The sequence below is a fragment of the Streptomyces sp. NPDC104106 genome (assembly GCF_055584345.1).
In genome coordinates, this window is record NZ_JBVJMF010000028.1 from 1 (window position 1) to 57,428 (window position 57,428).

The 57,428-nt window shown below is 73.3% G+C and carries 47 protein-coding genes (1 of these 47 running past the window's edge); 19 read left to right on the forward strand and 28 right to left on the reverse strand.

Translation table 11 applies throughout. The features are described 5' to 3' along the window. The 3 genes from ACZ60X_RS39785 to ptsP form a co-directional block, all read left to right on the forward strand. Positions 1–222: hypothetical protein (locus tag ACZ60X_RS39785; protein ID WP_469609818.1), on the forward strand; the 222-nt coding region annotated here is incomplete at its 5' end. Between the two features lie 239 nt (positions 223–461). Further along, a complete protein-coding gene (locus ACZ60X_RS39790) occupies positions 462–911 on the forward strand; it encodes a PTS sugar transporter subunit IIA (RefSeq protein WP_469609821.1) in 450 nt (149 codons plus the stop codon). A 77-nt stretch (positions 912–988) separates the two neighbouring features. Beyond that, complete coding sequence (gene ptsP, locus ACZ60X_RS39795; RefSeq protein ID WP_469609824.1) at positions 989–2,659, forward strand: phosphoenolpyruvate--protein phosphotransferase; 1,671 nt, start codon at positions 989–991, stop codon at positions 2,657–2,659. A gap of 94 nt (positions 2,660–2,753) precedes the next feature. Here the strand turns inward: ptsP and ACZ60X_RS39800 are convergent, their stop codons facing one another. Beyond that, complete coding sequence (locus ACZ60X_RS39800; RefSeq protein WP_469609826.1) at positions 2,754–3,647, reverse strand: hypothetical protein; 894 nt, start codon at positions 3,645–3,647, stop codon at positions 2,754–2,756. A 136-nt stretch (positions 3,648–3,783) separates the two neighbouring features. After that, positions 3,784–5,751, reverse strand: a complete 1,968-nt coding sequence (locus ACZ60X_RS39805) for an acetoacetate--CoA ligase (protein ID WP_469609829.1) — start codon at positions 5,749–5,751, stop codon at positions 3,784–3,786. Between the two features lie 215 nt (positions 5,752–5,966). Here ACZ60X_RS39805 and ACZ60X_RS39810 point away from each other — a divergent pair, with 215 nt between their 5' ends. Then, a complete protein-coding gene (locus ACZ60X_RS39810) occupies positions 5,967–8,327 on the forward strand; it encodes a glycoside hydrolase family 31 protein (protein ID WP_469609831.1) in 2,361 nt (786 codons plus the stop codon). Between the two features lie 10 nt (positions 8,328–8,337). Here ACZ60X_RS39810 and ACZ60X_RS39815 read toward each other — a convergent pair whose 3' ends face one another. Further along, positions 8,338–8,874, reverse strand: coding sequence for an NUDIX domain-containing protein (locus tag ACZ60X_RS39815; protein WP_469609833.1), 537 nt, complete (start codon positions 8,872–8,874; stop codon positions 8,338–8,340). 157 nt (positions 8,875–9,031) lie between these two features. Here ACZ60X_RS39815 and ACZ60X_RS39820 point away from each other — a divergent pair, with 157 nt between their 5' ends. From ACZ60X_RS39820 to glpK, 5 genes are all read left to right on the forward strand, one after another. After that, positions 9,032–9,463, forward strand: coding sequence for a Zn-ribbon domain-containing OB-fold protein (locus ACZ60X_RS39820; protein WP_469610037.1), 432 nt, complete (start codon positions 9,032–9,034; stop codon positions 9,461–9,463). Continuing rightward, complete coding sequence (locus ACZ60X_RS39825; RefSeq protein ID WP_469609836.1) at positions 9,460–10,650, forward strand: lipid-transfer protein; 1,191 nt, start codon at positions 9,460–9,462, stop codon at positions 10,648–10,650. The genes ACZ60X_RS39820 and ACZ60X_RS39825 overlap by 4 nt, the downstream gene beginning before the upstream one ends. Positions 10,651–10,785: 135 nt before the next feature. Next, positions 10,786–12,438 carry an EAL domain-containing protein gene (locus ACZ60X_RS39830; RefSeq protein WP_469609838.1) on the forward strand — a complete coding sequence of 551 codons (1,653 nt, stop codon included), beginning with the start codon at positions 10,786–10,788 and terminating at the stop codon, positions 12,436–12,438. A gap of 338 nt (positions 12,439–12,776) precedes the next feature. Next, complete coding sequence (locus tag ACZ60X_RS39835) at positions 12,777–13,520, forward strand: MIP/aquaporin family protein (RefSeq protein ID WP_469609840.1); 744 nt, start codon at positions 12,777–12,779, stop codon at positions 13,518–13,520. Positions 13,521–13,602: 82 nt separating this feature from the next. Further along, positions 13,603–15,141 (forward strand): glycerol kinase GlpK, encoded by a 1,539-nt coding sequence (gene glpK, locus ACZ60X_RS39840; RefSeq protein WP_469609843.1) that lies wholly within the window; start codon positions 13,603–13,605, stop codon positions 15,139–15,141. 569 nt (positions 15,142–15,710) lie between these two features. On the opposite strand, the gene ACZ60X_RS39845 is transcribed toward glpK, so the two are convergent. From ACZ60X_RS39845 to ACZ60X_RS39860, 4 genes are all read right to left on the reverse strand, one after another. After that, positions 15,711–16,316 (reverse strand): GTP-binding protein, encoded by a 606-nt coding sequence (locus tag ACZ60X_RS39845; protein WP_469609846.1) that lies wholly within the window; start codon positions 16,314–16,316, stop codon positions 15,711–15,713. Between the two features lie 113 nt (positions 16,317–16,429). Further along, complete coding sequence (locus ACZ60X_RS39850; RefSeq protein WP_469609848.1) at positions 16,430–16,825, reverse strand: DUF742 domain-containing protein; 396 nt, start codon at positions 16,823–16,825, stop codon at positions 16,430–16,432. A gap of 9 nt (positions 16,826–16,834) precedes the next feature. Then, the gene (locus ACZ60X_RS39855; protein WP_469609851.1) at positions 16,835–17,269 is read right to left on the reverse strand and encodes a roadblock/LC7 domain-containing protein; all 435 of its coding nucleotides are present in this window, start codon (positions 17,267–17,269) and stop codon (positions 16,835–16,837) included. Further along, positions 17,266–20,295 (reverse strand): sensor histidine kinase, encoded by a 3,030-nt coding sequence (locus ACZ60X_RS39860; RefSeq protein WP_469609855.1) that lies wholly within the window; start codon positions 20,293–20,295, stop codon positions 17,266–17,268. The genes ACZ60X_RS39855 and ACZ60X_RS39860 overlap by 4 nt, the downstream gene beginning before the upstream one ends. Before the next feature lie 429 nt (positions 20,296–20,724). On the opposite strand from ACZ60X_RS39860, the gene ACZ60X_RS39865 reads away from it, so the two are divergent. Continuing rightward, positions 20,725–21,261: a hypothetical protein gene (locus tag ACZ60X_RS39865; protein WP_469609857.1), complete on the forward strand. Its 537-nt coding sequence runs from the start codon at positions 20,725–20,727 to the stop codon at positions 21,259–21,261. A gap of 242 nt (positions 21,262–21,503) precedes the next feature. On the opposite strand, the gene ACZ60X_RS39870 is transcribed toward ACZ60X_RS39865, so the two are convergent. From ACZ60X_RS39870 to ACZ60X_RS39910, 9 genes are all read right to left on the reverse strand, one after another. Then, positions 21,504–26,210: a hypothetical protein gene (locus ACZ60X_RS39870; RefSeq protein WP_469609859.1), complete on the reverse strand. Its 4,707-nt coding sequence runs from the start codon at positions 26,208–26,210 to the stop codon at positions 21,504–21,506. Positions 26,211–26,265: 55 nt separating this feature from the next. After that, the gene (locus ACZ60X_RS39875) at positions 26,266–27,144 is read right to left on the reverse strand and encodes a hypothetical protein (protein WP_469609862.1); all 879 of its coding nucleotides are present in this window, start codon (positions 27,142–27,144) and stop codon (positions 26,266–26,268) included. Between the two features lie 109 nt (positions 27,145–27,253). Beyond that, positions 27,254–28,783 (reverse strand): hypothetical protein, encoded by a 1,530-nt coding sequence (locus tag ACZ60X_RS39880; RefSeq protein ID WP_469609865.1) that lies wholly within the window; start codon positions 28,781–28,783, stop codon positions 27,254–27,256. Positions 28,784–28,853: 70 nt separating this feature from the next. Beyond that, complete coding sequence (locus ACZ60X_RS39885; protein ID WP_469609868.1) at positions 28,854–29,561, reverse strand: GntR family transcriptional regulator; 708 nt, start codon at positions 29,559–29,561, stop codon at positions 28,854–28,856. Between the two features lie 103 nt (positions 29,562–29,664). Beyond that, entirely contained in the window at positions 29,665–30,603 is a 939-nt protein-coding gene (locus ACZ60X_RS39890; protein WP_469609872.1) for an SGNH/GDSL hydrolase family protein, read from the reverse strand. Then, positions 30,600–31,769 (reverse strand): glycosyltransferase, encoded by a 1,170-nt coding sequence (locus ACZ60X_RS39895; RefSeq protein ID WP_469609874.1) that lies wholly within the window; start codon positions 31,767–31,769, stop codon positions 30,600–30,602. Before ACZ60X_RS39895 ends, ACZ60X_RS39890 begins: the two co-directional genes overlap by 4 nt. Beyond that, positions 31,766–32,893: a glycosyltransferase family 4 protein gene (locus tag ACZ60X_RS39900; protein WP_469609877.1), complete on the reverse strand. Its 1,128-nt coding sequence runs from the start codon at positions 32,891–32,893 to the stop codon at positions 31,766–31,768. The genes ACZ60X_RS39895 and ACZ60X_RS39900 overlap by 4 nt, the downstream gene beginning before the upstream one ends. Before the next feature lie 197 nt (positions 32,894–33,090). Next, complete coding sequence (locus ACZ60X_RS39905; protein ID WP_469609880.1) at positions 33,091–34,509, reverse strand: HEAT repeat domain-containing protein; 1,419 nt, start codon at positions 34,507–34,509, stop codon at positions 33,091–33,093. A gap of 300 nt (positions 34,510–34,809) precedes the next feature. Then, complete coding sequence (locus ACZ60X_RS39910) at positions 34,810–35,202, reverse strand: ankyrin repeat domain-containing protein (RefSeq protein ID WP_469609883.1); 393 nt, start codon at positions 35,200–35,202, stop codon at positions 34,810–34,812. Positions 35,203–35,428: 226 nt separating this feature from the next. Here ACZ60X_RS39910 and ACZ60X_RS39915 point away from each other — a divergent pair, with 226 nt between their 5' ends. After that, on the forward strand, positions 35,429–35,623 hold the full coding sequence (locus ACZ60X_RS39915; RefSeq protein ID WP_469609885.1) for a hypothetical protein: 195 nt from the start codon (positions 35,429–35,431) through the stop codon (positions 35,621–35,623). A gap of 39 nt (positions 35,624–35,662) precedes the next feature. Beyond that, complete coding sequence (locus tag ACZ60X_RS39920) at positions 35,663–37,276, forward strand: hypothetical protein (RefSeq protein ID WP_469609888.1); 1,614 nt, start codon at positions 35,663–35,665, stop codon at positions 37,274–37,276. Positions 37,277–37,304: 28 nt separating this feature from the next. Here ACZ60X_RS39920 and ACZ60X_RS39925 read toward each other — a convergent pair whose 3' ends face one another. Next, positions 37,305–38,813, reverse strand: coding sequence for an SCO1417 family PLP biosynthesis transcription factor (locus ACZ60X_RS39925; protein WP_469609890.1), 1,509 nt, complete (start codon positions 38,811–38,813; stop codon positions 37,305–37,307). A 102-nt stretch (positions 38,814–38,915) separates the two neighbouring features. Between ACZ60X_RS39925 and yczE the strand changes: the two genes are divergently transcribed. The 4 genes from yczE to ACZ60X_RS39945 all read left to right on the forward strand — a co-directional run bounded on the left by yczE (position 38,916) and on the right by ACZ60X_RS39945 (position 42,404). Beyond that, positions 38,916–39,578 carry a membrane protein YczE gene (gene yczE / locus ACZ60X_RS39930; protein WP_469609892.1) on the forward strand — a complete coding sequence of 221 codons (663 nt, stop codon included), beginning with the start codon at positions 38,916–38,918 and terminating at the stop codon, positions 39,576–39,578. Next, a complete protein-coding gene (locus ACZ60X_RS39935) occupies positions 39,575–40,351 on the forward strand; it encodes a glycerophosphodiester phosphodiesterase (RefSeq protein ID WP_469609894.1) in 777 nt (258 codons plus the stop codon). The genes yczE and ACZ60X_RS39935 overlap by 4 nt, the downstream gene beginning before the upstream one ends. A gap of 53 nt (positions 40,352–40,404) precedes the next feature. Next, complete coding sequence (locus ACZ60X_RS39940; protein ID WP_469609896.1) at positions 40,405–41,751, forward strand: MFS transporter; 1,347 nt, start codon at positions 40,405–40,407, stop codon at positions 41,749–41,751. 278 nt (positions 41,752–42,029) lie between these two features. Then, positions 42,030–42,404 (forward strand): RNA polymerase-binding protein RbpA, encoded by a 375-nt coding sequence (locus tag ACZ60X_RS39945; protein WP_003977404.1) that lies wholly within the window; start codon positions 42,030–42,032, stop codon positions 42,402–42,404. Between the two features lie 81 nt (positions 42,405–42,485). Here the strand turns inward: ACZ60X_RS39945 and fxsA are convergent, their stop codons facing one another. The 4 genes from fxsA to ACZ60X_RS39965 form a co-directional block, all read right to left on the reverse strand. Further along, positions 42,486–43,049, reverse strand: coding sequence for an FxsA family membrane protein (fxsA, locus tag ACZ60X_RS39950; protein ID WP_469609899.1), 564 nt, complete (start codon positions 43,047–43,049; stop codon positions 42,486–42,488). Positions 43,050–43,123: 74 nt separating this feature from the next. Next, entirely contained in the window at positions 43,124–43,912 is a 789-nt protein-coding gene (locus ACZ60X_RS39955; protein WP_469609902.1) for a polyprenol monophosphomannose synthase, read from the reverse strand. Between the two features lie 554 nt (positions 43,913–44,466). Then, the gene (locus tag ACZ60X_RS39960; protein ID WP_469609904.1) at positions 44,467–46,074 is read right to left on the reverse strand and encodes an amidohydrolase; all 1,608 of its coding nucleotides are present in this window, start codon (positions 46,072–46,074) and stop codon (positions 44,467–44,469) included. Between the two features lie 58 nt (positions 46,075–46,132). Then, positions 46,133–46,573, reverse strand: a complete 441-nt coding sequence (locus ACZ60X_RS39965) for an Lrp/AsnC family transcriptional regulator (RefSeq protein WP_067046457.1) — start codon at positions 46,571–46,573, stop codon at positions 46,133–46,135. A gap of 244 nt (positions 46,574–46,817) precedes the next feature. Between ACZ60X_RS39965 and ACZ60X_RS39970 the strand changes: the two genes are divergently transcribed. Beyond that, positions 46,818–47,252, forward strand: coding sequence for a hypothetical protein (locus ACZ60X_RS39970; RefSeq protein WP_469609907.1), 435 nt, complete (start codon positions 46,818–46,820; stop codon positions 47,250–47,252). A 152-nt stretch (positions 47,253–47,404) separates the two neighbouring features. Here the strand turns inward: ACZ60X_RS39970 and ACZ60X_RS39975 are convergent, their stop codons facing one another. The 7 genes from ACZ60X_RS39975 to ACZ60X_RS40005 form a co-directional block, all read right to left on the reverse strand. Further along, on the reverse strand, positions 47,405–47,560 hold the full coding sequence (locus tag ACZ60X_RS39975) for a hypothetical protein (protein WP_469609910.1): 156 nt from the start codon (positions 47,558–47,560) through the stop codon (positions 47,405–47,407). A gap of 483 nt (positions 47,561–48,043) precedes the next feature. Next, positions 48,044–49,216: an acyl-CoA dehydrogenase family protein gene (locus ACZ60X_RS39980; protein ID WP_469609913.1), complete on the reverse strand. Its 1,173-nt coding sequence runs from the start codon at positions 49,214–49,216 to the stop codon at positions 48,044–48,046. Between the two features lie 449 nt (positions 49,217–49,665). Further along, positions 49,666–50,319 (reverse strand): TetR/AcrR family transcriptional regulator, encoded by a 654-nt coding sequence (locus tag ACZ60X_RS39985; RefSeq protein ID WP_469609916.1) that lies wholly within the window; start codon positions 50,317–50,319, stop codon positions 49,666–49,668. Between the two features lie 81 nt (positions 50,320–50,400). Then, a complete protein-coding gene (locus ACZ60X_RS39990) occupies positions 50,401–50,541 on the reverse strand; it encodes an SCO1431 family membrane protein (protein ID WP_469609919.1) in 141 nt (46 codons plus the stop codon). Positions 50,542–50,642: 101 nt separating this feature from the next. Next, complete coding sequence (locus ACZ60X_RS39995; protein ID WP_469609921.1) at positions 50,643–52,019, reverse strand: peptidase C39 family protein; 1,377 nt, start codon at positions 52,017–52,019, stop codon at positions 50,643–50,645. Positions 52,020–52,172: 153 nt separating this feature from the next. Continuing rightward, positions 52,173–53,702: an amino acid permease gene (locus tag ACZ60X_RS40000; protein ID WP_469609924.1), complete on the reverse strand. Its 1,530-nt coding sequence runs from the start codon at positions 53,700–53,702 to the stop codon at positions 52,173–52,175. Positions 53,703–53,756: 54 nt separating this feature from the next. Continuing rightward, entirely contained in the window at positions 53,757–54,713 is a 957-nt protein-coding gene (locus ACZ60X_RS40005; RefSeq protein ID WP_469609926.1) for a hypothetical protein, read from the reverse strand. Between the two features lie 192 nt (positions 54,714–54,905). Here ACZ60X_RS40005 and ACZ60X_RS40010 point away from each other — a divergent pair, with 192 nt between their 5' ends. Both ACZ60X_RS40010 and ACZ60X_RS40015 read left to right on the forward strand, forming a co-directional pair. Further along, entirely contained in the window at positions 54,906–55,571 is a 666-nt protein-coding gene (locus tag ACZ60X_RS40010; protein ID WP_469609929.1) for a uridine kinase family protein, read from the forward strand. Positions 55,572–55,999: 428 nt separating this feature from the next. After that, positions 56,000–57,428: the 5' portion of an AAA family ATPase gene (locus tag ACZ60X_RS40015; protein WP_469609932.1), read on the forward strand. It continues 434 nt past the right edge of the window; the window shows 1,429 of its 1,863 coding nt (coding positions 1–1,429); it begins with the start codon at positions 56,000–56,002; its stop codon lies off the right edge, out of view.

A 57,428-nucleotide genomic window follows, 5' to 3' on the forward strand; every position in this document is an offset into this window, starting at 1 on the left:
AAAGGAACCTCGACCATCGGAATGTTTCCGACGGACGGGGTATCAACATATCTGGCGTTGACTTTTGGCACGCTGTTGAGTTCTCAAGGAACGGTAGCTTCCTTTGTACTCACCCTCTCGGGCTTTCCTCCGGGCTTCCCTTCGGCGTTTCAAACTCTATCAGGGTTTTTCCGTCTCTCTGACCACCCTCCCGCAGACATGCGGGAGGAGATCCAGAGATAGGATCTGACGAGTTTGGGGTCTGCCGGGCGTGGCCGCTTTCGCGTCCCTCCGCCCCAAGCAGGAGTACGACTGTACACGGGGCCTGGAAGAGGGTGCAAATCTGCGGTGTTGGTGGTCTAGACCACTAGCTGGTAGCTTCCATACGGAACCCCAACTTCCTATGACATACGCTGCTGCTCAGTGCCGTCCGGGACACGCAGTGACGGCCCGTAAGCAGCTCCACTTCTGGGAGGCTTCCCATGACCACCGTGACGTCCCCTCTTGCCGGACGCGCCATCGGACTGGCCGCAGTGCCGGATCCGGTCTTCTCCGGGGCCATGGTCGGCCCGGGTACCGCCATCGACCCCGCGCGCGAGCCCTCCGAGGCCGTCGCGCCCGTGGACGGCGTCATCGTTTCCCTCCACCCGCACGCGTTCGTCGTGGTCGACGGGGACGGGCACGGCGTGCTCACCCACCTCGGCATCGACACCGTGCAGCTCAACGGCGAGGGCTTCGAACTGCTCGTCAACAAGGGCGACACCGTGACGCGCGGGCAGGCCGTCGTGCGCTGGAACCCCGCCGCCGTCGAGGCCGCCGGCAAGTCGCCGGTCTGCCCCGTCGTGGCGCTCGAAGCCACCGCCGAGTCCCTCTCCGACCTCCGTGACAGCGGTGACGTGAAGGCCGGCGACAGCCTCTTCGCCTGGAACTGACGGCGGTACCGCTTCAGGGCGGTGTTCAGGACAACCATCGCGGCGGCGGGACCCGCCGCACTACGGAGACGGGTGAGATGGAGACAACGCTGCGAGGCGTGGGCGTGAGCCATGGCGTGGCCATCGGCGAGGTCCGGCACATGGGTACGGCGGTACTGGAACCGCCGGCCAAGCAGATCCCCACGGAGGACGCCGAGCGGGAGCAGGGGCGGGCCCGGCAGGCCGTGGACGCCGTTGCCGCTGATCTGATGGCGCGCGGCAACCTGGCCGGTGGCGAGGCCCAGGCCGTGCTCGAGGCCCAGGCCATGATGGCGCAGGACCCCGAGCTGATGGCCGACGTGGACCGGCGGATCGCCGTCGGCAGCACCGCGGAGCGTGCCGTGTACGACGCGTTCGCGGCGTACCGGGAGCTGCTGGCCGGCGCCGGTGAGTACCTCGCCGGTCGCGTGGCGGACCTCGATGACGTGCGGAATCGTATCGTCGCCCGGCTGCTCGGCGTTCCGATGCCGGGTGTACCGGACAGCGACCAGCCCTATGTGCTCGTCGCCCGGGATCTGGCTCCCGCCGACACGGCTCTGCTGGACCCCTCTCTGGTGCTCGGTTTCGTGACCGAGGAGGGCGGGCCGACCAGCCACAGCGCGATTCTGGCGCGGGCGCTGGGGGTGCCGGCGGTCGTGGCGCTGCCCGGTGCCGGTGAGCTGGCCGAGGGCACGGTGGTCGCCGTGGACGGCAGCACCGGCGATGTCTTCGTGGAGCCGAGCGAGGCGAAGAAGGCCGAGCTGGAGGCCGCTGCTGCCGAGCGCAAGGCCGCGCTGTCCGCTTCGACCGGACCGGGTGTGACGGCGGACGGGCACAAGGTGCCGCTGCTGGCAAACGTGGGCGGTCCGGCGGACGTACCGGCCGCGGTGGAGGCCGGGGCCGAGGGTGTGGGTCTGTTCCGTACCGAGTTCCTGTTCCTGGACGACAGCAAGAACGCTCCTTCCGAGGAGAAGCAGGTGGAGGCCTACCGGCAGGTGCTGGAGGCCTTCCCCGAGGGGCGCGTGGTCGTGCGCGTGCTGGACGCGGGTGCGGACAAGCCCCTGGAGTTCCTGACCCCGGCCGACGAGCCGAACCCCGCGCTCGGCGTGCGGGGTCTGCGTACGCTCCTGGACCACCCGGAGATCCTGCGCACGCAGCTGACCGCGCTGGCCAAGGCCGCCGAGGGACTGCCCGTCTACCTCGAGGTCATGGCACCCATGGTGGCGGACCGCACGGACGCGAAGGCGTTCGCGGACGCCTGCCGTGAGGCGGGGCTGCGGGCCAAGTTCGGGGCGATGGTCGAGATCCCGTCGGCCGCGCTGCGGGCGCGTTCGATCCTGCAGGAGGTCGAGTTCCTGTCGCTGGGGACCAATGACCTGGCGCAGTACACCTTCGCGGCCGACCGTCAGGTGGGCGCAGTGTCCCGGCTCCAGGATCCGTGGCAGCCGGCGCTGCTGGACCTCGTGGCGCTGTCCGCGGAGGCGGCCAAGGCCGAGGGCAAGAGCTGCGGTGTGTGCGGTGAGGCCGCGTCCGATCCGCTGCTGGCGTGTGTGCTGACCGGTCTGGGTGTCACCTCCCTGTCCATGGGGGCGGCGTCGATTCCTTACGTCCGGGCGACGCTGGCGAAGTACACGCTGGCACAGTGCGAGCGGGCCGCCGCGGCGGCTCGGGCCGCCGACAGCGCCGAGGAGGCACGCAGCGCCGCTCAGGCGGTGCTGTCCGGCGAGTAGTCAGGTCGACGGCGCGTCCGGCGCGTCGGGTTCAGGGGCGTCCCGCCGTGGGTGGGGCGCCCCTGGCCTGTGTCGGCGTCCGGTGCGTGCGCGGTCAGTGGTGGTGGCCGGGGGGTGTGCTCGGTGCTCCGAGGTCGGGCGGCTCGCAGTAGTCGACGCCGGACTCCGGGGGGATGAGGTCCCCGGAGTCGACGTCGGTGCAGTAGGCGTCGAATACTTCCGCGGCGGTCAGGGGTTGGAAGTCGCCGGCGCGCAGTCGCCAGCCGTAGACACGGTCGGCCGCTTCGGGCCGGGTCGTGCGGATGACGAGGCCGCCGGGGCTGCGGGTGGCGAGGCCGAGTGCGAGGACGCTGGTGTACTCCAGGGCCTCGGCCTCGTCGAGGCGGGTGCCGCCGTCGCCGTCACGGTCGGCGTGCAGAACGGAGACGAGGGTGTCCGGTGGTCCGTAGACGCTGACCACGAGGTGCCGGTCGCCGGGCGGGGCGGTGTCGAGGACGCGGACCACGAGGTCGGAGGCGCGGGTGAAGGCGGCCCTGCCGATGTCCTCGCCGCAGGTGGGGCAGGGGCCGAGGCGGGCGAGGAGGGTGGTGGCGTATTCCCAGGTGGCCTGGCGCACGGCCTCGTCCACGAGGGCTGGTACGAGGGTGTCGAGGGGCCGTCCGTCGTAGGGGATGGTGGGGCCGGTGGCCGCGAGTTCGGCGGTGAACCTGGTGCGGCTGGCCGCCGATTCCGGGTCGAGGCCGGTGTCGGCGCAGTAGGCGGCGTAGTCCTCGGGGTCGAACAGGGCGAGGGTGGTGTGGCTGCCCTGGGCGGCGCGGGTCTTCAGGAGTGCCTCGACCTGCTGGAGGTAGGTCGTGTGGTCGTCGAAGGTGAAGCTGCGGTAGCGCCGCATGGCGCGGAAGTCGTGTTCGTCGGTGAGCAGGCCGATGGTGCCGGCGATCTCGCGGCGCAGGACGCGTCGCATGGTCCGGTGGTCGGTGTGCGCCATGATTCCCCCAAAGTGCGCGTCGATCAATGCTCACTCACCGTAACCGGCGGCACTGACAACGAGGGGTGCCGCCGGTGGGCGGTGGCCGAGCGGTGCGGTCGTTCGCGCGGGTGGGGCGGGGGTCGGCGGGTGCGGTTCAGGCGCGTTTGCGGGCGAGTTCCTCGTAGAAGGCGAGCAGGGCGAGGTCGTCGATGGAGCCGGGATTGACCGCCTTCTCCAGGGGGGTGCCCTGCAGGAGTCGCTTGACGGGGACTTCGATGCGTTTGCCGGTGAGGGTGTGCGGGACGCCGGGCACCTCGATGACCTCGTCCGGGACGTGACGCGGGGAGAGTTGTTCGCGGATGGCCTGCTTGATGCGGTTCAGGAGTGCGTCGTCGAGGGTGGCGCCGGGTGCGAGGTGGACGAACAGGGGCATCCAGTAACCGCCGTCCGGCTGTTCGATGCCGATGACGAGGGATTCCTTGATCTCGGGCAGGCGCTCGACGACCTCGTAGATGTCGGCGGAGCCCATGCGGACGCCCTGCCGGTTGAGGGTGGAGTCGGAGCGGCCGTGGATGATCACGGTGCCGCGGGCGGTGAGGGTGATCCAGTCGCCGTGGCGCCAGACGCCGGGGTAGGTGTCGAAGTAGCTGTCGTGGTAGCGGCTGCCGTCGGGGTCGTTCCAGAAGCGGATCGGCATGGAGGGCATGGGGTTGGTGACGACCAGCTCGCCCACCTCGTCGATGACCGGGTTGCCGCTGGGGTCCCAGGCCTGCAGGTCGGTGCCGAGGCCGGGGGCCTGCAGCTCGCCGGTGTACACGGGCAGGGTGGGGACGGCTCCGGCGAAGCAGGAGCAGACATCGGTGCCGCCGCTGACGGACGCGATCCACAGGTCGCCGCGGACCTCGTCGTGCAGCCAGCGGAAGCCGTCGGGCGGCAGGGGCGAGCCGGTGGTGGCGACGCACTTCACGGTGGACAGGTCGTGGTCGCGCGCGGGGTGGACGCCGGCTTTGCGGCAGGCCATGACATAGGCGGCCGAGGTGCCGTAGAGGGTGGCCCGGGTGCGTTCGGCGACGCGCCACTGGGCGCCGGTGTCGGGGTAGCCGGGACTGCCGTCGTACAGGACGATCGTGGTGCCCGTCAGGAGGCCGGAGACGAGGAAGTTCCACATCATCCAGCCGGTCGAGGTGTACCAGAAGAAGCGGTCCTCGGGGCCGAGGTCGCAGTGCAGGCCGAGCTGTTTGAGGTGTTCGACGAGGATGCCGCCCTGGGACTGGACGATGGCCTTGGGCAGCCCGGTCGTGCCGGAGGAGTAGAGCACCCACAGGGGGTGGTCGAAGGGGACCTGCTCGAAGACGGGCTCGGTGTCGGCCGTGGTCAGGGCGGACCAGTCGAGCGCGCCCTCGGGGGCCTCGGTGCCGAGGAGCGGGATGTGGACGACGGCGCGCAGGGTGGGCAGCTCGCGGCGGAGTTCGGCGACGGTCTGGCGGCGGTCGTGTTCCTTGCCGCCGTAGCGGTAGCCGTCGACGGTGAACAGGACCACGGGTTCGACCTGCTGGAAGCGGTCGAGGACGCTGCGGGCGCCGAAGTCGGGGGCGCAGGAGGTCCAGACGGCGCCGACGGCGGCCGTGGCGAGGAGGGCGACCACGGCCTGGGGGATGTTGGGGAGGTAGCCGCTGACGCGGTCGCCGGGGCGGACGCCGAGGGCGCGGAGTTCGGCGGCGAGGGAGCCGACCTGGCGGCGCAGTTCGGCCCAGGTCACGGGGCGCGGTTCGTGGGTCTCGTCCACGTGGAGCAGGGCGGGCTCGTCGGCGCGGTCGGCGGCGGCGCGCAGGGCGTGCTCGGCGTAGTTGAGGGTGGCTCCGGGGAACCACTGGGTGCCGGGCATGGAGCGGTCGCCGAGCACGCGCGCGTAGGGGGTCGAGAACCGTACGTCGAACCACTCGGTGACGGCTTTCCAGAACGTGTCGAGCCGGTCGACGGACCACCGGTGCAGGGCCGGGTAGCCGCCGTCGGCAGGGGCGCCGTGGTGCTCGGCGGCCCATGCCTGGAACCGGGTGATGCGGGCCTGGGCGATCCGCTGCGGATCGGGCTGCCAGAGCGGCTGGGGGTTCGCGGTCGACATGGGGCGGCTCCCGGGCTGTGCGCGTCGTGGGCGTCGGTCCCGCGCACGTGCTGGGGTGTGCGCGTGACGCGGCTGACAGGGACGATGCCATGTGATCGACTTCAACACCAGGCCTCACCGCACATAGTCGGGGTCGTGAAGATGTGGCCCAGGCACAGGTGAACGGCAGTTGAACGACACGCGCGTGTGGGGCGCGCAGTGGCAGGGTGAGCAGCATGGACGGTCGTGACCTGGTGCGTTCGATGAGTGTGGTCGGTGCGGGGAGGGCGGCTCGGGGGTTGCGTACCGTACGTGCCGCGTGGCGCAGGCGGCGGATCGACGCCGCCGGGCTGCCGCGGCGGGGGGCCGAGCGGGCGCGAGTCCCGGGGCGGGTGGAGGGTGCGGCGCCGGGGCCCGGGGGTGGTGTGATCCGGTTCGGCCGGTCGGAGCTGCGGATCATGGTGGCGGTGAACGGGGCGGTGTTCTGGGGCTGGGACGGGGCCGTCCCGGAGCCGTCGTACGCGCTGGCGGGAAGCTGTCCGGAGCCGGATCCGCGGGCGGTGCTGGAGCCGGACAAGGACGGTGGCTGGCGGGTGGTCGCCGAGCGTGTGACGGTCGTCGTCTCGCGGCACGGTGCGGTGCAGGTGTGCACCCCTGGCGGGGTGACTCTGCGGCATGATCTGCCGCCGCGCTGGTGGGAGCCGGTGGGCGGGGGGACGGCGCGGTGGCTGCAGCGCTCGGAGGTGGCGGCGGACGCCCGGTTCTTCGGTCTGGGCGGGCGGGCGTCGGGGCCCCGGCTGCGGGGCGGTTCGTACCGGTTGTGGAACACCGATCCGGGCCGGGCGTTCGGGCCGGGGGTGGATCCGCTGTATCTGACGATGCCGGTTCAGCTCGTGGTGGCCGACGCCGGTACGCATCTGGTGTTCCACGACACCACGTGGGACGGCACGGTGGTGCTGCGGGAGGGCGAGGAGGGCGCCGGGTCCGGGCACGACCGGGCGGGGCGGTGCGAGGTGCGGATGGACGGCGGTCCGCTGCGCTGCTGGGTGATGGTGGGAACTCCCGCGCGCGTGCTGGCCACGTGGGCCTCGCTGACCGGGGCTCCGGCGCTGCCGCCGGCATGGGCGCTCGGTCACCATCACGCGCGGTGGGGCTTCGGCGGCGAGCAGGAGGTGCGCCGGATCGTGGCGGGCTACCAGGAGCGCGGTCTGCCGCTGGACGCGGTGCATCTGGACATCGACCACTACGACGAGCACCAGGTGTTCACGGTCGACCAGGAGCGGTTCCCCAAGCTGCCGGTGCTGGCGGAGGAGCTGCGGCGGGACGGGATCCGGCTGGTGTCGATCGTGGATCCGGCCGTGAAGGCGGGGCCGGGCAACGCCGTGTACGACGCGGGTTCGGCGGTGGACGCGTTCGTGCGCGACGGTTCGGGGCGTGAGGTGCGGGGGGTGGTGTGGGCCGGGGAGTCGGTGTTCCCGGACTTCACGCGCGCGCGTGTGCGGGAGTGGTGGGGCGGGCTGTACGCGGAGCGGCTGGGGCAGGGCTTCGCGGGGTTCTGGCACGACATGAACGAGCCGACGTCGTTCCACGCCTTCGGTGAGCCGACGCTGCCCCGTTCGGCCCGGCATGGCCTGGAGGGGCGCGGCGGCGACCATCGCGAGGCGCACAACGTGTACGCGTTGTGCATGGCCCGGGCGGGGTACGAGGGGCTGCGCGGGCTGTCGCCCGAGGAGCGGCCGTTCGTCTTCTCGCGTTCGGGGTGGGCGGGGTTGCAGCGCTACGGGGGCACCTGGTCGGGGGACGTGGCCACGGACTGGCCGGGGCTGCGGGCGTCGCTGTCGCTGGTGCTGGGGCTCGGGCTGTGCGGGGTGCCGTACTCGGGTCCCGACGTGGGCGGGTTCGACGGGAACCCGTCGCCCGAGCTGTATCTGCGGTGGTTCCAGCTCGGCGCGTATCTGCCGCTGTTCCGGACCCACGCGAGTGTGCGGGCGGGGCGCAGGGAGCCGTGGGAGTTCGGGGCCGAGGTGCTGGAGCACGCGCGCGTGGCGCTGCTGGAGCGGCGGCGGCTGCTGCCGTACTGGGTGACGCTGGCGCAGCTGGCCCGGCGGACCGGCGCGCCGTACGCGCGGCCGGTGTGGTGGGGCTCTCCGGAGGACCGGGCGCTGCGCGAGTGCGAGGACGCGTTTCTGCTCGGGGACGCCCTGCTGGTGGCGCCGGTCCTGGACCCGGGTGTGAAGCGGCGTGCGGTGCGGCTGCCGCGGGGCCGCTGGTACGACACGGTGACGGAGCGGGCGTACGAGGGGCCGGGCCAGGTGTTCGTGGACGCGCCGCTGTCGCGGATACCGGTGCTCGCGCGCGCGGGAGCGGTGCTTCCGGTGCGGGGCGCCGACGGGGGTGTGGAGCTGGAGGTGTGGGCGCCCGCGCGGGGCCGCAGCGGGGGCGGAGTCGTGGTGCCGGACGCGGGCGACGGATGGGACGAACCGGAGACGGAACGCTACGTCGCCCGCCGGCGGGACCGGACGGTGGTGGTCACCCGCGAGGGGGAGGGCGGTCCGGTCGAGCCACCGTACCCGGTGCGGGTGCGCGGGCTCGGCTGAGCCGGCCGGCTCAGACGTACCGGCCCTCGAACCAGGCCCGTACGGCCACGGTGTGCAGCGGGAAGGCGAGGTCCCCGGGCCTGCGCAGCAGCTGCCAGCCCTCGGTCTCGTCCGTGGGAACGGAGGGCGGCAGGCCGTCGACCGGGCGTTCCGGGAGGGCGCCGAAGAGCAGCAGGTGGCCGTCGGGCGAGCTCATGGCGTCCACGAGCCGCACGTCGCGGGCGGCCGCGTCGATGCCGGTCTCCTCCTTGAGTTCGCGTACGACGGCCTGCTTCCAGTCCTCGCGGTCGTCGACGTAGCCGCCGGGCAGGGCGACGCCTCCGCGCGCGGGGGCGACGGTGCGGGTGATGACGATCAGGGCGGTGCCCTGGGTGTCGTACACGGGCTGGAGTGCGATGGCGACCGGCAGCGGGTTGCGGTAGGCGACTCCTCCGCAGGACGGACAGGTGCGCGGCCAGCCGGTGACGCCCTCTCCATAGGGCGCTCCGCAGCACGAACAGTGGGAGTCCGGTGCGGAGTTGGCAGTGGGTTGTTGAGTTTCGGACACGCGCGGACTGTATCCGATCGAAGGAAGGGCTGGTTCCGCCAGTGCGTGCCTCCGTTCGTGCGGGCTCTCTGCCCTTTTCCGACTGCCGGTGGCACACTTCTGACGCATCGTCAGATTCTGCCGCGAGGGAGGGGCCTTGCCGCACACACGCACACCCGTGGTCGCCGGCTGGTTCGGCGGAGAGGGGGACGGCTTCCGGCTGCTGGGCACACGCTGCTCGTCCTGCGGGTCGGTGTTCTTCCCGCGTGAGGACGTCCACTGCCGCAACCCGCACTGCGCCGGCGGCGCGCTGGAGGAGGTCCCGCTGTCACGAAAGGGTCGTATCTGGTCGTACACAGACAGCAGGTATCGGCCACCGTCACCCTATGTGAGCAATCGGGAACTTCCGTGGGAGCCGTACGCGTTGATCGCGGTGGAGCTGGAGGCCGAGCGGCTGGTGGTGCTCGGCCAGGCGGCTCCCGAGGTCACCGTCGCCGATCTGACGGTGGGCATGGAGGTGGAGGTCGTCCCCGGAGTGCTCGACGAGGACGCGGACGCGGGGACGACCTGGACGACGTGGCACTGGCGGCCGACGGGGGTGAGGGCGTGACGAGGGACGTGGCGGTGCTCGGCGTGGGCATGCACCCGTGGGGCAAGTGGGGGCGGTCCTTCGTGGAGTACGGGGCGGCGGCGGCCCGCGCGGCGCTCGCGGACGCCGGTGTCGACTGGCGGGACATCGGCTCCATCGTGGGCGCGGACACGGTGCGGGGCGGCTATCCGGGGTACGTCGCGGGGGCGACGTTCGCCAAGGCCCTGGGCTGGCAGGGGACGACGGTGGGGAGTGTGTACGCGGCGTGCGCGTCGGGAGCGCAGGCGATCGCCGCCGCGCGGGCGCAGATCCTCGCCGGGCTCGCCGAGGCCGTCCTCGTGGTGGGGGCCGACGCCGCACCCAAGGGGTTCTTCCGGCCCGCGGGCGGGGACCGGCCGGACGACCCGGACTGGCTGCGGTTCCGGGTGCTGGGCGCGACGAACCCGGCGTACTTCGGGCTGTACGCACGCCGGCGGATGGCGGTGCACGGGGACACACCGGAGGACTTCGCGCTGGTCAAGGTGAAGAACGCCGCCATGGGCGCGCTCAACCCCTACGCCCGGTACCGGAGGCGGGTCACCGCCGAGGAGGTCGCCGCGTCCGCGGTGGTCGCCGATCCGCTGCGGCTGCTCGACATCTGCGCCACGTCCGACGGCGGCGCCGCCCTGGTCCTCGCCAGCGTCGGCTTCGCCCGACGGCACGGCGTGGAACGGCCGGTGCGGATCCGCGCGGTGTCCACGGTGACCCCCGACTTCCCGAACACGGTGCTGGACCTGCCGGAGATCGCCACCGACTCGGCGGTCGCGGTGGAGCCCGCGGGCCGGACGTTCCGCGCCTCCATCGCCCAGGCCGCCTACGAGGAGGCGGGTATCGGCCCCGAGGACCTGTCGCTTGCCGAGGTCTACGACCTGTCCACCGCGCTGGAGTTGCAGTGGTACGAGGACCTGGGGCTGTGCGGCGGAGGCGAGGGCGCGAAGCTCCTGCGGGAAGGCGCGACGGCCGTCGGCGGGCGGATACCCGTCAACGCCAGCGGCGGACTCGCCTCCTTCGGGGAGGCGGTGCCGGCCCAGGCCATCGCCCAGGTGTGCGAGCTGACCTGGCAGCTGAGAGGGGCCGCGGGCGATCGTCAGGTCGCCGGGGCGCGCGTCGGGATCAGCGCCAACCAGGGGCTGTTCGGGCATGGTTCGTCGGTGGTCGCGGTGAGATGAGCTGCGGTGATCCGAGCCGTTGCCGGTCGCGCGGCGAAGCGTGAGAGCCGCCACGCTGGGTGATCGTCCCGGAATCCTGCGTGAATGTCTCATGAACTGCGCCTGGGCGTACGCGGGCGGCGCCATCATGCTCCCGTGCACTCCTGGACGGACACTCTCCGCTTCGCCTTCCAGCCGGTGGTCAACCTCAGGACCGGCGCGGTCACCGCACTGGAGACACTCGCCCGCCCGGAGACCGGCGACGTCCTCGCCGAGGCCCGCCGGGATCCCGAACTCGACGGCATGCTCACGGTGTTGGCGCTGCGGGCGGCCACGCGCAAGGAGACGCTGCTGCCGCTGCACCTGAACGTCTTCGCGGCCACACTCGCCGACCTCGGCGGCCTCACGCCGCTGCACGACGCCGTGCGCGCGGCGGGGCGCCTGCCCTGGGAGGTGACGCTCGACGTCGTCCCGCCCTACACGCACGTGCCGCAGCGGGCGCTGCTGGAGGCGGTGGCGGCCCTGCGGGCACAGGGCTTCCGGATCAGCGCGGACGGCATCGGCGACGGCGACGTACCTCTGCGGCTGCTCACCGACCTCTCGCCCGACCTCGTCAAGCTCGACGCCTCGCTGCTGGCCCGGCCCGCCGCGGTGCGGTCGATGCGGACGCTGTGCGAGGAGTTGGGCGCGCTGGTGGCGGTGGAGGGGGTCGAGACCGAACTGCAGTGTGCGGCCGCGCTGTCGGCCGGCGCCCAGCTGGCCCAGGGCGAGCTGTTCGCGCCGCCGGCCCGGATCCCCGCGGTGGACGTGTACGTTCCGCCGCGCTCCCCCGGTGCCGTGGCCGTGCCCCGGTCCGGGCCGTCGGTGCGGGAGTTCGTGCGCCCCGCCGCGCTGCTGCCGGTGACCGCGTCGGCGGGGCAGGTGCGGGCACTGCTGACCGGGTCACCGGACGTCTCCGGGGTGCTGCTGGTGGACCAGGCCGGCCGGCCCGTGCGCTCGGTGCACCGCTCGCGCTTCCTGCTGTCGATGTCCGCCCGCTACGGGCACGCCCTGTACGCCGACCGGCCCGCCTTCAAGCTGGGCGACGCGCCCCGCACGGTCGGGGTGGACGCCACCGCCTGGGAGGTGCTGGACGTGGTCGCGGTCGGCGGCCGGGACCGGACCTCCGACGATGTGGCGGTGGTCGACGCGTACGAGCGCTGCGTGGGCGTCGTACGGCTCGCCGACCTGGTGCGGGCCCTGGCCGAGAGCCGGGTGGAGGAGGCGGCCGGGCTCAATCCGCTGACACGGCTGCCCGGTTCGGACGCGATCACGGCCGAGGTGGACCGATGGATCGCGGACGGCCGGTCCTTCGCGCTCAGCTGGCTGGACATCGACCACTTCAAGCAGGTCAACGACGGCGCCGGGTTCGCCGCGGGCGACGAACTGATCCGATCGGTGGGCCGCGCGCTCCAGCAGGCTGCCGTGGGGCACGCGCGCGTGGGACACATCGGCGGGGACGACTTCCTGGTGCTGGCCGACGAGGTGGCGCTCGATCCGCTGGTCGCCACCGTGCTCGACGCGCCCTGGTCGGCGGGTGACCGGCCGGTCACACTCTCCCTCGCGACCGTCGTGTGCGCCCCGGGCAGCGTGGGCGACCACCGCCAGGCCGCGGCCCACCTCGCGCCGCTGAAGAAGGCGGCCAAGGCGCTGCGCGGCGCGAGCTGGGTGCTCGGGCGTGCCGGGGCCGCCGGGCACGAGGTCCGGCGCGGGGACACCGGGGCGGCCACGGCGCAGGCCGGACGCGCGGCCGCCGAGCCCTGGCGGTGAACCGCCTCGTGCCGCACGGCCGTTGGGGCGCCCCGGTTCGGCGGGCGCGTCCGTGTCACCGTCGCCGTCGGCAACCTTGACGCCCCCGGGGCGCCGGTGAACACTTCCCGGTGTCGGCCGACATCGCCGTACATTCTCGGCGTTATCAGGCACTGTCCATGGGGCTGTCCTGCGCCACGGGCCGTCCCTGCCGGCGATCGCGGCCGCCACGGCACACTCATCACGGACGCCGGGCGGGGCGCAGGGCCTTCCCCGCCGTCGGCCGAAGTCGCCAAGGGAACCGTTCCTGCACGGAAGGCCGGGGCCGATCGCCCCCAACCCGCGCCAAGGGAGCCGCCATGAGCAACGGGCACATTTTCGTCGGCGAGGTCATCGGAACCGCGATCCTGATCCTGTTCGGTGCCGGTGTCTGCGCCGCCGTCACCCTCCGGCACTCCAAAGCGCGGGCCGCGGGCTGGATCGTCATCGCGTTCGGCTGGGGCTTCGGGGTGCTGGCGGGGGCGTACACCGCCGCTCCCCTCTCCGGCGGCCAGCTCAATCCCGCGGTCACCCTCGGCATCGCCATCGACACCGGCGCATGGGGCAAGGTCTGGGTGTATCTGCTGGGCCAGCTCGTCGGCGCGATGCTCGGCGCCGTACTCGCCTATCTGGTGTACCTCGCCCAGTTCCAGGCCAACGTCCGCGAGGAGGGCGGTGGCGCCGACGACGAGCCGGTGCCGACGCTGGGCGTCTTCTCGACCATCCCGGAACTCCGCAATCCGGTCGCGAACCTGATCACCGAGATCATCGCGACCATGGCGCTCGTCCTGCCCGTCCTCGCCTTCGGGCTGACCAAGGGGCTCGGTCAGTCCGGCTCCACCGCGCTGATCGTCTCGCTGCTCGTCGTCGGCATCGGGCTCTCCCTCGGCGGCCCCACCGGTTACGCCATCAATCCGGCCCGCGACCTCGGCCCGCGCATCGTGCACACGCTTCTGCCGATCCCCCACAAGGGCACGTCCGACTGGGGTTACGCCTGGATCCCGGTCGTCGGCCCGCTGATCGGCGGGGCACTCGCCGGCCTCGTCTACAACGCGGCCTTCTGATCCCGCACGTCCCGCTCCCGTACGCCGTGCTCCGCTCCCCCGCGCGCCCTCAGTGATCCGACCCAGCGACCCAGGGACTGCCATGACGGACACCGCCGAGAAGTACGTCGCCGCCATCGACCAGGGCACCACGTCCAGCCGCTGCATCGTCTTCGACCACAGCGGCGCGATCGTCGCCGTCGACCAGCGTGAGCACCGCCAGATCTTCCCCAAGCCGGGCTGGGTGGAGCACGACGCGACCGAGATCTGGGCCAAGGTGCAGGCCGTGGTGGCCGGAGCGCTGGCCAAGGCCGGGTTGCGCGCCGACCAGGTGAGCGCGCTCGGCATCACCAACCAGCGTGAGACGACGGTCCTGTGGGACCGGGCCACGGGCAAGCCCGTGCACAACGCGATCGTCTGGCAGGACACCCGAACCGCTGCGCTGTGCGTCGAACTGGGCGGAGCGGACGGCCAGGACCGCTTCCGCGAGCGGACGGGGCTGCCGCTCGCCAGCTACTTCTCCGGGCCGAAGGCGGCGTGGCTGCTGGACCATGTGCCCGGTCTGCGGGAGCGGGCCGAGCGCGGCGAGATCGCGTTCGGGACGATCGACTCCTGGCTGATCTGGAACCTCACCGGCGGCACTGACGGCGGCCGGCACGTCACCGACGTCACCAACGCCGGGCGAACCCTGCTCATGGATCTCGCCACGCTCCAGTGGGACCCGGCCATCCTGTCCGCCATGCGCCTCCCCGCGGCGATGCTGCCGGAGATCCGGTCCTCCGCCGAGGTCTACGGCACGGCGGTCGGGCAGCTCGCCGGGGTGCCCGTGGCCGCAGCGCTGGGCGACCAGCAGGCCGCCGTGTTCGGCCAGGCCTGCTACGGCGTGGGCAGCGCGAAGAACACGTACGGCACCGGCAGTTTTCTGCTGCTGAACACCGGCAACCGGCCGGTGCCGTCGAAGAGCGGGCTGCTGACGACGGTGGGCTACAGGATCGGCGGCGAGGCGCCGGTGTACTGCCTGGAGGGGTCGATAGCCATCACGGGCGCGCTCGTGCAGTGGTTCCGCGACCAGCTCGGGATCATCCGCACCGCCGACGAGATCGAGACACTGGCGGCGAGCGTCGAGGACAACGGCGGCGCGTACATCGTGCCCGCGTTCTCCGGCCTGTTCGCACCGTACTGGCGCGCCGACGCGCGCGGGGTCGTCACGGGACTCACCCGGTACGTCACGAAGGCGCACCTCGCCCGCGCGGTGCTGGAGGCGACGAGCTGGCAGACGCGGGAGGTCGTGGACGCCATGTACCAGGACTCCGGGGTGCGGATCAGCACCCTGAAGGTCGACGGCGGCATGACGAAGAACAACCTGCTCATGCAGCACCAGGCGGACGTCCTCGGGGTCCCGGTGATCCGGCCGCGGGTGTCGGAGACGACCTGCCTGGGCGCGGCGTACGCGGCCGGCCTGGCGACGGGCGTCTGGAACGACCTCGACGAGCTGACGTCGCACTGGCGCGAGGACGCGGAGTGGACGCCCGCGATGGAGGCGTCGGTGCGTGAGCGGGAGTACCGCAACTGGCGCCGGGCCGTGGAGAAGAGCTTCGGCTGGCTGGAGGAGGGCGGCGCCGTGGACGGGGACGGCGCGTAGAACTCCCGTACGCGCGCGTGCTCCTCCCCGGACCACGGCCCGTGCCCCGGTCGGCGGGGGTACGGGCCGTGTCCGTCGCCGTGTGGGGGGAGTGTGCGGGAGCAGGGTGAGGGCAGGCCGGGCGGCGGGGCGCGGACGGTGAGGCGGCAGGGCGTGGGCCGACAGGGCGGCGGGCAGCGAGGCGGCGACAGTGGGCAGCCGGGCCCCATGGCAAAGGACCGGCGCCGACCAGGGGGCAGACCCCGGCGGCAGCCCGAACACCGATAGCCAACAACCAACGCCGACGACAGGCACCCGAGCAGCGACCGCGCGCAGCCCGACCGCCGACAGGCAGCCGGGACCCATGGCAGGTGGCCGGGCGCCGACCGCAGGGGGCAGAGCCCGGCGGATGCCTGAACGTCGGCGGCGGGCAGCCGCGGACGGCACGCAGCCGGGCCTCATGACAGGCGGTGGCGGCCGGGCACGGCGGGTGGCCGGCGCCGGTGGGGGTGGCCGGGCCCGCGCGGACCGCGGGTGACCGGCGGGGACGGGCCGGCGTGCAGTCGGGACAGGAGGCGGCTCGTGTCCGGTCAGCCGAGAGTGGCGTGGCGGCGGTCGGCCGCGTGGTGCATCGCGTGCCGGACGACTCCGATGAGTACTTCCTTGACGGATTGCCGGTCCCGGGCGTCGCACAGGGCGAGGGGGACGTCGTCGTCCAGGTCGAGGGCCTGCCGTACCGCCTCGGCCGGATAACGGGCCGCCCCCTCGAAGCAGTTGACACCGACCAGGAAGGGGATGGCACGCCGCTCGAAGTAGTCGACGGCGGCGAAGCAGTCCTCCAGGCGCCGGGTGTCGGCCAGCACGACGGCACCGAGCGCGCCCTCGGACAGCTCGTCCCACATGAACCAGAACCGCTCCTGGCCGGGCGTGCCGAACAGGTACAGCACCAGGTCCTCGCGCAGGGTGATCCGGCCGAAGTCCATGGCCACGGTGGTGGTGTGCTTGCCCTCCACCCCGCTGATGTCGTCGACCGGGCGTCCGGCCTCGGTGAGCACTTCCTCGGTACGCAGCGGCCTGATCTCGCTGACCGCGCCGACGAGGGTCGTCTTGCCCACGCCGAAACCGCCGGCCACGAGGATCTTGAGCGTGACCGGCTCGACCGGAGGCTTGCCGCGCTCAGAACGCCCGAAGATCATCGGTCTCTTCTCCTGCTTTCGTCCTGCGTATGTCCTGCGTAAGTCCTGCGGTAGGCCCGCGTGATTCCCGATCGGGTGCCGCCCCGTACCTGCGTGAGGCGGCTGGGCTGCGGTCACAGTGCCCGCAGGCCGCTGATCACGTCGCGCAGAATGCTCTCGTCCGGCAACTCGGCCGGGGGTATCGGGCGGGACACGTGGACGAGTTCGGCGTGGACGAGATCGCCGATGAGGACCCGGACCACGCCGATCGGCAGGTCGATCTCCGCGGCGAGTTCGGCGACCGACTGTGGCTCGTCCCGGCACAGGCCGACGATCGCCACGTGTTCGGGCGACAGCGTCGGATCCGCTTCCGGGTCGCCCGCGTCGGGTTCCGCGACGACCACCGCGATCAGATCGAGGCGGTGCTGGGCCGGGCTCGTGGTCCGGCCGCGTGTCATGGCGTACGGGCGGACGACCGGCCCGGCCTCGTCGTCGAACCAGTGGCTTCTTCCCTGACCGTCTCCGCTCATGCCATCCCACTACCCGCCCGCGGGCAGATCGGTGCGCGGGGAGGTACCCAGATGCACACCGACCCGCTTGACCAGCAGGGTCATCTCGTAGGCGACCTGACCGACGTCGGAGTCGGCGGCGGAGAGGACGGCGAGGCAGCTGCCGTCCCCGGCGGCGGTGACGAACAGGAAGGCGTCGTCCAGCTCGACCACGGTCTGGCGGACGCCGCCCGCGTCGAAGTGACGGCCCACGCCCTTGGCGAGGCTGTGGAAGCCGGACGCAACGGCGGCCAGATGCTCGCCGTCCTCCCTGGTCAGGTCCTTCGACACGCCGACGGCAAGCCCGTCGCCGGACAGGATGACGGCCTTGCGGATGCTGGCGACCCGGTCGACCAGGTCGTCCAGGAGCCAGTTCAGCTCCCCCTTGTTCGTCGCCGTATGGCCGGTGGCCTTCGGTGCGGTCATCGACCGTCCCCCTTAGTCGTTCCTGGTGCTGTGCCGTTCTGGGACTCGTCGCCCGCGGCGTTCTCCTCCCGGCCGCGCTGCCAGCCGCGCTGGAGCGAGGCCATCCGGCTGCGGACCTCCTCCGCGTCGCGATCGGCGGGCGGCCCCGTCCGTTCGGCGCGTCGTGCGGTGGCGGCCTGCTTGAGCTGGGGGGCCAGGCTGGCCTGACGCACCCGTCTGGGCAACGGCCCGATGCCGTCCGGTGCCGCGGCCGGCCGGGCCGCCGCCTCACCGGTGGAGAGGTCTGGAGTGCCGCGCGGCGAGGACGCGTCGCCGGCGGGCGGGCGGCTGCCGGCGGCGGGCGGGCGGGCGTCGGTGGCAGGGGGGCGCGCGTCGGCCGCGGGGAGGGGCGTACCGCTGCCCGAGCGCGCCGCTGCCGCGAAGGGGGACGTACCGCCGGAGCCGTCGGGGCCGCCAGATCTGTCAGGGACGCCGGGACGGTCAGGACGGTCCGCGCTGCCTGAGGCGTGGGGGCCGTGGGGGTCGTTCACGGCGGTCGGCCTGGGCCGGGTGCGCCGGGGCAGCGCCGGGATCTCGGGCGTGTCACCGGCGGCGCCGGGGCGGATCGGTGCGCCGTCCTCGACGCGGTCGGCGGCTTCGCCGGTACGGCGGTCGGCCGCGCCGCGCCGCCGGGTGGGCAGCGGGGCCAGTGCCCCCTGCTCTGAGCGGCGGGAACCTGCGGCGGACTGCCGGTCCGCGTCGTCGCGTCGGGAGCGCTGGTCGGTGACGGGTTTGCCGTGCGAGCTGACCAGCTTGGGCGTCTGACGACGCGGCAGCGGTACGGGGCCGCGGTCGCCGGCCGGGTCGGACGGCAGGAGGCCGGCGGACGGGGGGTCCGTCCGGTCGTCGTCGTGGGGGCGGGTGTGCCGGTGGCGGAACAGCCCGCCGCGCCCGCTGTCCTCGTCCCCCAGGATGCCCGGGAAGTCGTCGAGGGCGTCGAGGTCGACCGGCGCTCCCAGCTCCACGGGACCGTCCAGCAGGGAGGTCTGCAGACCTGGCAGCGGCACCGGAGCCGGGGACCGGCCGATCGCCTGCCCCCCGTCCCTCGCCGGGCGGTCCCGGTCCAGGCGGAAGCCGAGGCCGTTGGTGTCCGGTACGTCGTCGCTCAGCAGCGCGTCGGGGATGAACACGACGGCGGTGGTGCCGCCGTAGGGCGAGGGCTGGAGGGAGACGCGGACGTTCTGCCGCTGGGCGAGGCGGCTGACCACGAAGAGGCCGAGCCGGTCGGTGTCGGACAGCTCGAACTCGGGGGTCTCGGCGAGACGCAGATTGGCGTCCAGGAGCGCTTCGGCTGTCATCCCGAGGCCGCGGTCGTGGATCTCCAGGGTGAAGCCGTTGGCGACGCGTTCGCCGAGGACCTGGACGGCGGTGTGCGGCGGCGAGAACATCGTGGCGTTCTCCAGCAGTTCGGCCACGAGGTGGGTGAGGTCGGCGACGGCCGGGCCGGTGACGGCGACCCGGGGCAGCCGCCGTACCTCGACGCGTTCGTAGTCCTCGACCTCCGCGACGGCGGCGCGGACGACGTCCATGAGCTGCACGGGGCGGCGCCACTGCCGCGACGGGGCTGCGCCGGAGAGGATCACCAGGCCCTCGGCGTGCCGGCGCATACGGGTGGTGAGGTGGTCCAGGCGGAAGAGGTCGGCGAGTTCGTCGGTGTCCTCGGTCCGGCGCTCCATGGTGTCGAGGAGGGTGAGCTGTTTGTGCAGCAGCACCTGGCTGCGGCGGGCGAGGTTGACGAACACCTCGGAGACACCGGCGCGCAGTTCGGCCTGCTTGACGGCGGCCTCCACGGCGGCGCGCTGGAGGGTGTTGAGGGCCTGGCCGACCTCGCCGACCTCGTTCTTGTCGTATTCCAGACGCGGCACCTCCGTCTCGACGTCGACCTGTTCGCCGGCGGACAGCCGGCGCATCACGCTGGGCAGCCGGACCCCGGAGGCCTCGTGGGCCTCCAGGCGCAGCTGGCGCAGGTCGCGGATGAGGCCGCGGCCGACCCGGACGGACAGGACGAGCGAGAACAGCAGGGCGATCAGGCCGAGGAGGCCCACGACGGCCGCCTGGGCGATGACGGTCAGGGCCACGGGGCGGGTACGGGCCTGGAAGCGGTCGCCGGCCTGGTCGTCGAGGGAACCCAGTTCGTCCAGGACGCCCGCCGCGGCGGAGTCCCAGCTCTGGGCGGTGACGTCGCGGGGTATAACGGCGCCGGTGCCGATGACGGACTGTTCCGCCGTGCGCAGCGGGGCGGTGGTGGCGTCCTTCCAGATCCGTTCGTAGCGTTCGCGCTCGGTGGCGGGCAGCAGCGGCAGGCTGATGTCGTACAGGAGGGTGCGCTGGGCGACGAGGCCGGAGATGTCCCGGGTCTCGTCGCGGGTGAGCCGGCCGACGACGAGGGAGGAGCCGAGCAGGGCGTCCTCGCGGGAGAGCAACTCGCGCGCGCGGGTGACGTTGACCAGCGCGCGGGCCTGCTTGTCCAGTTCGACGTCGTCCACGCCGTCGAGGGAGTCGAGCAGCGTGTAGCAGGGATCGACGAGGCGGTTGTAGAGGTCGAGGGCCTGGGCCCGGTCGACCGTGCGCTGCTCGACGCCGCGGCGCAGGGAGTCGAGGCCCCCGAAGCCGTCCAGGACGGTGGTGAGGCGATCGCGGTCGGCCGCGTCCATGCCGTCGACGGTGCCGTGGTTCCCGGCGTTCCGGCGGATCCTGCCGATCGCCCGGTCCGCGGCGGTGCGCGTGCGCTCCAGCGCGGTGAGCGCGTCGGCGGCGCGCGGGTCGGCGAGGTAGACGAGGCTCTGGCGGCGTTCCTGTTGCAGTGCGCGAACGGCGTCCTCGGTGGGATAGCCGATGTGCTTGATGACGTCGTCGGCCTGGAACAGGCGAGCGACTTCGCGTCCGGTGATCACCGTGCCGAAACCCCAGACGGCGGCCAGGGACACCAGCGGCACGAGAAGCAGCGCCACGATCTTCCGGCGGATCGACTTCCCGCGAAAGCGCATGGCCTCCCCCAGCTCGACCCCCGCCGGCCGGGGGTGCACATGTGCGTCATCAAACGGCGCGAGCCTACTACCGCCTCACAGTTAACTCGAAGACATGTCCGGAGGGCGAACTTCCGCTCCGGCGGTGAGACATGGCGAGTTGTCCGGGCATTGCGGGAGATTGCGCCCGTGATCGGGGGGCCGGTCGCGGGCCGAGCAGGGCGCCACGGCCAGTCACTTGGCTGGTTTTTTTCGCTGAGAGGGAATCTTCCCGCGATCTCGTTCGTCCTGAGTAGGGGAAGCCTTCGGGAATGGGGGGCGGAATGGGCCACAGGTGCCGCATCCCGCATCCCGGCGGCGTAAAACTGCGCAAGCCGGGCAGCCACTGGGGAGTCGGAGTCCTGGTACTCCGGGGCGAGCGGTCTGCCGGCGGTGGGGAGTGACACGGTGATGGGGACGGCGGGGCAGCGCGAGGCGCCCGTTGAGCGCGCGGCGGAGCGCTCGGCGGCGGCGCGACGGGGACAGGAGGATCCGGATCGCGACATTCCGGCGCGTGGACGCGCTCGGGAGGCCGCGGGCGGTGAACGGCAGCCGGGTTACCGGCCGTTGTGGGTCGAGGAGCCGGCCAAGCGGCATCCGATGCCCGATCCGGTGCGTACGGCGGCGGTGCGAGCGCTCCTGATCATCGCGGTGACGCTGATCCAGGCGATGGTGGCCTTCCTGTGCACGATGGCCGGGTCCTGGCTGGCCTTCCCCATGGTGATCAGCAGCGTGGCCAGCACGGTGGTGGCCACCTGGGCGGTGGTCGACGTGTGGGTCACCCGCCAGGTGTGGAACCAGCGGTACGGCGTGGTCTCCGAGCCGAGCAGCACGGCCCGGGCCCTGCGCCGCGAGCGGCGAGCCCGCCGGCGCCGAGAGGGGGCCGGGGTACGCGAACAGGAGCGGATACCCGGGCCGGGCGGCGCCGGCCGGCTGTCCCACCCCTGACCCGGGGGCCGGTCGGTGCCGACCAGTCGTGACACCGCTGACCCGGCCTGGCAGCATCGGCCGGTTGTGGCACCGCCGGCCCGGGCCTGCCCCGCTCACGGTCTGCGGATCGCACCAACCGCCACCCGCCCGGCGGTCGTACCGGCCACCGCATGAGGGCCCCGCCGGTCGGCGGGCACCCTCCCCACCGGCCGACGATCACCCCCAACCACCCGACGGTCACGCGGACCACCGGCCGCTGGTCACGCCGGTTTCTTGAACATCCGCGTGGCCGTGATCTCGCTGTGCACCGCTTCTCCGGCCTGCGGCGGCTGGGGCAGGCCGGGCCGCAGATGTTCCTCGACGCTGATGTACTTCAGGCCCGCCCTCAGGTCGGCGTCGTTGCGCAGGCGGATGACCAGCGGGAACTCGGCGAGGGCGGTCGTGTCGAACAGGCCCGTGGTGTAGAGCAGCTGCACACCCAGCGCGTCGGACACGGCCCGCTGCAGCTCCAGCAGGTACGTGGCGTTGGCCCGGCCGATCGGGTTGTCGAGGAACAGCGTGCCGGCGTGCCGGTGCTTGTCCCTGCCCCGGTCGTTCGAGCGCAGGGCGGCCATCGTGCAGTACAGCGCGATGGCGGCCGTGAGCAGCTGGCCGCCGGAGAAGACGTCGCCCATCTGCCCGACGGGGACGCGCTCGGCGCGCAGTACGGCGTCGGGCTTGAGGATCTCGACGGCCACGCCCTTCGGCTGCAGGGCGGCCGCCACGCCCCGCAGCAGCAGGGACATGCCGTCGCGGCGCAGGTCGGAGTTCTTCCTGACGGCCGCACGGGTGGCCTCGTCGATGACCTCGCCGAGGCGTTCGGTGAGCGTGGCCTGGTCGGGCTCCTCGAAGCGGATACGGAGGAACTCCTGCCCGGACCACTCGCCGAGCCCTTCCGGCAGCCGGGAGAGGCGCTGGGCGGAGCGCAGCGTGGCGAGCGCGGACTCGACCAGTCCGCGCAGCCGGTCCACGATCGAGTCCCGGTTGCGCTCCAGCTGGGCCAGTTCGTCGGTGAGGACGCGCAGGCGCGGTGCGAAGGCGTCGGCCCACTTCTGGGCGTGCTCGGGCAGCGCGGAGGCGGGCAGTTCGCGGATCTGCTGGCGGGCGGGGGTGCGGACCTGCTCGTAGCGCGTGGAGTTGGCGTGCCGGACGAGCACGTCGCTCGCCTCGCGCACGGCCGCATCGGCGGCGGACAGGTCACCGGCGCAGCCGCGCAGCGAGCGGCGGGTCTCGGCGGCGGCGAGCCGGGCCTCCTCCAGGCTGCCAGGGTACGGCTCGGGTTCGTCCTGGTCCTCTTCCGGGGTGTGCTCGCGCAGCAGGTCGCGGAGCATGGCGGCGGTCTCGTCGAAGCCGCCGGCCGCGTCCTCGGCACCCCGGTGGGCCTCCAGCAGTTCGGCGTGCGCCTCGCGGGCGCCGGCCAGCGCCTCGGTGCGGGCGGCGAGTTCGGCGGTGGCGGTGCGCAGGAGCGCTTGCGCGTGTTCGGCGTCGCGCGGGACGAGTTCCTCGGGCAGCTCGGTGTGTGCCTCGCCGTCCTCGGGGGCGTGCCGCTCGGCCTCGCCGCGCAACCGGCCGAGCTGCTCGCTCGCGGTGGACATCCGGGTCTCCAGGAGCTGCACCAGCTCCTCCGCGCGCGCGGCGGCCGCCTGCCGGGAGGGGCCGTCGGAGCCGTCGGGCGACTGGAGCAACTGCTCCGCGCGGGTGCGGACCTTGTTGCTGAGCCGGTCGAGTTCGGCGCGGGCCGCGCTCTCGTCGCTCTCGGCGCGGGCCTGCTCGGCACGCAGGTCGGCGCCGACGCCGACCTTCTCGTACACCTGGGACGCCGCCCGGTAGGCCTCGCGGAGGGCGGGCAGGGACGCCGTGGGGGCGTCCGCGTCCTCGACGGGTACGTCGTCGGGGGCGCCGGCGATCTCGGAGCGCTCGGCGCGCAGCGCGCGGGCGGTGCGGCGGGCGTCGTCGGCGGCGCGCTGGGCGGCACGGCGGTCCTCGTCGGCGGCGCGGGCGCGGTCCAGGCAGGCCTGGGCGCGGGCCTCGGACTCGGCGGCCTCGTCGGCGAGTTCGCGGAGCTTGACCTGCCAGCCCGCGCGTTCGCGGAGGCGGAAGGCCAGGCCGGCGAGGGCGTCGGCGGCACGGCGGGCCTTCTGCGCGGCCTCCTGGCGCTCGTCGCGCGCCTGGGCCGCCTCGGCGGCGGCCTCCTCGGCCTCCGCGCGCGCGGTGCGCGCCTCGGTCAGTTCCGCCTCGGCCTCCTCGGCGAACGCGCGGGCCTCCTGGGCGGCCTGGGCGAGTTCGGTGAGGCGTCCGGCGGGGCAGCCGGTGCGCCAGGAGGCGAGGCGTGCGGCCAGTTCGCGGTCCTTGCCCAGCCGGGCGGCCAGGGCGCGGATCTCGTCGTCGCGTTCGGCGGCCCGCGCGCGCAGCGCGTGGCGTTCCTCGTCGGCGGCGTGCTCGTCGTGCATGGCCGGGTTCGGCGGGACGAGGAAGACGTCGGCGGAGGCGGCGTCGGTGGCGGGGGGCGGGGCGAGGAGGGCGGCGGCGGTCCCGACGGCCACGGCGGAGCGGGGCAGCAGGGCGGCGTCGCCGAGGGCTTCGCGGGCACGAGCGTGCGTGTCCGGGTCGGTGATGATGACGCCGTCGACCAGTTCCGGCCGGGCGGCGAGCACGCGCGCGTGGTCGGCCGGGTCGACGGACTGGGCGAGATAGCGCCAGCCGGGCAGCGCCGGGATGCCGTGCTCGCCGAGGAACTCCACGGTGGCGAGCACGTCCGGGCCGGGCGGCAGCAGGCCGCCGTCACCGAGCGCGCCCAGGATGCGGGCGTCGTCGGCGGCGGCGGTGCGCAGCTCGAAGAGGTGCCGTTCGGCGGCGGTGATCGCGTCGTCGAGGAGCCCGCGCAGTTCGTCGGCGAAGCGGTCCAGCTCCGCCGGGGTGAGCGGGCCGTCGTCGGCGGTGCGCGGGGTGTCGTCGGAGCCGGTGCCGGCCGCGCGGTCGCGCGGGCCGCCGTCGGTTTTGCCGCTCGCCCGGCCGTACGACCTCTCGTCGGCGCCGTCGGCTCCGCTGCGGGGGCCGGGCACGCCGGGCCGCGCGGTGCGGGCGCCGGGCAGGCTGAGCAGTTCCGCGAGCCGTTCCTCGCCGGCCAGGGACTCGGCGAGGCGCTGTTCGGCCTCGTGGGCCCGCTCGGCCGCCGTCGCCGCGTCCGCCGCGCGGGCCGCCGTCAGCTCCGCGCGGGACTCGGCCGAGGCTGCCTCCCGGGCGTGCTCGGCGACCTTGCGGGCGGCCTCGCGGGCCGTGTCCCAGGCGGCCACCGCGGTCTTCTCGGCGTCGCTGGCGGCGAGCGCGGCCCGGGCCGGGTCGGCGTCCGGGGCGCTGTCGTCGAGCCAGCCCGCGCGGACGGCCTCGGCCGTCTCCTGCTCGACCTCGGCGAGGCGCTGGCGCAGATGGCCGGCCTCGCTGCGGGCGCGCTGGGCCTCGGTGGCGGCGGTCGTGGAGTCGCGGTGGGCGCTGTCGCTGACCTCCTGCAGGGCGGCGGAGCGCTCCTCCTCCTCGTTGGCGAGGGCGTCGGCGTTCTCGGCGGCCGTGTGCAGGGCTCGTACGAGGTCCACGGCGGCCTTGGCGCGGGCCGCGAGCGCGGGCGCGGCGTCCCGCTCGGCCTCCTGGATGGCCGCGGACACGCGCGCGACGCGGTCGGCGGCGGCGCGGTGGCGCAGTACGGCCTCGGCGGCCTGCCAGGCGGAGTGCAGGGTGCGGGCGTCGGCCAGCTCGCGCTTCTGCGCGGCGGCGGACTTCTCGGCGGCGGCGAGAGCCAGGGACGCGTGCCGGTAGGCGAGTTCGGCGGCGATCAGGGCGCTGCGCTCGCGGGCGCCCTCGGAGTGCGTGACGGCGTATGCGGCGGCCGTCACCCGCTGGGCGAGGTCGGCGGCCCGCACCCGCTCCCGCACCGCCCGCGCGGACAGCCGCCGGGCCAGGGTGCGGGTACGGCGCTCGGCTCCCGCGTGGACGTCACGCGCGCGTGAGCGCGCTTCGGCGGCCTCGACGATCCGTCCGAGCAGGTCGACCGACCCGGCGGTGAAGTCGCGTTCGGCGATCAGTTCGGCGCGCCGGCCGAGCTTGTTGCCGAAGCCGCTGACGAGGTCGGCGAGACCGTCGGTGTCGCGGGTGTCGGTGACCGCGCGCAGCAGCAGGTCGGTGAAGTCGGAGTCCTTCTTGACCGCGAAGAGGCCGGCCGCCTCGCCCTCGTCGGCGTTCATCTCCCGCTGGTACCGGAAGAGTTCGGGGTCGAGGCCGAGGTCGCCGAGGTGCTCGATCCAGCGGTCGTGGATCTCCTCCCAGTGCACTTCCAGGTGCGGGTAGGCCTTGCCGGCCTCCGTGAGGGCGTCGCGGAAGCCCTTCATGGTGCGGCGGCGGCCCTGGGCGCCCGAGGTGCCCTCGGCGGGCGGCCGGACGGCGGTGGCCTCGGCGACCGGCAGGTTGTCCAGGCTCAGTCCGGGGCCGGGCCGGAAGGAGTACCAGGCCTCGGCGAACTTGCGCGGGTCGTTGGAGACTTGGCGACCGCGCCACTCGCTGACCTTGCCGACGACGACGCACTCGCCGGTCTGCACGTGCTGCCACTCCAGCGCGACGTGTCCGCAGTCGTCGGCGAGCAGGAACTTGCGCAGCACGCCGGAGCTGGCTCCGCCGAGGGTGTTGCGGTGGCCCGGCAGCATCACCGAGAAGATCAGCTTGAGCAGGACCGACTTGCCGCCGCCGTTCTCCAGGAAGAGCACGCCCGCGGGGGCGGGCCGGCGCGGCGGGCCGGCCGGCTCGTCCTCGAAGAACTCCGCCTGGGCGGGCGCCGGGTCGGGCACGGGCTCGCCCACGCCCCGCAGGTCAAGCACGGTGTCGGCGTAGCGCGCACCGGCGGGCCCGATGGAGTAGAGGCGGACCCGGGACAGCTCGTACATGGCGGACTCTCGTCGTAAGTCTGGGGAAACGTGCGGTGGTCGTGAGGGGGGAGGCTCAGGAGTGGAACGGCAGCCCGGCGTCGGCCACCAGCTCCAGGTCCTCGGTGTCCTCGGCGGGCAGCAGGCTGGCCGTGCCGTCGGTCACCGGGACGACGCCCAGGTCGAGCAGTTCGGCCATCGCCGCGCTGCCGGCCATGTCGCGGACCTGGAGCTGGTAGCGGGCCGTGGTGCGGTACGTGCCGCCGCTGTCGTCGCCGGTGCGCTGCAGGAAGCCGGAGTCGGTGAGGAAGGCGAGGGCCTTGGCGACGATGCCGGTGGTGGAGGCGGCCGGGCGACGGGCGTCCTTGGTGGCGCCGGTGGCGCTGCGTCTGGCCCAGATCCGCCAGGCTGCCTCCAGGCCGGGCGCGTCGGTGGCCGGGTCGGTGTTCTCGCCCTGTTCCTCGGCCCGTTCCTCCAGGCGCCGGCAGGCCTGCCGTACGAAGGCGTCGACGCCGTTGACCGTGACGCGGCCGATGTAGGAGTCGTCGGCCAGGTCCTCCGGGCGCGGGAAGGCCAGCGCGGCGGTGGCGAGATGGGCGAGTCCGTGCAGGAAGCGGTCGCCGGAGTCGGCGGCGGTGCGACGCGCGTAGTCGCCCATGCGGACGGCGAACACGGAGTCCTCGGCGGCCGTGACGGCCATCCCCGCGCGCGGGGACACCTCCAGCACGACGAGCCCCAGTCCGGCGGCGACGGCGTCGGCGAGCCGAGCGAACACCGGGTCGTCGCGGTAGCGGCGCAGCAGCTCGGTGTACTCCTGGTCGCGCGCGGGCTGCAGTTTGGGCTGCAGCCCGAAGGCGACGAGCCGCGCCGCGTCGGCGGCGTCGGCGGGCGTGACGGCGGCGGATGCCGACGGGGCGGGGGCCTCCGTGTCACTCCACTCGACGTGCTCGGTCACGGACACAACTCCTCGTACTCGGAACGGGGGGCGGGCGCGGCCCGCCCGGGGACGCGGGGAAGGGCGCGACGAGCCGCGAACGGCCCGCACGCGCCCGTCGGCGGCACCATCACGCGGCCTCCGTCCTGTCCGCCGCCATCCCGGCCGCGTCCAGCAGAGCGGTGCCCACGATGAGGTCCGCGCCGCCGAACTCGGGATCGTCCAGCTCGGTGCCGTCGTCCACGGCGAACAGCAGCTTCTCCTCGCCCTGCCGGTAGGCGGTGCCGACGGCCGGGCTGGCCGCGTGCACCGCCAACAGGGCCACCAGGTAGGCCAGGTCGGGGTCACCGGTGCGGCGCGCCTCGGCGAGCAGCCCGGACAGTCTTCTCGGCGCGTCCGCCGGGAGGTCCAGCAACTCCGTCGCGGCGGCCAGCTGTTCCTCGCTGAACCGGCTGTCGTCCGGTGTGGCGATCAGGTCGGGCTCGGGCATCTCCGCGCCGAGGTGATCCCGTTCGACGGGCGGGGTCAGCAGTATGTCGACGAGGTCCGCCACGCGCACCGAGACCGGCGTGCGCAGCCCGGTGCCCTGGGCGAAGAACGCGTCGGTGACCCGGATCGCCCGCTCCAGGGGCAGCGGCAGCACGGGGGCGAGGAGATGGCCGTAGAGATCTGTGCCCGAGGTCGTCGCGGGGGCGGCGAAGGCCTGCCGGTCCTGCTCGGCCCGGAACAGCGGGCCCGCCTCCAGCAGGCGGGACTGGAGCTGGGTGTGCCGCCTGATGCAGTCCTTGACGATGTCGACCAGCTCGGCGGCCCGGCGCTTGTACTCAGGCTCCTCGGTCTCGTCGCGGGCCTTGCGGATGTTGGTGAGGATCGCGTTCTCGTGGCGGTAGCGGTCGGCCACGTGGTCCAGAGCCTCGGCGATCATGTCCGGTACGGCCTTTAGCCAGTCGACCGCGCGGACGTTGCGCCGCGTGGCCTCCAGGGCGCGGCGCAGGGTCTCGGAGTACTGCACCGTGCGGTAGCGGGCCTGTTCGGCGGCGAGCTGGGCGTCGGCGAGGCGGCCGCGGCTGATGAGCACCTCCAGCTTGACCTCGGCGGCGATCTGGGCGCTGGTCACGTCGGTGTCCAGGGCCCCGACCAGGACGTTGACCGCCTCGTCCGTGGTGCGCAGATAGACGGTGCCGCCGGGGCCGGGGACCTCCTCGATCAGCTTGAAGTCGTAGTCCCGGCGGACGTACGTGCCGTCCGCCGCGAAGGTGCCGTACACCGCGCGGAAGCCGCGGTCGACGCTGCCGACGTTGATCAGGTTCTCCAGGACCCAGCGGGCCACGCGCTCGTGCTCGCCGGCCGGGCGGTGCGGGGCCTGGGCGGCGATGCGCGGGATCAGCCGGGCCACGATCTGCTCGTGGTCGGCGCCGGTGTCGAAGTCCATGTTGAGCGTGACGAGGTCGATGGCGGCCAGGGCCACCTCGGCCATGCCGTAGACCGAGTACTCACCGGCGAGGTTGGCCTTGCGCGCGTCGAGGTCGTGCAGCGGCGCGGTGCACGCGAGCGCGCGCAGCCGCCGCGCCAGCCCCTCGTCGGCGGCCGGACCCGGAGCCGGGCGCGGTGCTGCGCTGAGCTGGGGCGGAACGCTGTCCGTCGATGCAGGCGAAGTCACGGTGCACAGACTAGGTCCTCGGTCTGACATCGACCCAAACGACCGCAGAAGCGACGGCCGTCACAGGGGCTCACGCCGGCCCGGCGCCCTCCTCGCCGACCCTGCGCCGGTACACCTCGACCACCCGCTCCAGCGAGTCGGCGAGATAGGTCTTCAGCATCCGCTCCGCCGTGCGCCGGTCGCCGGCCTGGAGCGTCCGGAGGATCTGGCGGTTGCGGACGAGGTACGGCTCGTGCAGCCGGCGCGGGTCGTCGACGACGTGGAAGGCGAGGCGCAGTTCGGCGAAGACGCTGCGCATCAGTTCGTCGGTGCGTTCGCTGCCGGCGAGGGCGACCAGTTCGCGGTGGAAGTGGATGTTGGCGGTGCCGAGCGTCTTCCAGTCGCTCGCGGCGGCCGCCGTCTCGCCCTCGGCCACCGCCGCGGCGAGCCCGTCCAGCGGGTACGGGGGTTCGCCGAGACCGCGGACGACGGCGCACTCGACCAGGGTGCGCGCGCGGTAGATGTCCTCGACGTCCTCGACGGTCAGGACCCGGACGAACACGCCCCGGTTGAGTTCGTGGACCAGCAGGCGCTCGTGCGTGAGCAGCCGGAAGGCCTCGCGCAGGGTGTTGCGGGAGACCCCGAGCGCGCCGCCGATGCCGTCCTCGGACAGCCGCGTGCCGGGCGGGAAGTACCCGTCGGCGATGCGGCTGCGGAGGATGTCCGAGACCCGCTCCGCCGTGCTCGTACGCCCGAGGAGCGCCCGGTCACCGGCCAGTCCCGTCAGCTGCTCTGCCATGCCGGGAATTCAATCGCAGACGAGCGGAACGAGACAACATGGGGATCGCCGGATCGTTGAACGATCCACTACTCGCATGCGCTGCCGATCCCCTGGGCGCGCGCTAGCACCCGCCGTCGGCCGTCACCCCCGCCTCCGCGCGGTGGACCGCGCCGCTCGGCACCACGGCGCGGTTCATGACGATACGACGCGGCTGCGCCCCGACGGCGTCGCCGGTCCGCCGCGGCAGCGCGGCCAGGGCCGCGGACACCGCCGCGGAGGCGCTCAGGTCGAGGCGGGCGCTGGTGCCGCGGGCCTGGTGACGCACCTCGTCGGCGGCCAGGCGCAGCAGCTGGGGCAACAGGTCCTGGCAGCGCCGGACCACCCAGCCGGTGCCCGCCGTGGCCAGCCACAGCAGGCTCGCGGCGCGGGTCGGTGGGGGGAACTCCGGCTCGGGCGAGGGCGGTTGACCCGTCGCCCGGCCCACCTCGGCGAGCAGGGCGTGGAAGCGGACGGCGAACTGCCGGTGCCCGCGCTCGCTCGGATGCAGCCGGTCCGCGCTCCACAGGGCCCGGTCGGCGATCCAGGCGCCGTCCGCCGCGTGCAGATGGACGGCGCCGTAGCGCTCGGAGAGCGTGTGCACGACCGTGTTGACCGCGCGCTGCCGGCGGGCCAGCGGGCGGGCGAGGGCGCCGGGGAGGCCGAGCATGGCGCCGGGGTCGGGCAGGCAGGCGGTGAGGAGGGTGGTGCCCTGCCGGGTGAGGGCGGCGTAGACCTCGTCGAGGCGGGCGGCCACCGCACGGATGTCGAAGGTGTGGCGCAGGGTGTCGTTGACGCCGATGACGACGGAGGCCACGTCGGGGCGCAGTTCGAGGGCGGCCGGGGTCTGCCGCTCCCGCACGTCCCGGGTCTGTGCCCCGCTGACCGCGAGGTTGGTGAACTCCACCGCCGTAGCGAGGCAGGGGGCGAGCAGGGCGGCCCAGCCCCGTCGGCCGGCGCCGACGGGGTCGCCCACGCCCTCGGTCAGCGAGTCACCGAGGGCGACGAAACGCAGCGCTGTCATGCCACGCCCTCCGGGACGGCGCCGGGCCGGGGCGCGGACACCGGGGCGTCGTGCGCGGCGAGGAAGGCCTCCACCGCCGCACCCCAGCCGAAGCACTCCGCACGCGCGCGTGCGGCCTCGCGGCGCTCGCGCTCGCCGCGCTCCAGCAGCGTCTCCACGGCGTCGGCGAACGCCTCGCCGCGGTCGGCCGCGGTAGCGCCCGCCGAGCCGATCACCTCGGGCAGCGCGGAGGAGGCGCTGGCCACGACCGGAGTGCCGCACGCCATGGCCTCCAGGGCGGCAAGCCCGAAGGTCTCGGCGGGTCCGGGGGCGAGGGCGACGTCGGCGCCGGCCTGCAGCGCGCCGAGCAGGGCCCGGTCAAAGACGTGCCCGAGGAAGGTCACCGGCAGCCCCCGCTCGCGGGCGCGCTGCTCCAGCCGGGCCCGTAGCGGTCCGTCCCCGGCGACCACCAGCACGGCCCGCCTGCCCCGCCGCAGCAGCGCCTCCAGCGCGTCCAGGGCGGTGCCGGGCCGCTTCTCGACGGACAGCCGTGAGCACATCACGAGCAGCGTCTCGTCCACGCGCGCGTACCGAGCGCGTATCCCGGCGTCGCGCAGGGCGGGGTGGCGCGCCATCAGGTCCACGCCCAGGGGGGCGCGTACGACGTTGCGCGCGCCGATGCGGACGAACTCGCGCTCGGCGAACTCGGTGGTGCACACGACCTTCGAGTAGACGTGCGCGGTGCGGGTGTTGAGGGCGTCGGCGACCCTGCGGGAGAGGTTCTCGGACAGGCCCCAGGTGCGCAGCACGCCGTCGGCGGTCTCGTGGGACACCATCACGGCGGGCACGCGCGCGCGTCGGGCCCAGCGGCCGGTCCAGCGCAGGGTGGTCCGGTCGGAGACCTCCAGTCGGTCGGGGGCCAGTTCCTCCAGGAGGGCGGCCACGCGGCGCTTGTCGGTGAGGACGCGGTAGCCGCCGGTGCCGGGCAGCGGCGGGCCGGGCAGGGTGATGACCCGGCCCTGCTCGGTGTCCTGGTCGGTGTGCCGTTCACCGGGCACGATCAGCACCGGCTCGTGGCCGGCGGCCCGCAGGCCCTTGCCCAGCTCGCGCAGGGCGGTGCGCAGACCGCCGGAGGCGGGAGCGACGAAGTTGGCGAGCCGGACGATGCGCAGGGACGGGCCGGTCATGCCGCCACCGCCGTCCTGCGGCCCGCGAGGACGTCGCCGTAGTGGCCGATCAGCTGGTCGCCGACGGCGGCCCAGGTGCGGCCCTCGACCGTCGTGCGGGCGGCCAGGCCGTAGGCGGCCCGGCGCTCGGGGTCGGCGGCCAGGGTGCGCACGGCCTCGGCGAGGGCGCCGGCGTCGCGCGGCGGGACGAGCAGTCCCGTGCGCTCGTGCGCGACCAGGTCGAGCGGGCCGCCGGCGGCGGGCGCGACCACCGGGACGCCGCTGGCCATGGCCTCCTGCACGGTCTGGCAGAACGTCTCGAACGGGCCGGTGTGCGCGAACACGTCCAGCGAGGCGAAGATCCGGGCGAGGTCGTGGCCGGTTCGGCGGCCGAGGAAGACGGCGCCGGGCAGCGCCTCGGTGAGGTGGGCGTGGCTCGGACCGTCGCCGACGACCACGACCTTGACGCCCTTGAGTCCGCAGACGCCGGCGAGCAGTTCGACGTGCTTCTCGGGCGCGAGGCGGCCGACGTAGCCGACGATCAGTTCGCCGTCCGGGGCCAGTTCGCGGCGCAGTGCGACGTCACGGTGGTCTGGCTTGAAACGTACGGTGTCCACACCGCGTGGCCACAGCCGGACCCGGGGCACGCCGTGCGCCTCCAGGTCGGTGAGCGCGGCGCTGGAGGGGGCCAGGGTGCGGTCGGCGGCGGCGTGGACGGAGCGTATCCGCCGCCAGGCGGCGGCCTCGCCGGCGCCCATGTAGGTACGCGCGTACCCCGCGAGATCGGTCTGGTAGACGGCGACGGCCGGGATGCCGAGCCGGGCGGCGGCGGCCATGCCGCGGACGCCGAGGACGAAGGGGCTGGCGAGGTGGACCAGGTCGGCGCGGTGATCGAGGAGGGCTGCAGCCAGGCGTCGGCTGGGGAGGGCGACGCGGACCTGGGGGTAGCCGGGCAGGGGGAGGGAGGGGATGCGCACGACCGGGCACGGGGCGTCCGTGTCCGGTGCGCTGCCGGGCGCGGGGGCCGGCGCGACGACGAGCGGGGAGTGACCGCGATCTACGAGGTGCCGGGCGGTCTGGAGCGCGCAGTGGGCCACGCCGTTCACATCGGGGGGAAAGGATTCGGTCACGATGACGACACGCATACGGGTGTTGTCGCCGCGCCGGACGTGGCAGCGTCAACGTCGATCTTTCCGTCCGGGGAACGTCCCATGAGCGTTGGGCTGCACACCCGAGCGGGTCAGACGGCCGTCATGGGCGCCTGACCCGCGGGTCATCCGGTGTTCACCCCGCGCGCGGTCGTCCGCCCGTCCCGCACGCGCGCGTGCGGACACGGTGGGGTTCAGCTGCCGGCGGTCTCGGGGCCGAAGCGGCTGCGTACCGCCGTCTGCACCTCTGCCTCCTCGGCCGGATCCGCGGCCAGGCGGCGCAGGCGCTCCACGACCCGGGCGTCACCGGTCTCGGCATGCCGGGCGGCGATCTCGCGGGTGGTCTCCTCGCAGTCCCAGAGGCATTCGACGGCGAAGCCGGTGGCGAAGGAGGGGTCGGTGGCGGCCAGGGCGTGGGCGGCGCGGCCGCGCAGGTGGGAGGAGGCGGTCTCGCGGTAGATGTGCCGCAGGACGGGGGCGGCGCAGGAGATGCCGAGGCGTCCGGCGCCGTCGACCAGGGTCCACAGGGTGGGTGCGTCGGGGCCCTCGCCGCGTACGGCCTCGCGCAGGGCGCCCAGGACCAGGTCCTTGTCGCGCGCCCCGCCACGGCAGGCGAGCATGCGGCCCGCGGCGGCGCCGAGGGGGTCGGGGCGCTGGGCCCAGCGGCGGGCGCGGTCGACGGCGGCGACGCTGCGCATGCGTTCGAAGGCGTCGACGGCGGCCTCCACGACGACGCTCGCGCCGTCGGCGACCGCGGCCTCGATCAGGCCGAGGGCCTCGGGGTCGTTGCTGTCGGCGAGATAGCGCAGGGCGGTGCAGCGGGCGCCGTCGGTGCCCGTCCGGGCGGCCTGGAGGATCTCCGGCCGGTCCTCGGGGCCGGCGACGGCGACCAGACAGCGGGCGGCCGGCACATGGAGGGCGGCGCCGCGGTCCATGCCCGCCTGCGCCCATTCGAAGACCGCGCGCACACTCCAGCCCGGCCGCGGGCCGGTCGGCCGCATCTGCCGCTGCCAGCGGTCGAAACAGCCGGCCTCCCGCGCGGCACGCACACGTGCGGCGATCGATTCGCGCGGATCCTCCGCCCACAGCCGCCACGGCCGGGGCTCGAAGGCGTCCCGGACGGCGACGGCCAGTTCGGCCTCGCCCTCGGGATCGGTGCCGAAGCGGGCCAGGACGGGGGAGGCGAGGGCGCGCAGGCCCGCGTCGTCGTCCCGCAGGGCCAGTTCGTCCAGGGCCCAGGCCCAGTTGCTGCCCGTGGCGGCGTACCGGCGCAGCAGTGCGAGCGCGTCCCGCCTGCCGTAGGAGGCGAGGTGTCCCAGCACGGCCAGGGCGAGGCCGGTGCGGGACTCGTCGGCGTCGAGAACGTCCTCGGGGCCGAAGAGATGGGCCTCGATCGCGTCCAGCTCGCCATTGAGGTCGAGGTACAGGCGCGCGTAGTAGAGGGAGCGGTTCTCCACCTGCCAGTCCTGGCGGGGGTCGCGCAGCACGCACTGGTTCAGCGCCGCGAGCGCTTCCGCGCGCGGGGCCGTGAGCGCGTGCAGCGTGCCGTCGCCGCGGCCCCGCTGCAACAGGCCGAGCAGCGTACCGCTCGGCGCTATGAACGGATCGAACATGGGAAACAGCCTCACATCAAGCGTCGACGCAACCGGGGAACACGCACTACCTGGCCGCGTGACACAACGTCGGAGCGCCCGCCGTCTCTTGCTTGCTGTAGACCATTTCTCTCTGCCTCTCGTCGGTGGCCCATGCGGACCGCATCACGGCCCGCGCGGTGCGGCAACACCTGCCCAGCCATCGCGTCCGTGAATCACGTCGTCATGATGACCCGCGGTGTGTGCTGCCGCGACCGTATTTCCGGCGGCCCCGTACCGCCTCCCCCGTTTTTCGTGTCGTACCTGGTCAGGACATGTGCGTCAGTGCGCGCCGAACAGTTCCAGGAGTTCCGTCTTGCCGAACATCCGGGCGGTGTCGACGGCCGAGGGCGTACCCGCGGCGGGATCGGCGCCCCCCTCCAGGAGGGCCTTGATGACCTCGGTCTCGCCCTTGAAGACCGCGCCCGCGAGCGGGGTCTGGCCTCGGTCGTTCACGTGGTCCGCCGCCGCGCCGCGGGCGAGCAGCGCGCGCACCGCGTCGGCGTGGCCGTGGTAGGCGGCGAGCATCACCAGGGAGTCGCCGCGGTCGTTGGTGAGATTGGCCGGAACGCCCGCGTCGACGTATGCCACGAGCGCCTCGGCCTGTCCCTGCCGGGCCAGATCGAAGATCTTGGTCGCCAGCTCCACGACCTCGGGGTCGAGGGCTTCGCTCATCGTCCGGACCGCCTCTCCTGGAATGAACTTCGGGGACTGCAGGGAGCGTACGGCAGCGAGCGGAACACGGCCGTACGAGTGAATCGCCAGCGTACTGGTTGAACCGCTGCGCCGACTGAGGGAAATCCGATGAATTTAACCCATTTGCACCTTTTATCGTATGGATACATCCTGTGATCCTGGAAGAGCTCACGGTGACTGTCCCCCTCGACACCAGGAGGCCCCAATGATCTTTTCCATGTCCGGCGTCATCATCCTCGGCGTCATCGTCTTCCTGTTCTTCCGCAAGGACGGGCTGAAGGGCTCGCACGCCACGGTGACGGCCCTGTTCGGCTTCTACCTCGCCAGCACGGGCATCGCCCCGAGCATCAAGGCCGGCGGCGAGAGCCTGGCGAGCCTCCTCGGCGGCATCAAGTTCTGACCAGCCCGTCCCGCCCGCACGCACCGTCAGGAGACAGCAGTGGCCCGGCGCCCTCTCCCCCGCATTCTGAGCAAGGACAGCGCCCAGATCGCCCGGACGCAGATCGCCCGGAGCCGGGAGCTGGCCCGGGCGGCGGCCGACAGCGCCACCGACGTCCTCCACCCGCTGTTCACCGTGACGCGCGGGATGCGCCGGCTGGCCGCGGCCGGGCGGCGCAGGTGGGCGGACACGCCCCACGACAAGCGTGGACCACTGCTGTTCCTGGTGGCGTGCGTGATCCTGGTCGTGGTGATGGTGCCGTACGGCCCGCTGCTCGCCGTCATCTGCGTGATGGCGGCGGCCGCCTGGCAGGGCCGCGACCGCACCGAGCCGGCCCCCGAAGGGCCGGACGAGTCCCAGACCGAGCGGCTCCGGTCCCTCTACGAGGCCCTGGTGCCGTACTTCTCCACTCCCGAGGACCCGGCGCCGCTGTACGCGTACGGCGGGGAGTGGGAGAAGGCCCTCACCGAGGCCGAGTTCGACGACGGCGGACGCGTCGCCCACCTCTCGATCCGCTACCCCGCCTACTTCCCGGACGGCGAGCCCGAGGTCCGTGCGCGGATCGAGCAGCTGCTCACCGCGAAGTCCGGCCGGGGCCGCGAGTACCACTTCGACTGGGAGGAGGAAGGCAACCAGCTCACCGTCACGGTCCTGCCCCCGCTCCCCGCCGACATCCCGGCCCAGCACTTCGTCACCGCGCCGGGCGAGACCGTGCTCGGCTTCACGGATCCGAGCCACGTCCAGCGCACGCTCCCCCTCGCGTACGGGGAGGAGCAGATCGACGTGCCGCCGGTCGTCTGGCGCACCGGCGTGCGCTCCACCGAACCCCACCTCCTGGCCGTGGGCCACCCCGGCAGCGGCGCGTCGACCCTGCTGCGCTCCGTGGCCCTGCAGGCGCTGCGGTACGGCGACGTCCTGATCGTCGACGGCGGCGGCACCGGCGAGTACACGTGCCTGACCGGCCGGGACGGCGTTCTCGCCGTGGAATGCGCGCTCCCCGGAGCACTGGCGAGCCTCGAATGGGCCGCGCAGGAGACCGAACGGCGGCTCATCGCGATCAACCTGGCCCGGCAGGCGGGCGACCCGCCGCCGGCCGACACCCGCCGTCCGCTGTGGGTCCTCCTCGACCGCCCGTCCGTCTTCGCTCACCTCGCCGCCTCGGAGGGCCGCCAGGACCCGCAGGCCCTGCTCCAGGTGCCGCTGCGGCACGGCCGCGCGGCGAACGTGACCGTCGTGGTGGCGGAGCAGTTCGACGGCGCGGAGGCGCTGAGCGACGCGGTACGGCAGCACACGCGCGCGCGTGTCGTCCTCGGCGGGCTCACACCCGGGCAGGTGGAGACCGTCCTGGGCGCCCCGCCGCACACCACGCCGACCGGCCACGTGCCCCCCGGCCGTGGATACGCCCGCCTGGGCTCCGGCCCGGTGCACCGGCTCCAGGTGCCGCGGACCCCCGACCCGTACGACGACGCCACGAGCGACGCCGACCGGGCCGCGGTGCTGGACCTGCTGCCGCCACGGGCCACCGCCGCGGAGGCTCGGCCGACCGACCTGACGAAGCCGGCCGCCGACCCGGCACCGTTGACCGCCGAGGCGGTGGGGGCGGAGACGCCGTAAGGCGTCGCACGCCCCGCCCTCGCAGGCGTCAGGCCACGAACGTCCGCGGCGCCTCCGTCACGCCCGTCACGCCCGTCTCCACCAGCCGGGCCGCGGCGGCGAGCCGGACGGCGGCCTCCTCCGCCACCGCTCCCCCGACGGTGAACGGCAGCCGCACATACCCCTCGAACGCGCCGTCCACGCCGAAGCGGGGGCCGGAGGGGACGCGGACGCCGGTCCGCTCGCCCGCCTCGGCGAGCCGGGAACCGGACAGGCCGCCCGCGCGGACCCACAGGGTCAGCCCGCCCCGCGGCACCTCGAACTCCCAAGAGGGCAGTTCGCGGCGGAGCGCCGTCACCAGGGCGTCCCGGTTCTCCCGCGCCTGGGCGCGGCGCAGCTCCACCGCCTGCTCCCAACCCCCGGTGCTGAAGAGCCAGTTGACCGCGAGCTGTTCCAGCACGGGCGTGCCCAGGTCGGCGTACGCGCGCGCCGCGACCAGGCTGCGGATCACGTCCGGCGCCGCGCGCACCCAGCCGATCCGCATGCCGGCCCAGAACGCCTTGCTGGCCGAGCCGACCGTGATCACCGTGGAGCCGGCCGGGTCGAACCCGCACACTGGGCGGGGCATGTCCGCCGCGCCCATGTCCTCGTCGAGCCACAGCTCGGTCATCGTCTCGTCCGCGACGAGCACCGTGCCGGCCGAGCGTGCCGCGTCCACCAGCCGGCGCCGCTGGTCCTCGTCGGCCAGCGCGCCGGTGGGATTGTGGAAGTCGGCGACCACATAGGCGATGCGCGGCGCGGCCTCGCGCAGCACCTGGCGCCAGCGGTCCATGTCCCAGCCCGACAGGCCCTCGGCCATCGCGACCGGGACGAGGCGGGCACCGGCCTCGCGCATCAGCTGCAGGATGTTGGCGTAGGACGGGGACTCCACCGCGACGCGCTCGCCACGGCCCGCGAAGAGGTGGCAGATGGCGTCTATGGCGCCCATCGCGCCGGTCGTCACCATGATCTGCTCGGGCATGGTGGGAATCCCGCGCGCGGTGTAGCGCTCGGCGATCATCTCGCGCAGGGCGGGCAGTCCCGCCGGATAGTCGCCGTGCGTGTGGGCGTACGGCGGCAGTTCCTCCAGGGCGCCCCGCACGGCCCGGGTCAGCCAGGGCTCCGGGGCGGGCAGCGAGGCACAGCCCAGGTCGATCATCGAGCCCAGCGCCTCCGGGGGCAGCGGTTCGAGGCCACGGGCCGGGATCGGGTTCCCGGCCGGTACGGCGGTCCAGCTGCCGGCGCCGCGCCGGGACTCCAGGAAGCCCTCGCCGCGCAGCGCCTCGTACGCGGCCGCGACGGTGGTGCGGCTCACGGACAGGGCGAGGGCGAGTTCGCGTTCGGCGGGGAGGCGGGCGGCGACCGGCACACGCCCTTCGAGCACCAGCAGCCGGATGCCGTCGGCCAGGGCACGGTACGCCGGTGGCCGGCGGGTGCCGGGGCCGGCCGGCCGCTCCTGCTGGGAGTTCAGCAGGCGGGCGAGTTGCGCGGCACCCATCGCAGAGGTCCACTGCGCCATGACGATCAGTCCACCTTCCCCGAATTGGCCATGGATGGCTCTTCATCCCAAGCCACAGAGTGACATGCGTCAGGCCACCGCCACCACCCAGGGGGGTATCTCATGTCCGCTCCGGACCGTCTCGACCGTCTCGGACGACGGTTGGTCCAGCTGTACGCCGGACTCGCGCTCTACGGCGTCAGCTCCGCGCTGCTCGTGGCGGCGGGCCTCGGGCTGGAGCCCTGGGGCGTGCTGCACCAGGGGCTCGCCAAGCTGACCGGGCTGAGCATCGGCACCGTGTCGATCATCGTGGGGGCGGCGGTCCTGCTGCTCTGGATCCCGCTGCGCCAGCGTCCCGGGCTCGGCACGGTCTCCAACGTCTTCGCCATCGGCCTCGCCATGGACGGCACGCTCGCGCTGGTTCCCGACGCGCGCTCCCTCGCCGCCCGGATCCCGCTGATGCTCGCGGGCATCGCGCTCAACGGCGCCGCGACCGGCCTGTACATCTGCGCGCGCTTCGGCCCCGGCCCGCGCGACGGGCTGATGACCGGCCTGCACCGGCGCACGGGCCGCTCGATCCGGCTGGTGCGCACGACGATCGAGGTGACCGTCGTCGTCACCGGTTTCGCGCTCGGCGGCACCATCGGCGTGGGCACCGTGCTGTACGCGCTGGCCATCGGCCCGCTGGCCCAGCTCTTCCTGCGGGTGTTCGCCGTCCCGGCGGCATCGACCCGCAGCACGGTCGTTGCCGAAGCGACACCGCAGGGAGTGATACTGCGTCCGTGACCCTCACGACACCGCCCCCGCGCCACCCGTACCTCGACCACCCGGGCCCCCTAGCCTTCGCCCACCGGGGCGGGGCCGCCGACGGCATCGAGAACACCGTTGCGCAGTTCCGGCGCGCGGTGGAGATGGGCTACCGGTACATCGAGACGGACGTGCACGCCACGGCCGACGGCCGGCTCGTCGCCTTCCACGACTCCACCCTGGACCGGGTCACCGACGGCGCGGGCCGGATCGCGGACCTGCCCTGGGACGACGTACGGCACGCGCGCGTGGGCGGGCGTGAACCGGTGCCGCTGTTCGAGGAGTTGCTGGAGACCTTCCCGGAGGTCCGCTGGAACGTCGACATCAAGGCCGAGCCCGCCCTGCGGCCGCTGCTGGAGCTGATCGAGCGCACGGGCGCGTGGGACCGGGTCTGCGCCGGCTCGTTCTCCGAGGCGCGGGTGCTGCGCGCCCAGCGGCTGGCCGGGCCGCGCCTCGCGACCTCGTTCGGCACGCGCGGGGTGCTCAGCCTGCGGCTGCGCTCCTGGGGCCTGCCGGCGGCCGTGCGCCGCTCGGCCGTCGCCGCGCAGGTGCCCGAGGCACAGTCGGGCGTGCCGGTGGTCGACCACCGTTTCGTCCGCGCCGCCCACGCGCGCGGGCTGCACGTGCACGTGTGGACGATCAACGAACCGGAGCGCATGCACCGGCTCCTGGACCTGGGTGTCGATGGCATCATGACCGATCACATCGACACGTTGCGCAAGGTCATGGAGGACCGCGGCGCCTGGGTCTGACCCCGGCCGCCGAGTCCGAGCCTTCGCGGTGGGACGGGGAGGCGAGGGCACGGGTGGGAACCGACACGGTGCGCACGGAGACGGCGGACGAGACCGCCGCGCTCAGGCGCGAGCAGCGCGGCTGGTACGTCTACGACTGGGCATGTTCGGTCTACTCGACCAGCGTCCTCACGGTCTTCCTGGGGCCGTACCTCACCGCCGTCGCCGAGCACGCGGCGGACCCCGGCGGCTATGTGCACCCGCTGGGCGTACCGGTCCGGGCGGGCTCGTTCTTCGCCTACACGGTGTCCCTGTCGGTGATCCTGGCCGTGGTGCTGATGCCGCTGGTGGGCAACGTGGCCGACCGTACGGGCCGGAAGAAGCCGCTGCTCGCGGCGGCGGCGTACACCGGGGCGGGGGCCACCACGGGCATGTTCCTCCTCGACGGCGACCGGTATCTGCTCGGCGGGGTGCTCCTCGTCGTGGCGAACGCGGCGCAGTCCGTCGGGATGATGCTCTACAACTCCTACCTGCCGCAGATCGCCCCGCCCGAGGAGCGCGACGCGATCTCCTCGCGGGGCTGGGCCTTCGGCTACGCGGCGGGCTCCACGGTCCTCGTCGCCGACCTGGTGCTGTACTCGGCGCACGGCTCCTTCGGTCTGTCCCAGACGCAGGCGGTGCGGATCTGCCTGGCCGCGGCGGGTCTGTGGTGGGGCGCGTTCACGCTCGTACCGCTGAGCCGGCTGCGTGACCGGCACGCGCGCGTGGAGCGCGCCACGGCTCCAGGGCTGCGGCAGCTGGCGGCGACGGTCCGGGACCTGCGCCGGCATCCGCTGACGCTGGCGTTCCTGCTGGCCTACCTGATCTACAACGACGGCATCCAGACGGTGATCTCCCAGGCGTCGGTCTACGGCTCGCAGGAACTGGGGCTCGGGCAGTCGACGCTCATCGGGGCCGTGCTGCTCGTGCAGGTGCTGGCGGTGGCCGGGGCGCTGGCGATGGGGCGGCTGGCGCGGGCGTACGGGGCGCAGCGCACGATCCTGGGCTCGCTGGTGGCCTGGACGCTCACCCTGGCGGCCGGCTACTTCCTGCCCGCGGGAGCGCCGGTGTGGTTCTTCGTACTGGCCTCCGGCATCGGCTTGGTCCTCGGTGGCAGCCAGGCGCTGTCCCGGTCGCTGTTCTCCCATCTCGTGCCGCCCGGCAAGGAGGCCGAGTACTTCTCGGCCTACGAGATGAGCGACCGCGGGATGAGCTGGCTCGGACCGTTGCTGTTCGGTGTGACGTACCAGCTTACGGGCAGCTACCGCTCCGCGATCATCTCGCTGGTGGCCTTCTTCGTCATCGGTTTCGCGCTGCTCGCCCGGGTCCCGGTGCGGCGGGCGATCGCCGAGGCCGGCAACCCGGTGCCGGAGAAGATCTAGCCCGGATTTAGCGCTCAGGGCGAAAGGGCGGTAGTGTACGCGTTTGGCCTGCCAGGCGTACCGTTACTGCGCGTCAAAGGTGCTGAAACGCTGGGTGACATCTGCTAGCAGATGTGACAAACCGGGCGCCGGTGGGTACAACAAGGGGCGGCTACGACGGCGACGCATGACCCGGAACGGGACTCGGAACGGGAATCTTTACCGCCGACCGGACGTTGACCGGATGACGACGACAGCGACACCTGTCCTGTGGGCGACAAGCCCGGGAGGCACGATTCATGAGTGAGCGAGCTCTTCGCGGTACGCGCCTCGTGGTGACCAGCTACGAGACGGACCGCGGTATCGACCTGGCCCCGCGCCAGGCCGTGGAGTACGCATGTGAGAAGGGGCACCGCTTCGAGATGCCCTTCTCGGTCGAGGCGGAGATCCCGCCGGAGTGGGAGTGCAAGGTCTGCGGGGCCCAGGCACTCCTCGTCGACGGCGACGGCCCTGAGGAGAAGAAGGCCAAGCCCGCGCGTACCCATTGGGACATGCTGATGGAGCGGCGCACCCGTGAGGAGCTCGAAGAGGTCCTCGAGGAGCGCCTGGCGGTTCTGCGCTCGGGGGCGATGAACATCGCGGTTCACCCTCGGGACAGCCGTAAGTCCGCATAACGCGCAGCGAACAGACCGCGGGCGCCGTACGTGCTGCACGTACGGCGCCCGCGGTTTCGTATGCGGTGGGCTGCGGGACGCTCAGCGCGTCAGCGGCGGGTACTGCTCCCCCGGCTCCGGCCGGTGCCCCGTGGCGTCGTCGCGGATGACCTCGCCCTGGACCACCTTGCCGTCGGGGCGGTGCATGCGAGCCTGCTGGAAGACGTCGCCGAGGCTGCCCGGGGCCGCCGTGCGCAGCCGCTTCTCCAGGGCGCTCTCCGCGAACCGGCTCACGGCCTTCTGGACCGGCGGCAGGAGCAGCAGGAGCCCCGCCGCGTCGGAGACCACGCCGGGGATCATCAGCAGCAGACCGCCCAGCATCATCAGGCCGTTGCCGCCGCCGCGCTCCGGGGAACCGCCCCGCTGCACGGCCTCGTTCAGGCTCTGGAAGGCGCGGCGGCCCGCCCGCTTGATGACCACGGAGCCCGCCGCGAAACCCGCGACGAGCAGCAGGAACACGGTGAGCCCGCCGGCCGCGCCCGCGACCAGGGTCAGCAGCCAGATCTCCAGCACCAGCCACGCGGCGATCCCCAGCGGCAGATACCTGCGCAGCCGGGAACGCCGGGGCCGGGCGGTGTAGGGAGAGGTGGGAGCGCCAGTCGTCATGCTCCCAGTGTGCCTGGCGGCCCCTCAGCACGGGATAAGCGGCCCCTCGGCAGGTGCGAGGGGCCGTCCGGGCGTCAGCCCCGCTTGCCCTTCAGCTTGGCGACGCGGTCCGCGGCGCCCCAGGCGGTGACCCGCCACAGCGCCTCGATGAGGATGTTCTTGCTCATCTTGGAGTCGCCGAGTTCCCGCTCGACGAAGGTGATCGGGACCTCGACCACGTGGTAGCCGGCCTTCACCGCGCGGCGCGCCAGGTCGACCTGGAAGCAGTAGCCCTGCGAGGCGACCTCGTCCAGGCCCAGGCCCTGCAGCGTCTCGCGCCGGAAGGCCCGGTAGCCGCCGGTGATGTCGCGCAGCGGCAGGTCCAGGGCGATACGGGAGTAGAAGCTGCCGCCGCGGGAGATGAACTCGCGGGACTTGGGCCAGTTGACCACCCGGCCGCCGGGCACCCAGCGGGAGCCGAGCACCAGGTCGGCGCTCTTGAGGGCGGTGAGCAGCCGGGGCAGCTCCTCGGGCTGGTGGGAGCCGTCGGCGTCCATCTCGATCAGCACGCCGTAGTCGTGCTCCAGCCCCCAGCGGAAGCCCGCGAGGTAGGCGGCGCCGAGGCCTTCCTTGCCCTTGCGGTGCATCACCTGGACGTTGGCGTCCTCGGCGGCCAGTTCGTCGGCGAGCTTGCCCGTGCCGTCGGGGCTGTTGTCGTCCGCGATGAGGACGTGCGCCTCGGGGACGGCCTTGCGTACCCGGCCGACGATCGTCTTGATGTTCTCCGCCTCGTTATAGGTCGGAATGATCACCAAGGCCGTGCCGAGCGGACCGAACTGCCTCCCCTGGCTGTTGGCGTCCAGGGTCCCGTCGCCGTCGTTCACTGCTGCCCCTTCTGGTCGTACGCAGGCGTCCACCATAGTGGCCGCGGCCAGGCGCTATGCGCCGACATCGGTCGTACGGTGGTGTCGATTCCACAAGAGTGGGGTAAGAACGCGTTTTTCGGCACCTTCCCGCCACACGTCCGCTACATTCCCGCCGCTGCGGATGGGGGCCCGGCGCCCTTCGGGCCGACCTGGGACCCGCTGGCTGCGGATCGACCGAAAGCCGTTGTCTACTGAGCGCCCGGGCCCCACCCGGGTCACACCTTGCCGACCGAACGTCGCCTCGTCGGCGCAGGCGCTGAGCCTGGCTCCCAGTGACGGTGCCCGGTGCGGCACACCGTCCGTGACCCAGCGACGCTGCGACGAGTGGCGTGAACGCTTTCTGGCCGGGCGTCCGGTGGTGGACTCGGACGAACCTACCGGCCCCCGGGCGCCGACTGTCAACCGCCCCGCCGAGCTGCCACGACGGCCAGGCCGGCCGGGCCGCCGGGGAGGATGCGCAGGTCGGGCCACGCGGCGCCGGCGTCCGGCCGGGGCCGCGCCGCCCGCGCAGATCACTCGCCCGGCCGTACGAACACCGTCCGTCCGCCCACCACCGTGCGCAGGCAGACCGGCAGGTCGCGGCCGGGGCTGAGGTCCGGCAGGCCGGGGGTACCGGAGCGCGGGTCGGTCGACCAGCGGGCCACCCGGTCGTCGGGGGCCTGGACGATCAGCTCGTCGGTGCGCCAGACGGCGTAGTCGGCGGGGGCGCCCGGTACGAGCACGCCCGCGTCGTCCCGGCCCACGGCCCGCCAGCCGCCGCGCGTGTGGGCCGTGAAGGCGGCGCGCACGGAGACGCGGTGCTCGGGCGTGCGGTGGAACGCGGAGGCGCGCACGCTGCCCCAGGGGTCGAGGGGGGTGACCGGGCTGTCGGAGCCGAAGGCGAGCGGCACGCCGGCCCGCAGCAGGGCCGCGAAGGGGTTCAGGGTGCGGGCTCGCGCCGTACCGAGGCGCCGGGCGTACATGCCGTCCTCGCCGCCCCACAGGGCGTCGAAGGCGGGCTGCACGGACGCGATGAGACCCAGCTCGGCGAAGCCGGCCACCGTCTCCGGGGTGAGCATCTCGGCATGTTCGACGCGGTGGCGGGCGGCGCGGACGCGGGCGAGGCCGAGCTTCTCCGCGGCGGCCCGCACGCCGTCCACGACGGCGGTCACGGCGGCGTCGCCGATGGCGTGGAAGCCGGCCTGCAGGCCCGCCTCGGTGCAGGCGACGACATGCGCGGCGACGGCCTCGGCGTCCAGGTAGGCGGTGCCGGTGTGGGCGGCGTCGGCGTACGGCTCGTGCAGGCACGCGGTGTGCGAGCCGAGGGCGCCGTCGGCGAAGAGGTCACCGGCCGCGCCCACGGCGCCCAGCTCCCGGGCCTTGTCCACGTCCTGGTCGGCCCAGTAGCCGACGACCCGGGGGCCGGGCACCTCGCGGGCCAGCCGGAGCAGGGCGGTGAAGTCGTCCTCGGAGGAGATCCGCGGGCCGCCGCACTCGTGCACCGAGCCGATGCCGAGCGAGGCCGCGTGGGCCAGGGCGGTGCGCTGGGCCTCGGCGCGCTGGGCCGGGGTGATGGCGGCGAGGGCCGCCTCCCGGACGGCGTGGTGGGCGTCCGCGGTGAGCGGGGCGTCCTCGCGCGGCAGATCGCCGGGGATCAGGTCCAGCAGCGCGGTGGTGACGACCGCCGAGTGGACGTCGATGCGGGACAGGTACAGCGGGCGGCCGCCGGTGGCCTCGTCCAGCTCGGCGCGCGTCGGCGGGCGGCCACCGGGCCAGCGGGCGGCGTCCCAGCCGTGGCCGAGCAGCACGCGGTCGTCGGGGCGGGCGGCGGCGAAGTCGCGGACCAGGGCGAGCGCCGCCTCCAGCGAGGGAGCCGCGGACAGGTCGAGGCCGGTCAGGGCGAGGCCGGTGGCGGTGGTGTGCACATGGGCGTCGGTGAAGGCGGGCGTGACGAGAGCGCCGTCGAGATCGATCACCTCGTCCACACCGTCGGCGAAGGCGTCGGCGGCACCCTCGGAGCCGACCCAGGCGACGTGGCCGGCCTCGACGACCAGCGCCGTCGCGAAGGGGTCCGCGGGGCTGTGCACCTCGCCGCGGCGCAGGAGGACGGTCTTGACGGGCTCGGCGGTGCGCTCACTCATAGCCGACAGTTTCTCTCGCCGCGGGGTGCGAGTGGCACGAGGGGCCGGTGGCCGCGCGCTAGATCTTCGGTGGCCGCGCCTCGTACGGCGTCGACAGCACGACCGTCGTGCGAGTGGACACCCCGGCCAGGCTGCGCAGCCGGGCCAGCAGTTCCTCCAGCTCGTGCGGGGTGGCGACGCGTACCTTGAGGATGTAGTTCTCGTCGCCGGCCACGCTGTGGCAGGCCTCGATCTCGGGGACGCCGGCGAGGCGGTCCGCGATGTCGTCGGGGGCGCTGGGGTCGAACGGCTTCACCGAGATGAAGGCGGTGAGCGGCAGCCCGACGGCCTCGGGGTCGACCACCGCGGCGTAGCCGCGGATGACGCCACGCTGTTCCAGCCGCCGCACCCGTTGGTGCACGGCCGACGTGGACAGGCCCGTGGCCTTGCCCAGGTCGGTGTAGCTCATCCGCCCGTCCTTGACGAGCAGCTGCACGATCTGTCGATCCAGCTCCTCCATGGCGCCAAAACCTACAGGGCGCTTGATCTCCTGGGATAGCCGAGAGCGCAGGTCATAGCCGGTTCGATACAAAAAGCGACGCGATGCGCCCACCGGGGGCACCCGCCTATGGCATGTGACGAATGCCACACATCTCGAACAGGCTTCGTGATGTTCTCGTGATTACCGCCGAGAGCGGACGGGAAGTGCTTGCTGTGGTCGAGGCCGCAGCGCCTTCACGGCCCAGCCTTAGGGGGAGAATCCCATGCAGAGTGTCCATCGCCCTGGTCGTACCACGTCCAAGCGGCAGCAGCCGGTCGTCGAACCCGAGCCGGAGTACGTCGAACCCGACGCCTTCGACGACGAACTGGACGCCTACGACACCTTCGAGATGTACCGGGTGATCTGCCCGGACTGCGCGCAGCCGATCGCGCTGCTGGCGGACGAGGAGATCCTGCCGGAGCACGCGCTGTGCGTCTCGCCGTGGAACCCGTTCGGGCTCACGGTCTGCGCGGGCACGGGCCGCGCGGCGGCCGACGCGCGGCCCGCCGACGAGTCCGCCGAACCGCAGGAGCAGGACACCGCCCTGCTGCTGACGCTCCCCCAGGGTCTGAACTGGCGGACGCAGCCCTTCTCGCACGTCGGCGGCCCGGGCTCGCGCCCGATGCGCGTGCCGGCGATGCGCCGCCAGGCCGCCTGAGCCGTCGCGCGTTCCCGCCGGCCGGACCGGCTCAACTCCCGTACGTTCCCTGCGCCGTGACGCGCCGGCTGTCATGGTGCGGGTTCGGCGCGTCCGGGCCGGCCGGTACGACGGCGGGGTCGAGGCCGTCGCAGCCCGCCCTCCGGACTCGGTCAGGAGCAGCCGGGCGGGCCGTCGAACGCCTGGGCGCGGCAGAGGCGTTGGGACGGCGCATGGCGCCACAGGGCGTCGCCCCGCCGGACCGTGAACTGGAAGTCGGCCTGGGCGGGCGGGACTTGGCCGTGCACTCCCGACGATCTGGACGGCATGGCCTCCGCAGGCACGCGCCCCACGACGAAGAACGGCGCCCCGAGCGGCCCCGGTTGCTCTTGCGCCGCGGCATCCCCTCGGCACGAAGCCGCTCCGCCGGCGGTCCGCCGTCCTCGCCGGGGGCCGCGCGCCCCGCGCTCGTCGGCGACCCGGCGCACCTGCCGCTGACGGCGCGTCGAACCGGTGGAGTTGGCCAAAGCATGAACGGGACGTGCGTGGACTGACGCTCGATTCCATGGGACGGTGACCTGTCCGGCCGGGACCGCGTTGCCCGGGTATGACCGCCATGTACGCAGCCACCGGGCGTCCGCGCCGGCTCTTCGTCCCACGCCCCGCAGAATCGGTTCCGCCGCCCGCGCCGGTGGACCCGCCGATCTACCGCGACCTGATGCGGGCCTGGGCCGACCGGGGCCGCACCCTGCCGGGCCGCCACGACCCGGAGTGGGTCCGGCTGGCGGCCCCTACCGTCCTCGGAGGGCAGTTCAGCGACCCTCGGGTCCCGCCACGTGGCGGGCGATGACCATCCGCTGGATCTGGTTGGTGCCCTCGACGATCTGCAGCACCTTGGCCTCGCGCATGTAGCGCTCGGCCGGGAAGTCGGCGGTGTAGCCGTAGCCGCCGAGTATCTGCACGGCGTCCGTGGTGACCTTCATCGCCGTGTCGGTGCAGTGCAGCTTGGCCATGGCCGCCTGCCGGGCGAACGGCCTGCCCGCGTCGCGCAGCCGGGCCGCCGCGAGGTAGAGGGCGCGGCCGGCCTCGATCTGGGTCGCCATGTCGGCGATCATGAAGCGCAGGCCCTGGAAGTCGGCGACGGGGCGGCCGAACTGCCGGCGCTCGGTGGCGTAGGCGACCGCCTGGTCCAGGGCGGCCTGGGCGAGGCCGATCGCGCAGGCGGCGATGCCGAGCCGGCCGGAGTCCAGGGCGGCCAGGGCGATGGAGAAGCCCTGGCCCTCCTCGCCGATGCGCCGGTCCTCGCCGACGCGGACCCCGTCGAGGTGGACCTGGGCCGTGGGCGAGCCCTTCAGGCCCATCTTCTTCTCGGGCACGGCCCCGCTCAGGCCGGGGGCGTCTCCTGGGACCAGGAAGGCGGTGATGCCGCGCGGGCCGTCCTCGCCGGTGCGGGCCATCACGGTGTAGAAGTCGGCGATCCCGCCGTGGGTGATCCAGGCCTTGGTGCCGTTCAGCACCCAGTCGTCGCCCTCCCGGACCGCCTTGGTGCGCAGGGAGGCCGCGTCCGAACCGGAGGACGGCTCGGAGAGGCAGTAAGCGCCGAGCAGGCCGCCGCCGAGCATCGCGGGCAGGTGGTCGCCCTGCTGCTGCTTGGTGCCGTAGGTGGCGAGCGCGTAGGAGGCGAGCGTGTGCACGCTGACACCGAGGCCCACGGTGAGCCGGGCCATGGCCAGCTCCTCCAGGACCTGGAGGTAGACCTCGTAGGGCTGGTCACCGCCGCCGTACTCGGAGTCGTAGGGCAGGCCGAGCAGGCCGGACCCGGAGAGCAGGGTGAAGACCTCGCGCGGGAAGCGGCCCGCGTCCTCCTCCTCGGCGGCCCTCGGCGCGATCTCGCGCTGGGCGATCTCCCGGACGAGCGCGAGCAGATCCCTCGACTCCTCCGTGGGCAGCTGACGCTCCACCGGCTGCGGGTCGCGGTCGGACATGGCGTCGGTCTCCTCCCTGTCGGGCACGGGCGGGTGGCCCGTGGGATGGGGGCGGCTCCGCCTGATCGTTCCGGATGGCCGCAGGCGCCCGCTCCCGGGTCTCGGGAGCTGCTGACCAGCGGCTGTGCGCTGTGAGTATGCCCGATCAGCGACCTCCCGTCACCAGTTAACGACCGCTTACTTCAGGAAACCTCGGCTACGGGGCGCACGCAATGTTCAGCGGAAAGTGACGTGCTCGGGGGGCCGACTCCCGCGCCGTCGCCGGCGCCTCGGAGCAGCCGCTGCGCGGCAACCGGGCGTCGGCCGAGTGCGGCGGCGGCCGGTGGAGCGGCGACACCGCGCACGGTGGGCCGGTCAGGGGCAGCCGACCAGCCCGCCCGGGCGACCTGGGAGTCGGGGGAACGAGCCCGCGCTCCCGTGCGCGTCCGCCGTACGAGGGTGACCGGCCGTCAGGAGTCGCGGCGGGCCGGCGGCGGGGCCGGGTAGGCCGGGTCCAGTTCCTCGACGGCGCGCAGGGCGCCGCCGAGCGTCTTCACCAGCAGTTCCCGCATGGTGTCGCGGGACAGCCCGGGGCGGTCGATCCACTCCAGGGTCGCGCCCTCGACGCTGCACAGCCAGGACAGCAGACCCATCCTGGCCAGCGCGGAGACGTCCCGACGGCCGTAGGCGCCCTCGGCGATGGTCCCGATGATCGCATCCCGCACGCCGTCCCGGATGGCGTGCACCTCGGCGTCGAAGCCGACCCCGCCGCTGACGATGGTGCGGTAGGCGGCCTGATGGTGTTCCGCGTAGCGCAGGTAGCTGTCGACGGTGCGGTGGACGCGGTCGACGGCGGCCAGTTCGAGCCCGCTCGCGGCGAAGGTGACCAGGTCCGCGACGGAGTCCTCGATGATCGCCAGGTAGTAGCCGCGCTTGGACTGGAAGTAGTAGTAGATCAGCCCCTTGGCGACATGCGCCTGGCGGGCGATGTCATCCATGGACAGCGCGTCGTAGGACGTGTCGGCGAACAACTTCCGCCCGATGGCGATGAGTTCGGCGCGGCGCGCGACCGAGCGCTCGGTGCCGCGCATCCGGGGACGGACGGCGGCACGCTGGTGCGGCATAGTCAATTTCGACCCTGTTCCAGGCGGTCGGCGGGACAGCCGCAGTATGTCAGAACAAGCCGCACGCGTGAGCGGGTCGCGTCAGAGCAGGCCCAGCTGGGTCACGAACATCGCGACGACCGCGACGAGGACCCAGCCGAGGGCGTGTTCGAGGATCTTCGGGCCCTCTTCCCGGGGCCCGCCGGTGGCGGCGCGGGTGGCGGTGGCGGGGTGTGCGCTCATGTGGTTGCTCGCTGCAGGTCGGACGTACGGGTGCCTTCCCCCCCCGTTCGTCCACCTTGCCACCCGCGACGGCGTCCGCGGTGATGAGTTTGCTCACACGGTCAGCGCACGCCCACCGCGGCGAGGGCCCTGCGCTGGTGCGGGGTCGGCCGGGCCGGGAAGTAGAGGTAGCAGACTCCCCCGGTGCCGGAGGCGACCTTGCCGGAGGCGTTGTACCGCTTGGTCCTGAGCCAGATGTTCTCGAACTCCCGGCGCGGATAGACCCGTCGTACCGCGTCGTCGCTCGGCGAGGCCGGGTCGTTGGCGATGACGTCGCCGTCCGCCGTGAAGCCGATGACGGTCATCAGATGGCCGGAGGTGCCGTAGCCCGCGCCGGTCAGCTCGCTCGCCAGGAAGGACTGAGATGTTATGGCCGGGATGCCGGCCGCGATCAGCGTCTCCAGGTCGGTGAGCGAGGCGAGCCGGGTGACCACCCCCTGGATGCCGTCGAAGGTGGCCGCGTAGGCGGCGTTGAACGGCCAGTTGCCACAGCCCTCGTACTGGTAGTCGTAGGTGAAGCGGGCGGCGTTGTCGACCTGCGGATCGGCGTAGCCCGGATCCACCCAGGCCAGTTGTCCGGGGGTGAGCCGGCCGCCCCAGTACTCGATGATCATCTGCGAGGAGGTGGGGCTGCACCAGGCCTCCCCGCCGTTGTCGTACTGCGGGTACTGCCCCTTGTGGATCTCCTGCGAGTAACGCGGGACGACCAGTTCCTGGGCGAGGCCGGGGACGGAGGCGGGGACCGTGAAGCGGTCGGGGATGTCGGAGCCCATGGCGCCGAGCCGCCGGACGGTGGGGGTCAGCGTGGTGCCCGGCGTGCGGTAGAGGGTCAGGCGCAGCCGGTACGACGTCAGGCGCAGGCCGGTGCTCGCGTCGTCGATGGCGAAGGTGTCGGTCGAGATGCCGCTCCTGCCGTCGCCCTGGCCGTCCACCGAGGTCCGCTTGATGTCCTGGTCGCCGGCCGCCCACCGGCCCATCACGTACCAGGGGGTGGCGGTGCCGTCGGAGTACGCGCCCCGGAGTTCGACCTGGAGCCAGGTGCCGGCGGGCGTGTGGGCGTTCCAGGAGGCGACGGCCTCGGTGGCGGGGACGGCGAGCCGGTGGACGGGCGAGGTCCAGACGGCGTACTCCCAGGTGGCGGTGGTGCCGGTGTGCGGGTCGGTGTAGTCGGTGCGGCCGGCCGGGGTGCCGATGACGACGCCGGGGCGCGGGCCGGCGACGGCGCGGACGCCCTGGGCGGCGCCGAGGCGCCAGTCGCGGTAGGTGGTCCAGGCGTGGTAGTCGATCGGGCGGACCCGGGCCTGGGCGGGGTCGTCGGCTTCGGCGGAGGGCCGCCGCTCCGCCGCCGCGGCGGGAGCCGCGGCGCCGGCCACGGCCGCGGTGACCGCGGCGGCCGTGGTGAGGACGGTTCTGCGGGACGGCTGTCGGTCTGTGCTCATGGGCGCGGTTACCCCCAGGTGTCCGGGTCGGTGCCGGTCCGGCACGTGGTTTGCGCCAACTATGAAGCAGGCGGCATGCCCCTGCCAGCTCTTCGGCGCATGCCGCGCCACGATTATTGGTCTGGCCCGCTGAAGGCCCGAGCGGGCCGTTCCTCAGACGAGATCCATCGCCGCCACCTCGTCCGGTCCGCCGTAGCTGACCGGGCCCTGGAAGCGGCGGCGGGCCGTGGCGAACCACCACGCCGTGGCCACGAGCAGGACGGCGGCCAGCGCGATCGGGGCGTAGTTGAAGGAGTCGGCGGTGATCGGCGAGGCCTGCGGCAGCATGAACAGCACGCTGCTCAGCAGGATCCAGATCACAGCGAGCCAGCCGATCGGCCGGCCCCAGCGGCCCAGGTGCCAGGGGCCGGTCTCGAACGCGTCGCCGAGCCGCAGCCGCAGGAAGATCGGCACGGCGTAGGCCAGGAACAGGCCGACGACGTTGACGCTGACGATCGCGGTGAACGCCGTGTGCGACCACCAGCCGGGCACGACGAGGGCCAGCGAGCAGGCCACCGCGAGCCACACCGCCTTCACCGGCGTCCGGGTGCGCGTCGAGACCGAGTGCCACCAGCGCGAGCCGGGCATCGCGCCGTCCCGGGAGAAGGCGAAGATCTGCCGGGTGTTACTGGTGAGGTTGGCGAGACCGCAGAAGAGCATCGCGCCGATGACGACGAGGAGCAGCACCTTGGCGGTGCCGAGGCCGAGGCTGTCGATGAGGATCTGGACGGGCGGTGCGGCTGCTCCGGCCTCCTTGGCGTAGGCGCCAATGCTGTAGACCAGTGCGAGCATCAGGATCAGGCCGGTGATCGCCGAATAGCCGATGGCACGGGTGATGCCCTTGGGGGCGTTGACCGTGGCCTGGACCGTTTCCTCGGACATGTGGAAGCTGCCGTCGAAGCCGGTGAAGGTCCAGCTGGTGACCAGCAGACCGAGCATGCCGCCGTAAAGGCCGTTCGTGAAGCCGGTGTTGTTCTCGAAATGCGTCAGGAACGAGGCCGGCTGATGATGATCGGGGATCACTACGAGTGCGCCCACGATCACGACGAGTCCGATCAGCAGCCACCAGACGGAAATGCGGTTCAGTACGGCGACGAGCTGGACGGTGTAGGTGTTGGCGAGCCCCTGCACAACGATGATCAGCGCCGTGATCAGGACCGTCTGGTGCGCGGTCGGCCGGTAGGACGGCCACTGGAGCTGCACGAAGGCCTGGACGAAGGTGGCGGCCGCGTAGCCGGTGGCGGCGGTGCCGCCGATCTGGCCCACGAAGTTCAGCCAGCCCGTGAACCAGGACCAGGCGCCCTTGTGCCGCTTGGCGAGTTTCCCGGCGGAGAAATACAGTGCGCCGCTCGTCGGATAAGCGGAGGCGACTTCCGCCATGGCCGCGCCGATGAGCAGCACCATGAACGAGACACCGATCCAGCCGAACACGAGAACGCGGGGACCACCCGCACCCATACCGAATCCGAAGGAGGAGAAAATACCCGAGAGGATATTGATGATGGTGAAGGAGATCGCAAAATTGTCGAACGCCTGGAAACGCCGGGTGAGTTTGCGCGGATAACCCATCGCGTGCAGGGTGGCGTCGTCGTCGAGCACGCCCGGGTCGTGGCCCGGGCGGGCCTTCGCCCGTGGGGCGGACATCCGTTCCGACACGGTTCGCCTTTCTCTCGGTGGGGGGGCAGAGAACGTGCGGGGTCAGGCGGCTCCCGGGACGGGCAGACCGCAGGCGCGCCGGGCCCGGGAGAGCTGTTCGGCGGGCTCGCCGAAGGCGCTCCAGGGCATGCGCGAGGCGTACGGACCCATCGCGGTGAACACCGCCCGGGCCTCGAACAGGCACTGGGCCATGACCAGCGCGTGCGCGAGGTACGCCAGGTCGAGCACCGGGGTGAAGCGGTAACCGGCCACCGCGGGCAGCCAGTTCTGGTAGATCGCGAGTGCGGTGGAGCGCCACTGGGGCTGTTCCCAGACGCGGTCGGCGAGCAGCTGGGTCGGGTTGTAGCTCTCCACCAGGGCCACCAGGGGCAGCAGCCGCAGGGCGGAGTCGGCGGGTGCCCGCTGGCTGAGGAAGGCGGCCACGTCCCAGGCGGCGTTGACCGAGCCGCCGTGGCGCGTGAAGAAGAAGGAGAGGAAGCGGTGGTGGGCCTCACGGTGCCAGGGGTCCAGCGAGAGGACGTGTGCGAACAGCCGCCAGGGGCCGGGCGGGGCGGTGAGCAGGCCGTGCGGGGCCGGGTCGCGCAGCCGGTGCAGTCGGGCCATGGCCAGCTTGGCGGCCCAGGGGGTGGGGTCCTCGGGGGCCAGGGCGGCGGCGCGGTCGCAGGCGGTCAGGGCGATCCGCTCCAGCGTCTCGGCCCGCTCGTCGCGCGCGTCGGCGGCCCGCAGCGCGCGCTGCACGGCGACGCGGGCCCACATGAGCGCAGCCTCGGGGCTCGGCTCCTCGCCGAGCCAGCGCTCGACCAGATCGGTGCCGGCGGCCTCCGAGGCGACGACCAGCGAGCGATGGGCACGCAGGCCGAAGTCGGAACGCGTCTCGGCGAGCGCCTCGTACGCGTATCGATAACGCCCGGCGCGCACATCGACGCATACGTTCGCCAGTACCCGGTCGTCGGCCGCCGGATGCCACACATAGTGCCCTTCGAATAACTCCGCGGCCATGTCCCCCTGCCAGTCCCCGTACGACGCATTGCGGTTGCGCTGCAGGCACCTTACTCAGGGCCGGGCGGCACCGGAACGCCGAATTCGACATATCGGTCAGGCGATTCCCGAATGTTTATCCGGAACATTGACTGGCCGCCAGCCGATGGTTCAATGCGTGACCTTTTCCTCGATCAAGGGTGCGACTAGACTGTGTCCGGAAATCCGCCCACACCGTGTCACACCTCGGGAATCGCCATTCAGGACCTCGCCGCCCGGCTGCGCCGGCTCCCCCCTTCCCTCGGACCGGTCCGGCTGATCGGCGTCGACGGGCACGCCGGCTCCGGAAAGTCCACGTTCGCCGGGCGGTTGGCCGCCGCGCTGGGCGGGGCACCGGTGCTCCACCTCGACGACATCGCGAGCCACGAGCAGCTCTTCGCCTGGACCGACCGGCTCACGGCCCAGGTGATCGGCCCGCTGGCCCGCGGCGAGAGCGGGCACTACACCCCCTACGACTGGCGGGCCCGCGCCTTCGGCGCGCCGAGCCCGCTGCCGGCGGCGCCGGTGGTCGTGCTGGAAGGCGTCGGCGCCGGCCGCCGGGAGGTCCGGCCGCACCTGGCGCGGCTGCTGTGGATGGAACTGCCGCCGGAGGAGTCCTGGACCCGGGGCCGGCTGCGGGACGGCGCGGAGCAGCGCGAGTTCTGGGACGGCTGGGTCGAGGCCGAGCGCGCGCACTTCGCCGGGGACCCCTCGCGCTCCCATGCCGATCTCCTGGTGCTGCAGACGCCGAAGGGTTACGAGGTACTGCCGGGACCCGGGTCAAGCCGTGGACCGGACCAGAAAATGACGCTGCGTGACCGACCATCGGCAATGTGGTGAACTTGTGAAGGCTCCCGGTGGGTGAACTTCTTCCAGTGCCCCAACTGTGCTTGACCGGGGGCCCGTACAGGTCTTACGTTCTCAATGTGCGGTCATTCGGGACCGCCCGCCCACGCGAAGCCCCCGGTTGTTCCCCCGTGACCGGGGGCTTCGTTCTGCCCTTTTGCCGCTTTCCGGGCGCCGCGCGCACCGATCCGCTCACGCTCGGTCACGAAGCGGTGCGCGCCCCGTCTGCTCCCACCTCGCCAAACGGCCCGGCCGGCACCCTTCGGCAGGGGGTCCCGCCGCGGGTACGATGCCCTCGGTGCGACCTTCGAGCGGCTGCCTCGCGCACCTGCAACTCCGGTCCGCGGCTGGGCGGTTCGACCGCGGCGGCCCCGGGCGCCCGCCCGGTGGTGAACCACGGGGCACGGTCTGTGGGGGGACGGATGGACTTCGGCACGCAGGGCCCCGACGCCCCGGCCGACCTCGCCTGGCTGCGCGGGGTGGACGCCTACACGATGGGGGCCTATCCGCAGGCGGAGGAGGAGTTCCGTACCGCGGTGCGGATGGACCCGGGGATGGCGGACGGCTGGCTCGGGCTGCACGCGCTGCGGATCGACACGACGACCGCGCTGCTCAGGATGTTCCGGCACCGCGACCGCTTCGGCGAGCAGCGCGCCCGGCACCGCAGGCCGCTCAACTCCTGGTACTGGCTGGGCTGGTGGGTGCAGCCGGTGCTGGAGAGCCCGCGCGATCTGCTGCTGGCGCACGCCTCGCACTGGCTGGACGGCCGGCACGTGCCCGAGCTGGACCGGGCGCTCGCCGGACTGCCCCCGGTCGACACGGAGCCCCAGGTGCGTTTCCTGCACGCCTGCCGCGCCTATCTGGTGAAGGACTGGGACCAGCTCGTCCGGCACACCGACCCGCTGCTGGACGACGCCCTGCTCGGCATCGAGGCGGGCCTGTTCGGCGGCATGGCCCGGGTCCGGCTGGAGATGTACGGCCAGGCCGAGCCGCTGCTGTCGGCGGCCCTGATGCGCTGCCGCAGCGAGCAGCCGCAGCGCAAGGAGCTGCGCTACTGGCTGGCACGGGCGCACGAGGGCACGGGCCGCTCGGCGGCGGCGCTCCCCCTCTACCGGGCCGTGCACCGCGTCGACCCGGCCTTCATGGACACCTCGGCGCGGCTCGCGGCGATCGCCGAGGGCGACGGGTACGACGACGCGGCCGACCTCGCCTCGATCAGCCTGACCGGCGCCGGGCAGGACAGCGTGGACGGCCTCGACGGGTTCGATCCGCTCTTCGGCACCGAGGGTCGGGACCTGCGGCTGCCCGAGCCCGATCTGCCGACCGGCCCCCTGCCCTCGGTGGCCGATCCGGCGGTGCGGGTGAAGACCGGTGTGTCCACCTCGCCGATCCCGGCCGGCCCGACCGATCCGGCGCTGCTGGAGGAGGCGCTCGCGGAGTTGGAGCGCATGGTGGGCCTGGAGCCGGTCAAGCGCCAGGTGAAGGCGCTGTCCGCGCAGCTGAACATGGCCCGGCTGCGCGCCGGGCAGGGGCTGCCGGTGCAGCCGCCGAAACGGCACTTCGTCTTCTCCGGCCCGTCCGGCACCGGCAAGACCACGGTGGCCCGGATCCTCGGCCGGGTGTTCTACGCGCTAGGCCTGCTCGGCGGAGACCACCTCGTGGAGGCCCAACGAGCGGATCTGGTCGGCGAGTACCTCGGGCAGACGGCCGTGAAGGCCAACGAGCTGATCGACTCCGCGATCGGCGGCGTGCTGTTCGTGGACGAGGCGTACTCACTGTCCAACTCCGGGTACGGCAAGGGCGACGCGTACGGCGACGAGGCCTTGCAGGTGCTGCTGAAGCGGGCCGAGG

Excerpts from the sequence above, each read along its gene's own strand:
- ACZ60X_RS39790 (WP_469609821.1), top strand. The coding sequence starts at position 462 with ATGACCACCGTGACGTCCCCTCTTGCCGGACGCGCCATCGGACTGGCC.
- ptsP (WP_469609824.1), top strand. The coding sequence starts at position 989 with ATGGAGACAACGCTGCGAGGCGTGGGCGTGAGCCATGGCGTGGCCATC.
- ACZ60X_RS39800 (WP_469609826.1), bottom strand. The coding sequence starts at position 3,647 with ATGGCGCACACCGACCACCGGACCATGCGACGCGTCCTGCGCCGCGAG.
- ACZ60X_RS39805 (WP_469609829.1), bottom strand. The coding sequence starts at position 5,751 with ATGTCGACCGCGAACCCCCAGCCGCTCTGGCAGCCCGATCCGCAGCGG.
- ACZ60X_RS39810 (WP_469609831.1), top strand. The coding sequence starts at position 5,967 with ATGGACGGTCGTGACCTGGTGCGTTCGATGAGTGTGGTCGGTGCGGGG.
- ACZ60X_RS39835 (WP_469609840.1), top strand. The coding sequence starts at position 12,777 with ATGAGCAACGGGCACATTTTCGTCGGCGAGGTCATCGGAACCGCGATC.
- glpK (WP_469609843.1), top strand. The coding sequence starts at position 13,603 with ATGACGGACACCGCCGAGAAGTACGTCGCCGCCATCGACCAGGGCACC.
- ACZ60X_RS39845 (WP_469609846.1), bottom strand. The coding sequence starts at position 16,316 with ATGATCTTCGGGCGTTCTGAGCGCGGCAAGCCTCCGGTCGAGCCGGTC.
- ACZ60X_RS39850 (WP_469609848.1), bottom strand. The coding sequence starts at position 16,825 with ATGAGCGGAGACGGTCAGGGAAGAAGCCACTGGTTCGACGACGAGGCC.
- ACZ60X_RS39855 (WP_469609851.1), bottom strand. The coding sequence starts at position 17,269 with ATGACCGCACCGAAGGCCACCGGCCATACGGCGACGAACAAGGGGGAG.
- ACZ60X_RS39860 (WP_469609855.1), bottom strand. The coding sequence starts at position 20,295 with ATGCGCTTTCGCGGGAAGTCGATCCGCCGGAAGATCGTGGCGCTGCTT.
- ACZ60X_RS39865 (WP_469609857.1), top strand. The coding sequence starts at position 20,725 with ATGGGGACGGCGGGGCAGCGCGAGGCGCCCGTTGAGCGCGCGGCGGAG.
- ACZ60X_RS39870 (WP_469609859.1), bottom strand. The coding sequence starts at position 26,210 with ATGTACGAGCTGTCCCGGGTCCGCCTCTACTCCATCGGGCCCGCCGGT.
- ACZ60X_RS39885 (WP_469609868.1), bottom strand. The coding sequence starts at position 29,561 with ATGGCAGAGCAGCTGACGGGACTGGCCGGTGACCGGGCGCTCCTCGGG.
- ACZ60X_RS39890 (WP_469609872.1), bottom strand. The coding sequence starts at position 30,603 with ATGACAGCGCTGCGTTTCGTCGCCCTCGGTGACTCGCTGACCGAGGGC.
- ACZ60X_RS39895 (WP_469609874.1), bottom strand. The coding sequence starts at position 31,769 with ATGACCGGCCCGTCCCTGCGCATCGTCCGGCTCGCCAACTTCGTCGCT.
- ACZ60X_RS39900 (WP_469609877.1), bottom strand. The coding sequence starts at position 32,893 with ATGCGTGTCGTCATCGTGACCGAATCCTTTCCCCCCGATGTGAACGGC.
- ACZ60X_RS39905 (WP_469609880.1), bottom strand. The coding sequence starts at position 34,509 with ATGTTCGATCCGTTCATAGCGCCGAGCGGTACGCTGCTCGGCCTGTTG.
- ACZ60X_RS39910 (WP_469609883.1), bottom strand. The coding sequence starts at position 35,202 with ATGAGCGAAGCCCTCGACCCCGAGGTCGTGGAGCTGGCGACCAAGATC.
- ACZ60X_RS39915 (WP_469609885.1), top strand. The coding sequence starts at position 35,429 with ATGATCTTTTCCATGTCCGGCGTCATCATCCTCGGCGTCATCGTCTTC.
- ACZ60X_RS39925 (WP_469609890.1), bottom strand. The coding sequence starts at position 38,813 with ATGGCGCAGTGGACCTCTGCGATGGGTGCCGCGCAACTCGCCCGCCTG.
- yczE (WP_469609892.1), top strand. The coding sequence starts at position 38,916 with ATGTCCGCTCCGGACCGTCTCGACCGTCTCGGACGACGGTTGGTCCAG.
- ACZ60X_RS39945 (WP_003977404.1), top strand. The coding sequence starts at position 42,030 with ATGAGTGAGCGAGCTCTTCGCGGTACGCGCCTCGTGGTGACCAGCTAC.
- fxsA (WP_469609899.1), bottom strand. The coding sequence starts at position 43,049 with ATGACGACTGGCGCTCCCACCTCTCCCTACACCGCCCGGCCCCGGCGT.
- ACZ60X_RS39960 (WP_469609904.1), bottom strand. The coding sequence starts at position 46,074 with ATGAGTGAGCGCACCGCCGAGCCCGTCAAGACCGTCCTCCTGCGCCGC.
- ACZ60X_RS39965 (WP_067046457.1), bottom strand. The coding sequence starts at position 46,573 with ATGGAGGAGCTGGATCGACAGATCGTGCAGCTGCTCGTCAAGGACGGG.
- ACZ60X_RS39970 (WP_469609907.1), top strand. The coding sequence starts at position 46,818 with ATGCAGAGTGTCCATCGCCCTGGTCGTACCACGTCCAAGCGGCAGCAG.
- ACZ60X_RS39975 (WP_469609910.1), bottom strand. The coding sequence starts at position 47,560 with ATGCCGTCCAGATCGTCGGGAGTGCACGGCCAAGTCCCGCCCGCCCAG.
- ACZ60X_RS39980 (WP_469609913.1), bottom strand. The coding sequence starts at position 49,216 with ATGTCCGACCGCGACCCGCAGCCGGTGGAGCGTCAGCTGCCCACGGAG.
- ACZ60X_RS39985 (WP_469609916.1), bottom strand. The coding sequence starts at position 50,319 with ATGCCGCACCAGCGTGCCGCCGTCCGTCCCCGGATGCGCGGCACCGAG.
- ACZ60X_RS39990 (WP_469609919.1), bottom strand. The coding sequence starts at position 50,541 with ATGAGCGCACACCCCGCCACCGCCACCCGCGCCGCCACCGGCGGGCCC.
- ACZ60X_RS39995 (WP_469609921.1), bottom strand. The coding sequence starts at position 52,019 with ATGAGCACAGACCGACAGCCGTCCCGCAGAACCGTCCTCACCACGGCC.
- ACZ60X_RS40000 (WP_469609924.1), bottom strand. The coding sequence starts at position 53,702 with ATGTCCGCCCCACGGGCGAAGGCCCGCCCGGGCCACGACCCGGGCGTG.
- ACZ60X_RS40005 (WP_469609926.1), bottom strand. The coding sequence starts at position 54,713 with ATGGCCGCGGAGTTATTCGAAGGGCACTATGTGTGGCATCCGGCGGCC.